The following is a 54,983-nucleotide window of genomic DNA, read 5'->3' as shown; positions in this document are numbered from 1 at the left end:
GCAGGACCGGCCCGGACGCAACGCTCCGCATGTCGGTCAGCGAGACGTTCGCCGCGGCGCTCAGGGAGAGGACGAGCCCCTGCGACTTGCGCTCCTCCGGAGCCAGGGCGATCCCCAGGGCGAGCGCGCTCCGCACCGTGCGCGGCCACGGCCGCTCCCGCCCCCTCACGAAGAGGCGACCGCGCGCGCCGGCGTCCGCCCCCGCGAGCGCCCGCAGGAGCTCGGTGCGACCGGCGCCGACGAGCCCGCCGAGGCCGAGGATCTCTCCGCGACGGAGCGTGAAGGAGATCTCGTCGAGCACGCCGGGGACGCTGAGTCCCTCGACGCGGAGAACCTCCTGCTCGGCGATCGTCCGCGGCTGCCGAGGCGGCTTCAGGAGGACGTGCCCGAGCATGGCGGTGACGAGGCCGTCCTTCGTCCAGCGCTCCACCGGTTCGGTCGCGACGATCTCGCCGTCGCGCATCACCGAGACCCGGTCGCACAGGGCGAGCACCTCGTCGAGCTGATGGGAGACGTAGACGGTCGAGACTCCCTCCTCGCGCAGCCCGCGGATCGTCTCGTAGAGGTGCGCGCGCTCGGCGGGACCGAGCGAGGCCGTGGGCTCGTCCATGATCAGGATGCGATGGTCGGCGGCGAGCGCCCGCATGATCTCGAGCATCTGCTGGTGGGCCACCGAGAGCGACGCGGCCCGCACGTCCGGGTCGATCGCGAGCCCGAGCCGCGCGGTCAGCTGCCTGAACGCTCGACGCGTCTCCGAGCGGGAGACGAACGGTCCGCGACGCTGCGGCCGGCCGAGGAAGACATTGGCGGCGGCCGACATCTCGGGCACGATCGTGAGCTCCTGGTAGATCGCGGCGATGCCGGCCCGCCGCCGAGCCCGCGGGTCGCCGTGCCGGACCTCGTGCCCGAACGCCTCCACCACCCCGAGATCCGGGGCATGGGCACCCATGATGATCTTGACGAACGTCGACTTGCCGGCGCCGTTCTCGCCCACGAGGCCGTGCACCTCGCCGGCGCGCAGGTCGAAGTCGACGTCGTGCAGCGCGCGGACGCCGGGAAACGACTTGTGGATGGCCCGCCCCCGGAGCGCCAGGGAAGCGGTCGCGGCCGCGTCCGTGGCGCCCTCGGGCTCGGTTCTCGCCTCGCTCAATCGGCCCGCCCCGTGCGCCCTAGTAACTCGGCCGGAACCTGGCGGCGTTCTGCTTGGTGACGTACAGCGACCCCAGGTTGGTCACCGGCGGCAGGTCGGCCTCGTTGACGTAGGCGTTCACCGGCTTGCCCTCGAGCGCCATGATCAGCGCGGTCCCGGCGTAATAGGACTCCTCGAACGGCAGGAAGATCGACGTCTCGTTCCAGGCGCCCTGCTTGACCCGCTGCACGCCGACCTTCGTCGCGCCGGTCGAGTAGATCCGCACGTCCTTGCCGGGCTTCTTGCCCGCGGCGACGATCGCCTGCTCCGCGCCACGGGTCATGTCGTCCCACGGGGAGATGACGACGTCGAGGTCGGGGTTGGCGCGCAGCGCGTCGCCGACCACCCGCAGCGCGACCCGCGGGTCGTAGTTCCCGGGCTGGTCGCTGACCACCTTCACGTTCGGATACTTCGCCTTCCCCTGCGCGATCGCGCGCTGCCACAGCGTGAACAGGTCCGAGCCCGTGAAGCCTCCGATCGCCGCCACCTTGCACGCGCTCTTGCAGCTGCGGAACGCGTAGTCGACGTGGTCGTCGAAGAACGCCTGCCGCACCATGGTCACGGTCGCCGCCACCCCGGGCGTGTGATCGGGGTCCTTGCACATCGGCACGTCGAGGGTGACGATCGGCTTGCCGGTCGGCTTCAGGAAGCGCTGCCACATGGTGCATCCCGGCGCCGCGGCCACCGGCGCGAACACGTAGCCGTCGAAGCCCTGCGCGACCGCGTCCTGCACCTGCCCCAGCTGCGTCTGCGGGGTGAAGTTGGCGTCGAAGACCTTGACGTCGAAGCCGTACTTCTTGGCCGCCGCTTCGATGCCCTTGAGCCGCGTCTGGCAATACGGGTTGTTGGTGCATTCCGCGAGGTAGGCGATGCGGTACTTCTTCGCCGGCTTCGCGCCCGTCTTGTCGAACGCGAGCACCTTCGCCGTGCCCGCAGGTTGGCTCGTCTCAGCGGGGGAGGTGCTCGCCGAGCCGTTCCTCGCGCCACAGCCCTGCGCCGCCAGGACGGCGGCGAGCAAGGGCACCGCCAGCACGGCGAGACACCGCCGCAACTGCCGATTCCGGTTCACGAGTCCCGCACCTCCGTGGAGAGGTCGATGCCACGTGCTTCGTCGCGACGATGCTAACGACATCCAGCTGCTCCAACGGCCGTCCGGTCCGCGTGCGCGCTGGCACCCGACGGGACCGTCAAGGGCAGAAGACCAGTCGGTGATTGCCAGAGATCGAGACCGTCGGTGCGTCAAACGGTCGGTGCGTCGAACCCTAGGGCGAGAGGTCGGTCTCGACCTCGTAGAAGCGCTCGAGCGGCAGCCCCAGCTCCGCGGCGTGCTGCTTGACGCTGTCGGCGTCGGGCGACTCGTAGAGGCAGAACGCCTTCATGCCGTCCGGGCTGCGGACGACGTGGGTGTGCTCCCAGGTGATCTGGGGATAGCGCGCCGCGCGGATCTCCTGGGAGCGCGCGGCGATCGCGTCGAGCTCGGCGCGCGTGACGTCACCGACCGTCCGTTCCAGGAAGTATCGTGGCATGGTCGAAGTCTCGCACGGCTGAGCATGCACCACAGGAGATCCGGGGGGAGCCCAGGCGTCGCGATCCACTTGCTCGGCAGGCCGAGGATCGAGCGAGACGGCGTGCCGCTCGCACCCCCTCGGGGTCGCAAGACCTGGGCACTGCTGACCTACCTGGTGCTCTCCGAGCGGTCGCCGCCACGCACGCGCGTCGCGTCGTTGTTGTTCTCGGAGGCCGCCGATCCGCTGGGGGCGCTGCGCTGGACATTGGCAGACCTGCGTCGAACGCTCGGCAGCCCCGATGCGGTGCAGGGCGACCCGCTCGAGCTGCGGCTTGGCGCAGACGTCTCCGTGGATGTCACGGGCGCGGCCGTTCTGGACGGTGAGCTGCTCGAGGGCATGACGTTCCCCTCCAGTCCGGTGTTCGACGCATGGCTCGGGGTCATGCGCCGATCGCTCGGCGGGGCCGCTCGCGCGCTCGCACACCACGAGGCGGTCGCCCAGTTGGCGGCCGGGAACCTCGACGGCGCCACTGAGCTCGCCACAGAACTCGTCACCAGAGATCCGCTCGACCAGCCGGGGCAGGAGCTGCTGATCCGTTGCCTCGCCCGTAGCGGGCGTCAGGCCGATGCCAGCCGGCAGCTCGCGGAGTGCGAGGCGCTGCTGATCGGTGAGCTCGGGATCACGCCGGGTCCCGAGCTACGGCTCGCGGCGCGCGAGCCCCTGGCACGGCCGGGCGCCGCCGTGGGGGACGCCGAGGCGGCGCTCGCGCAGCTCGAGGCGGGGGAGGCCGCGCTGGAGGCCGGCGCCGTCGAGCCGGGAATCGAGATCCTGCGCCGGGCCTGCGCCGAGGCCGCTGCCGCCGGTGACGCGGGCCTGGAGTCGCGCGCGCTCGTGACGCTCGGCTCGGCCTTGGTCCACGCGCTGCGCGGCCGTGACGAAGAGGGCGCGCTGCGATTGCACGAGGCTCTGCGGCTCGCTGACGGGTGCGGCGAACGGCATACCGCGGCGGTGGCATGCCGGGAGCTGGGATACATCGACACGCAGGCCGGCCGCAACGCGTCCGCGGGGCGGTGGCTGTCTCGCGCGACTGAGCTGTCGGAGGGCAACGACGAGCTCTGCGCAGTGTTGGGAGTCCGGGGCATGGCGCTGTCCGATCGCGCGTACTACGGCGGTGCGCTGGAGCTGCTGCACAAGTCCGTGGCGCGGGCGGATCGCTGCCATCGTCGTCGACAGGCGGCGTGGTCGCTGTCGCTCGTCGGCCGTGCGCATCTGCTGCGCGGCGACCTTGCGTTGGCGACGACGGCGCTCGACGAGAGCCTGGTGCTCGTTGCGGCGGAGCGTTGGACGGCCTTCCGCCCATGGCCGGAGGCGCTTCGCGCCGAGGCGTCGCTGCTCGGCGGCCGCCGGGACGAGGCGGCCAACGCCTTGGACCGCACCTTCCGTCTGGCCTGCCGCCTGGGCGATCCGTGCTGGGAGGCCATGAGCGTGCGGCTCGCCGGTCTGATCGCGCTCGACGCCGGCGACGTCACCACCGCGCGCGACGGGTTCGCCGACGCGGTGGTTCGCGTCACGCGCGTCTCGGACGCCTATGCCTGGGTGCATGCCTACGTCCTGGACAGCGCCGCCGCGCTGGCCGTCCGGACGGAGGCGTCGGATGCGGCGCAGATCGTCGAGCGGCTGACCGCGCTCGCCGAGCGGTGTGGCCTGCGGGAGATGGTCGTGCGCGCGCACCTGCATCGCGCACAACTCGGCCACGCGGAGTCGCTCGAGGCGGCACATCTGCTTGCGGCGGACATCGACAACCCCGCGCTCGCCTCGCTCCTCCCGCCGGTCCCTGCATGACGTTCACACGCCGGCTCACACGGTGCGTCCCTTCACTGCGACTCGTCGAACACCAAACGAGCGGAGGCTGCGATGCCGTACATCAACTGCCGTGTCATGGAGGGCGTCCTCGACGAGGACCAGAAGGCCGAGATCGCCGAGCGGATCACCGAGACGTTCGCCTCGGTGGTGGGCGAGCCCGTACGGGGCCTGACGTGGGTCGTCATCGACGACATGTCCAGTGGACAGCTGACGATCGGGGGCCGGCCGATCACGACCGAAGGCGTCACCGAGATCCTCGGCGGAGCCCCGGCAGGCGCGTAGCGACCAGTCACCGAGGGCGACGTGTCCGTCGCCCTCGGCGCGTCGCCTGCGTCGGCCGCGCGCGCAAGCGCACCGCAGGATGAGAATCTCCGAAGCGCGCGCCCGCGGCAAGGTTGCGTTTAGGACCGTGGGGCATGGTGTGGGCATGACCTCCCGCTTCTCGCGCGCACTGGCGTGCGTTGCCGTCTCGTCCACGCTCGGCCTCGGCGTGATCCTCGGCCTCACGGCCTGCGGTGGCAGCACCGCCTCCGCGAAGTCGGCGACCGACGCGGCTTCGGGCCTGACCGTCACCGTCACCGACGACCAGGTGAGCCTGAAGCGGTCGGCCAAGAGCACCTCGGGGACGGGCGGGACCTCGGGGACGGTCTCCTGCACCGACGACTACTCCAAGCTCGTCAAGGCCTCGGCGGTGCCCGCGCCGTCGCAGGCCTGGTACGCCACGACGCTCATCACCTGGCCGGCGGCCGCCAAGGAGAGCACCGCAACGCTCTCGCACAAGCTCGCGGGCGATCCGCAGCTCTGCGTCGTCGAGACGGCGGACTCCAGCGCCCAGGCCATCATCTACTTCGGCGCCAAGGTGAAGTCCGGCGTCGCGAAGCTCCAGACCGACACCGCACGCGGCCAGCAGGCGGCCCAGGCGACCGCCGCGCTGAAGTCCGCCGCGCAGACGGCGGTGTCCGGCGTGGCCAAGGGCGCGTTCCCCGCCGCCACCTCGATCGTCGAGACGATCACGGGGCAGGGCCTGGTCACCAAGCAGGCCGCCACCGTCCAGGGCGTGAGCGAGACCGGCACCGTCTACGTGGTCGCCGATCAGAGCTCGGCCAAGAAGCTCGTCCTCGCGCTGAAGGACGCCAAGGGCACGGTGCACACCGCGACGCAGGGCGTGAAGGGCTCGCCGAAGCTCGGGACCGCCACGCCGTGACGCAGATCGCACGAGCCCCTCGATAGGCTCCTGCGCGTGCAAGTCACCGACCGTGGGCCGATTCCGCCCGATGACCTGATCATTCGCATCGGCGTCTCGGCCGACCACTACACCACCGGCGACGAGCGCGCCGAGGTCTTCCGAAGCGTTGGCTGCGCCGGGTACCAGGACATCGTGTCCGCGCTGCCGCCCGACTGGACGTGGGCCGGTCGGCGGGTCCTGGACTTCGGGTGTGGCTCCGGCCGCATTCTGCGGTGGTTCGCACCGCACATCGACGACGGCATGACGCTGGTCGGCTGCGACGTCCACGAGCCAACGATCGCGTGGACGCGCGACGCCTACCCAGGCGTTGAGATCTACGCGAGCGCGGCCATGCCGCCGTTGCCCGAGCCGGACGGCTCGTTCGACCTCATCTACTGCGGGTCGGTGTTCAGCCACCTGACCGATTGGGCGCCGTGGCTGCTGGAGATGCGCCGACTGCTCAAGCCCGGCGGTCTGCTGGTCGCCAGCATCCACGGCCTCGGCCTCTGGAGCCAGGGCACGGCCGGCGCTCGAGGCGAACCGTGGGACGATGCTGCGACCGGCCTGCTGATCGAGCACTACGGCGCCGGCTTCGAGGACAGCTGGGGTCCGGCGGTGTATGCGTCGGAATGGTGGCTGCGCGAGTATTGGGGTCGAGCCCTCGAGATCGTGCGCTATGAGCCGTCAGGGTTCGCGCACCCGTCCGATCGGGGAGTCGGGCAGGCGTTGGTCGCCGCTCGCCGTCGCGAGGACCAGGACGCGCTGGAGGCGGGCGATCTGCTGCGTGTGTCTGATGATCCGCGCGAGCTGGCGGCGGCGGTGCGGGGGCAGCGGCTGGCCTACGAGGAGGTCGCTGTGCATCTGGCCAAGATTGCGTTGCTGTGGCGCGATGCCCAGGCCTTCCCGGAACTGTGGCAGCGGTTGCATGAGGCGAAGGAGCGGGTGGCCGAGCTCGAGGCTGAGCTGACGCAGCGGTCCTAGAAGACCGGTCGCCTGCTCAGCTTCCCAGGCCCAGCACCGTGGCCATGACCACGAGTGCCACACCGGTCAGGACGTCCGAGCGAACACGGATGACGTTCGCCGCCGCTCGCCCGATCTGCAGCCCGACGAACGACATGACGGCCGTGATCGCGCCGAAGATCGGAGCCGTGACCCAGGGGGAGAACCCGAGCAGGCCCAGGCTCGTGCCGGCGACGACGTTGTCCAGGCTCAACGGCAGCGGGAGGCCGAGCAGCGCCCGGAGTTGATCGAACTCCTCCGGGGCCGCGCTGCGCCACGCGTGCACGAGGAGGTACAGGCCGTACGCACCCAGCGCGAGCGCCCCGACATGCTCGGCTGCCGAGCCGATCCGCTTGTCCAGGTAATGCCCCACGAGGATGCCCGCCAGCGGTGCGACGGCGTCCCAGAACCCGAACGCCAGGGCGACCTGGCCGGCCTGGCGCCACTTGAGCCGAAGCCCCCCGAGGGCGATCGCGGTGCGGAAGTTGTCCAGGCTGAGCGTCAACCCGACAATGAGAAGATCGCCGATCATGTCGTCGTCCCGGTGATCTCGTCACCGGCGATGTCGCGGTCGAGGCTGCCGCTACTCCTCGGGCAGCGCGAAGACGAAGAGCGCGTCTCCGTGGGGCGCTCCGAACATCCCGGGGAGGAAGCCCTCCACCCACGATCCCCACCCGACCGGCACGGCGATGTACTGCCGTCCGTCGATGCTGTAGGTGGTCGGGCTGCTGTGGTGGCCGCTTCCCGTCTGGAACTGCCACAACAGCTTGCCGGTGCGGGCGTCGAAGGCGTTGAACTCGCCCGTCGGCTCACCGGCGAACACGAGGTCGCCGCCCGTGGCCAGCACCGACGCGCACATCGGCACGTCGTTGCGCCAGCGCCACACCTCCTTGCCCGTGGCGGGATCGAAGGCGCTCACGGACCCGGCCATGTCCTTGGAGTCCACGACGACGCCCGCTCCCCAGTACGGGATGCCCTCCTTGAACTCCCGGTGGCGCAGCGTGATCTCCGCGCCGACGTCCTGCACCGGGACGTAGAAGAGCTGCGTCCTGGGGCTGTACGCCGCGTGCGTCCATTCCTTCGCGCCGCCCGGTCCTGGCCAGAACCGGACCGGCTCCCCCTCGTCCTTAGGGAACACCTTGGCCGTCACCGTGCCGTCGGCGTCGATCTCGCCCCACGTGATGCGGTCGACGAAGGGCGTCACGCGGACCAGCTCGCCGTTCGTGCGGTCCAGGACGAAGAAGTACCCGTTCTTGTTGAAGTGCCCGAGCAGCTTGCGCCCATCCAGCTCGAACAGGATGTGCTCCATGTTGCTGTCGTAGTCCCACAGGTCGTGCGGGTTGTACTGGTAGTGCCAGCGGATCTCGCCGTTGTCGGGATCCACGGCGATGACGGAGTCCGTGTAGAGGTTGTCGCCCTCGCGGACGCTCCCGTCGAAGTCCGGCGCCGGGTTGCCGGTCCCCCAGTACATGAGGTTCAGCTCGGGGTCGAACGTGCCGGTGACCCACAGGTTTCCACCACCTCGTGCCCAGGCTTCGCCATCCGCCGGCCAGGTCTCGGACCCGGGCTCCCCGGGCCGCGGCACGGTGTACGTGCGCCAGACGTGCCGTCCGGTGTCGACGTCGAACGCGTCGAGGTGACCGCGCACGCCGAACTCCCCGCCGGAGCTCCCGACGATGACCAGGTCCTTCACGACCAGAGGAGCGACCGTGCCGCTTTCCCCGGCCTGCACGTCACCGTACGTCTTGTCCCACACGCACTCGCCCGTCTCGGCATCGAGCGCGAGCACATGCGCGTTCAGGGTGACGACGAAGACCTTGCCCTTCGCCACGGCGACGCCGCGGTTCACGTTGCCGCAGCAGAGCTGCGTGTCGGACGGGATCGCGTGCTTGTAGCGCCACAGCTCCTGCCCGGTCCGGCCGTCCAGGGCCCAGACCCAGCCATCCCAGCCCGAGACGTACATGACGCCGTCCACCACGAGCGGGGCGGCCTCGAACGAGTACGTCGACGGACCCGCGTACAGGCCGGACGCGCCGGCCTGGAACACCCACGCGGGAGCGAGCCGGCGGACGTTCTCGGTGTTGACGTGGTCCAGCGGGCTGTAGCGCTGCCCGTCGTAGGCGCCGTAGTACGTGAGCCAGTTCTGCGGTTCCGAGCGGGCCTCGCGAATCCGGTCGTACGTGACGTCCCGGACCACGGGCGGCGCACTCCCGACGACGCCGCTCAGCGATGCCTGATCGACGGCATGGCCTGCATCTACGTAGCTGTCTGTCATCACGTGCTCCTTCTACGATCGTGGCTGCGGCGGGCGGTCGAGGCGAGCCTCCGGCGGAGTGCTGCCCTGCACGACGATCGCCCCGATCAGGCCTTGGCCTTCGTCGTTGCCGATGATCGAGCTGAACCAGTAGCAACCCGGGCCGTCGAGCTCGAGGGTGGCGGTTCCGCGCGAGTTGTTCGGCAGCCAGAGGAACTGGTGGTCGCCGTTGCTCGGCAAGAGCGCGCAATGCGTGTTCTGGTCGTCGTTGGTGAGCTCGAGCTCGATCTCACCCCCGTGGGGCATGACGAGGATGGCGGGATCCCAGACCATCTCGTCGAGCGGGATCCGCACGCGGCCGCGGAGGCGGCCGTCAGGTCCCTCCGCGGCGTATCCGAGGCGGCGTCCGCGGAGCGGCAGCCGACCCAGCATCGACCCGACCTGCCTGTCTGATCCATGTAGCCCGGCGAGGGCGTCCATCTCGTTCATGGCAACCCCTCGGGGTCGTTGTTGAAGGCTTCGATACGGCGTGCTCAATCGTGCCATCGACGTCCGCGCCGGCGGCTGTCCCGTGTGCCGGATCGGACCGGCCCCGCGACCAACTCATGCTCCGGCCGCCGTGCTCAGCCGCGTGGCGAGCTCGATGAGCATGCGGACGCCGTAGCCGGTCGCGCCCGGGCCGAACGCGTCGCCGCGATCGTCGTCGACCAACGCGGGGCCCAGCATGTCGACGTGCGCCCAGGGCCCGTCGCCGGCGAACTGCTGCAAGAACGTCGCGGCGACGATCGGGAAGCCGAAGCTCTTTCCGGCGGTGTTGCGCAGGTCGGCCACGGTCGAGTCGATCAGCGGTCGATAGCGCGGGTGAAGCGGCCACGGCCAGGCGAGGTCGCCACTGGCGTTGCCCGCTTCGACGACGGCGTCACGCCACGACTCGTCGGCCGCGAAGACGCCGGCGTAGAGGTCGCCCATGCCTGCGCGCAAGGCGCCCGTCAGCGTCGCGAGGTCGACGAGGTGGGTCGCGCCGTCGCGGCGTGCGTACCACAGCGCGTCGGCCAGGATCAGGCGCCCCTCGGCGTCGGGATTGGTCACCTCGACCGTGAGCCCGGCAGCGGTCCTGACGACGTCGGTGGGCCGGATCGCGCTGCCGCTCAGCATGTTCTCGCAGGCCGGCACGACACCGGTGACCGACAGGGGGAGGCCGAGCTCGGCGATCGCGCCCAGCGCCGCCACGACCGCCGCGCCGCCCGCCATGTCGGCCTTCTGGCGGACGATGTCTGCCTGTGGCTTCAGGAAGTAGCCGCCCGTGTCGAACGTGACCGCCTTCCCGACGAGCGCCAGCCGCGGTGCGTCCGGCGCGTCGCGCGGCTCGTGCCGGAGCACGAGGAGCAGCGGCCGCGCCGGGCTGCTCGCGCCGACGGCGGCGAGCGCGCCGAGCCCGGCCTCGCCGGGGTCGACGGTCTCGGCCCGAAGCCCCGGGAAGGCGGTCGCCCGCTCCGCGAGCCCCGCCGGTGAGATGACGTTCGGAGGCGCGTCGACCAGCTCGCGGGCGACGTTCGTCCAGCGCGCGACGAGCGCTGCGCGGTCGGCCACGGGCGCGAGATCGTCGTCGCAGCCGCAGATCACGAAGCGCTCGACGCCGCGCGGCCGCTCGCCGCTGCGCCAACGGCGGGCCTCGTAGCCGCCGACGACGGCGCCTTCGGCCAGCGCGCGGACCTGCTCTGCGACGGGGAGCGGCAAGGACGTGTCGAGTGCCCACGCGACGGTCCCGCCGCCCCGGCACGCGCGCACCGCCCGCGCCGCAGCCGTCCGCAGTCCGTCGACGTCCGGCTCGAGCGCGACGACGGCGAGCGGCGCGGGGTCGGTGGGGTTCCCGTACACGATCGCGACCGGATCGGCATCCGCAACCGCGCGCGGGGGGGCACCGAGCTGCGAGGCGCGCGGGCCCACCGCGGCCGCGACGAGGTCGGCGCCGACGGCGTACGGGTCGGCCGCGGCTACGGCGACGTGCATCGGTTCGGCTCGATGCTGCGCATCGTGGTCGCCACGGCTGTGCCGGAGGCCCGTCCTTGCGCACGGCGTGCGCTGCCCCTCGGGCGTGGTCTCGTCCAAGGGCTGGGACGCACTGGCCCCCGGGACGATGCCCGTCGGCGGGTGTTGCGGGCAGATTCCCTCCGAGTCAAGCCCGCGTTCCGGAGCGTCCTGCTCGACCACGCGGGTTCTACCGATGGAGAGGGTCTTATGGCGTGGATCAAGCCGGAGTTCGAGTTCGTGGACCTTTGCTCAGAAGTCACGTCCTACCTGCACCACCGATAGAAGGCTGCGGCCGCCGTGAGGCCCGGTGCCTCCCGCGTCCCGCCTCCTCTGCCACGTGCGTGTTCACCTTCTCGGCTCGGCCGCCGGCGGCGGCTTTCCACAGTGGAACTGCCGATGCGCGATGTGCGAGGCCGCACGGGCGCGTGTGGGGGCGCGCCCCCGTACGCAATCGTCGCTGGCGATCCGCGGCGACGAGGGCCCGTGGTTTCTCGTCAACGCCTCGCCGGATCTGCGCCAGCAGCTCGAGACGCTCACGCCACGGCAGGTCGACGGCGTCCGCACGCCGCCGGTCGCGGGCGTGCTCCTGACCGATGCGGAGATCGACCACACGGCAGGGCTGCTGCTCCTGCGCGAGTCGACGACGCCCGTGCGCGTGTTCGGCGATGAGGGCGTCGAGCGCGCGCTGCGGAGCGGGTATCCGGTGCTGACCATTCTGGAACGGTATTGCGGGGTCGAGTGGCAGACCCTTGAACCCGGGTGCGCGCGGCCGCTCGAGGGGTCGAGCCTGACCGTCGAGTCGTTCCCGGTGGGCGGCGACGCACCGCGCTACCTGGACGGGTCAGACGTCGAGCTCGGGGCGACCGGATTCGTCTTCCGCGACAGCGCCGGCGGCGGCGTCGTGACCTACGTCCCCGGCCTCGCCCGATTGGACGACGGCGTCCTGACCCGGCTCGGAACCAGCGATCTCGCGCTCGTCGACGGGACCTTCTGGCACGACGACGAGCTCGCCCGGCTCGGCATCTCGCCGCGCAGCGCGCGCGACATGGGACACGTGCCGCTCTCGGGGCCAGAAGGAACGCTCGAGGAGCTCGCGCGACTGGAGCGACCCCGCAAGGCGGTCGTCCACATCAACAACACGAACCCCATCCTGCTCGAGGACTCTCCCGAACGCGACGCGGTCCGCCGCGCGGGCGTGGAAGTCGCCTACGACGGCCTCGAGATCGAGCTATGACCGAGAGCGCCACGAGACCGACGGGCGCGCGCGCGCCATGGCGCCCCGAGGAGTTCATCGCCCGCCTGCGCGCGCAGGGCACGCGCTACCACGACCAGCATCCGTTCCACCGGCGCATGGACGCGGGAGACCTCACGCCCGACGAGCTGCGGCGCTGGGTGGCGAACCGCTTCTACTACCAGAAGTGCATCCCGTTGAAGGACGCGGCGATCCTCTCGAACTGCCCCGAGGTCGCGGTCCGGCGCGAGTGGGTGCGGCGCATCATCGACCACGACGGAGCGACCGACGGAACGGGCGGCATCGAGTCGTGGCTGCGGCTCGGCGAGGCGCTCGGCGTCTCGCGAGGAGAGCTGCTGTCCGAGCAGCGCGTCGTCCCGGCCGTGCGCTACGCCGTCGACGCCTACGTGAACTTCGCGCGCCAGAGGCCGTGGATCGAAGCGGTCGCGTCCTCGCTCACCGAGCTGTTCGGGCCGGCCGCGATCCGCGTGCGGCTCGAGGCGCTCGAGCGCCACTACGCGTGGATCGATCCCGCGGGGCTCGAGTACTTCCGCACACGGCTCGTGAAGGCGCCACGCGACGCGCAGTACGCCCTTCACCTCACGCTCTGGCGCTGCCGGACGCACGAGCAGCAAGAGGCTGCCGTCGCTGCGCTCCGCTTCAAGACCGAGATGCTGTGGGCGCAGCTGGACGCCATCGACCGCGGCGACACGCAGCCGCCGGGGCCGGACGGATGACGCGTCCGCGCCTCGTCACCGGCGCGCGGCTTCTGTATGACGAGGTGCGCGGGGAGCACGTGCTGCTGGTCCCCGAGGGTCTCGTGCGGCTCAATCCCACCGCGGCCGAGGTGCTCGAGCTGTGCAACGGGAAGCGGTCGCTCGATGAGATCGTCATCGCCCTCTCTGCGCGCTACGAGGGCTTCGATCTCCGCGACGACGTCCGCGGGCTCGTCGACGCCATGACCCAGCGAGGACTGGTGATCGATGCCGCAGCGTAGGCCGTTGACGCTGGTCGCCGAGCTGTCCTACCAGTGCCCGCTGCACTGCCCGTACTGCTCGAACCCCCTCGACATCGGCGGCGAGACGCATCGCGCCGAGCTCGCGACCGGGCACTGGATCCGGACCTTCCGCGAGGCGCGCCGGCTCGGCGTCCTGCAGCTCGCGCTGACCGGCGGCGAGCCGATGCTGCGCCGCGATCTCGTCCAGCTGTGCGCGGCCGCGCGCGACGCCGGTCTGTACTCGTCGCTGATCACCGCCGGCACGCTCTTCACGCGCGAGCGCGCGGAGGCGCTCAAGTCGGCCGGGCTCGACCACGTGCAGATCTCGCTCCAGAGCCCGAACGCCGAGGACAACGACCGCATCGCCGGGAACCGGTCGTTCGCGAAGAAGATCGCGGCCGCGCGCCTGGCGAAGGAGCTCGACTTCCCGCTGACGATCAACTGCGTCCTGCACCGCCAGAACCTCGATCGGATCGCCGAGCTGCTCGACCTCGCGCTCGAGCTCGGGGCGCAGCGGCTCGAGCTGGCCAACACGCAGTACTACGGCTGGGCCGTCCCGAATCAGGAGGCGCTCATGCCGTCGTGGGAGCAGCTGCGGCGCGGGGAGGAGGCGGTCCAGCGCTTCCGCGAGCGTGTCGGCCCGAAGGTCGACGTCCTCTGGGTGCTCCCCGACTTCTACGAGGAGCTGCCGAAGCCGTGCATGGGCGGGTGGGGCGCGACGGCGATGGTGGTCGCGCCCAACGGCGACGTGCTGCCCTGCCAGGCGGCGTCGACGATCCCGGGGCTGCAGCTCGCCAACGTCCGCGAGCATCCGCTGGACTGGATCTGGAACGAGTCCGACGCCTTCGCGCGCTTCCGCGGGACCGACTGGATGCAGGAGCCGTGCCGCACGTGCCCGCTCGGACGCCAGGAGGTGGACTGGGGCGGCTGCCGCTGCCAGGCGCTGCGGCTCACCGGCGACGCGGCGGCCGCGGATCCGGTCTGCCGGCTCTCGCCGCATCACGACCGCGTCGTCTCGGCACGCGAGTCCGCGCAGACCGATCGGTTCCTGCATCGCACGACGAAGCGACCGGCGCATCTCTGAGAACACGTCACCAAACCACCAACACCACACCAGGAGGCAGCAGTGGCACTCTCCACCAACACCAACAACGACGGCGGGACTGCGACCCGGTCGGCACGGACGGTCACGCTCAGCGGCGGTCAGGCCATTCTCGAGGCCGCGCGGGTCAAGGCCACGGAGATCGGCGTGCCGATGAACATCGCGGTCATCGACGAAGGCGGCAACCTCGTCGCCTTCGCCCGCATGGACGACGCGTGGCTGGGCTCGATCGACATCGCGCAGAGCAAGGCCTATACCGCGCGCGCGTTCGACATGCCGACCAAGGACCTGGCGCCGCTGGCCCAGCCGGGCGGCCCGCTGTACGGGATCGAGGCCAGCAACCGCGGGCGCGTGATCGTGTTCGCCGGCGGGATCCCGCTCGTCTCCGACGGCCGCGTGGTCGGTGCCATCGGGGTCAGCGGCGGGTCCGTCGAGCAGGACCAGGAGGTCGCCGAGGCCGGCGCGGCCGCGTTCTGAGGAGCCGACCTCAGCCCAGGGACGCCACGGCGTCGCCCAGCGCCCCGATCGCGGCGTCCAGCTGCGCGTCGGACAGGTAGGGCGCGGGGCCCAGCCGCAGGAACTCGCCGCGGCTGTCGGTCAGCACGCCGCGGCGGGCCAGCGCGTCCCGCAGCGTGCCCGCGTGGGCCGATCGCAGCGCGAGGAAGCCGCCGATCCGCCCCGGCGGCGTGGAGCGGTCACGGCTGACGACGGCCGCCGGCAGGTCGAGCGCGTCGAAGCCGTGCGCGAGCCGCGCGACCTGGTGGCGGTAGCTGTCGCGCAGCAGCGCCGGGGTCATCTGCTGCTCGGCGAAGAAGCGCAGGACGCGGGCGCCGCGATAGTGGCTCGTGGGGTCATAGGTCGCGCCGGCGAAGCGCTGCGCGCCGCGGCCGTAGGCGACGCGCTCGCCGGCCCGGCGCTCGGCCAGCGCGCCGAACTCCGCGTACCAGCCGGTCACCGCGGGGCGCAGCGCGCCGGCGTGCGCGGGCACGCGCAGGAAGCAGTTGCCCTCGCCGAGCTGCAGGTACTTGTAGCCGCCGCCGACGATCCACGCCTGCTCGAGCCCCTCGTCGCGGATCGAGAACGGCACGGGGCCGAGCGCGTGGTAGACGTCGACGAGCAGCTCGGCTCCGTGACGCGCCGCCCCCTGCGCCGCGGCGCGGAGGTCACCGACGACGCCGCCGGTCTCGAAGAGGACCGCGGAGGCCAGGACCGCGGCGGTGCGATCGTCGATCGCGGCGGCCAGCCGCTGTCCGAGCGTGTCGGCCGGCGCGGCCGCGACGCGGACGACCTCCAGGCCGGCCTCGGCGGCCCGGTCGAGCTGGCGGCGCAGCGTGTGGAACTCGCCGTCGGTGGTCACCAGGCGCGGCCGCCGGCGCAGGTCGAGGGATGACAGGAACCGCACGACGAGCTCGTGCGTGTTGACGCCGAGCGCGATCTCCGCCGCCGGATCGTCGAGGAGCGCGCGGAAGCCGTCGCGGACCCTGTCGGCCTTGGCGAAGGCGAGCGCCCACTTCTCGTCGGCGTGGCGCGCCGCGTCGTCGAACGCCTCGAGCTGCCCCTCGCGGGCGACGTCGGGCCATGCCTGGTGGGAGTGGCCCGACAGCAGCAGCCGGTCGGCGACGCCGAAGCGCGAGTAGTGCGGCGCGAGGGCGTTCGGGCTGCGACGCAGGTCGTCCAGCGCGATCACAGGCGGCTGCGCACCGCCCACAGATCGGGAAACGACGGGCGGAACAGCGTGCGGCGCAGGTACTCGGCGCCGGCCGAGCCGCCCGTGCCGGGCTGCCCGCCGATCGTGCGCTCGATGAGCTTGACGTGGCGGTAGCGCCATTCCTGCACGCCCTCGTCGACGTCGACCATCCGCTCGCAGATCTGCGCGCCGAGGCGCTCGTCGCCGTAGACCCGCAGCAGCACCTCCTGCACGCCGGCGTGCGACTCGTACTCCGTGCTGACGTCGCGGTGAAGCGCCTCGGCGGGCACCTCGTAGCCGCATCCGCGCAGGTAGCGCAGCAGCGAGTCGAAGACCGCGGGGCGCGTCATCGCCGCGCTGATGGCCCGGTGGGCGGGCCCGTCGACCGCGTGCGACGCCAGGCCCCGCTCGTCGCGACCGCCGAGCACGGCCTCCAGCTCGCGGAACTGGGCCGACTGGAAGCCGCTGGCCGGCCCGAGGCGGTCGCGGAAGCTACGGAACTGCCGCGGCGTCAGCGTCTCCAGGACGTCCATCTGGCCGACGAGCGTCTTGAGGATCGCGAGCGCGCGCCGCAGCGTGTGCAGGGCGCTCGTCGCGTCGCCGGCCTCGAGCCTGCGCTGCAGGTGCGCGAGCTCGTGCAGCAGCTGCTTGAACCACAGCTCGGAGACCTGGTGGATGACGATGAACAGCATCTCGTCGTGCTCGTCGGAACGTGGCCGCTGCGCGGCGAGGATCTCGTCGAGGCCCAGGTAGGCCCAATAGGACACGGGCCGCTCGGCGCCGGCGTCGTCGGGTGCGTCGTCTGGAGCCATCACCACCATCATGTCGCGGACGGCGGCCGGCCACCGCTACTCGCTGGCCGAGAACTCCCAGATCGCGATCCCGAGCATGGCCAGGCCGAGCGCCACGATCACCGCGGCCTCGAACAGGGCCGGCAGGTGCCAGCCCCGCCACGTCACTCCCGGGTCCAGCGTCCGCCGTGCGGCGGCGCTGATGTCCAGGTGCGAGGACACCAGGCGGCGCATCGGATCCACGGCAGGGGCGATCCGCGCGCCGTTACCTCCCTGTTACCCCCGCCCGCGATCATGCGCGGCGATGAGGGTTCTTGTCGTCGAAGACGTCCGCCGCCTCGCCGACGACATCACCGAGGGGCTGCGCGATCAGGCAATGGCCGTCGACGTCGTCTACGACGGCATCGACGCTGCGGCCAAGCTGCAGCTGCACGACTACGACGTGGTCGTCCTGGACCGGGACCTGCCCGGCATGCACGGCGACACGGTCTGCCGGATGGTGGTCGACAGCGAGCACCCCGCGATGGTCCTGATGCTCACGGCATCCGGCGCGCCGGGCGAGCGTGTCGCCGGCCTGGCGCTCGGTGCCGACGACTACCTGCCGAAGCCCTTCCACTTCCCCGAGCTGGTCCTGCGCGTCCGTGCGCTCGCCCGCCGCCGGCCGCAGGCGCAGGCGCGGGTGCTGCGAGCGGCCGGCCTCGAGCTCGACCCGCTGGCCCGCACCGCATCCGACGACGGGCGGCCGCTGGCGCTGTCGGCCAAGGAGTTCGCGGTCCTCGACGCGCTGCTGCGGGCCGCGCCGCGCGCCGTGAGCGCCGAGGAGTTGCTCGAGCGCGCCTGGGACGAGAACGCGGACCCGTTCACGAAGACCGTCCAGGTCACGATCAGCCGGCTGCGACGCAAGCTCGACAACCCGAGTGCGATCGAGACGCTGCCGGGCGTGGGCTACCGCGTCGCGCGGCCCGCCGCCTGAGCGGGCGCCGCGCGACGCGTCCCTCACACCGTCCGCAGCGCCTCCGTCGGCGACAGGCGCGCCGCGCGCAGCGCCGGGGCGAGCCCTGCCACGGCGCCGATGGCCACGGCAGCGCCCATGCCGCCCGCCCAGGCCGAGGCGGGGATGACCACGGCCCAGCCCTTGACGTCGGCGTAGACGGCGGTCGCCAGTGCACCGAGGCCGACCCCGACCGCGCCGCCCAGCAGCGCGAGCACGATCGCCTCGACCAGGAACTGCGTCCGGATCTGCCCCCGCGTCGCGCCGAGCGCGCGGCGCAGCCCGATCTCCGAGCGTCGCTCCAGCACGGCGATGATCATGATGTTGGCGACGCCCACCGCCCCGACGAGCAGCGCCACCGCGCCGAGGCCGAGGAAGAGGCTGTTCGTCGCGCTCTTGGCCGCCGCCCGCGCGGTGAGCGCCGAGGACGGCTGGCTGACGTCGACCTCGTTGGGCGCCTCGGGATTGGCGGTCTGGGCGAGTAGGCCCTGTACCGCCTCCACCCGTGCGGTGTCGGCGCGCACGTACACCGTCGTCGGCGGACCCGAGGTCACCCGCCCACCGACGGTGCTCGTGTAGTGCAGGTAGCGTCGGGCCGCCGGGTACCCCACGAGGGCGCTCGTGTCGATCTCCGGGGCGAGCACCGCCGGCGCGAGGATCCCCGCGACGGTGAACCACTGGCCACCGAGCCACACGCGGTCGCCCGGCACGACGCGGTCGACGCCCATCCGCTCGGCGGCCGCGGCGCCGAGCACGACGACCGGCTCGGTCGCGATCGCCGCGTCGAGCCAGCGCCCCTGTGCGACCCTGGTCGCGACGATCGGCAGGAGGTCAAGGCTCGCCGCCTGCACGACGAGGCCGTTGGTCTGGGCGCTGGAGATGAGCGGGCTGCGGAACACCTTGACGCCGGGCAGGGTGGCGGTGTCCGCGACGTCCTGCACGCCCGCGACGCCCCCGATCATCCGCGTCGCGGTCGTGGGCAGCTGGGCCTCCTCGCCGGCGAACGTCTGGCCCTTGCTCGCGGTCAGCAGGTTGGTGCCGAGCCGGTCGATCTCGGCCAGCAGGCCCGCCTGCGACGAGGACGACAGCCCGAGCACGGCGACGATCGCCGCCACGCCGATCGCGATGCCGAGCGCCGACAGGCCGGCGCGCAGCGGGCGGGTGCGCAGGCCCACGCCGGCCACGCGCGCGACGTCGCCGGCGCGCAGCCGCGCCGGCGTCAACGCGCGCTTGCGTGCGCCGCTCATGCCGCCTCCGGGAGCGCGCTGTCGTGCACGATGCGGCCGTCGAGGACTTCAACGTGCCTCGGCATGCCGGCGGCGAGCTCGCGGTCGTGGGTGATGACCACGATCGTCGCGCCGGCCGCGCTCAGCCCGTCGAGCAGCTCCATGATCGCGGCGCCCGAGGCGCTGTCGAGGTTGCCGGTCGGCTCGTCGGCGAGCAGGATCGCGGGACGGCCGACGAGCGCGCGGGCGATCGCCACGCGCTGGCGCTGCCCGCCCGAGAGCTTTCCGGGGCGGAACCCCTTGCGGTCGCCGAGGCCAACCGCGTCCAGCGCCGCCGCCGCGCGCTCGCGCCGCTCGGCGACGCCGGCGCCGGCATAGAGCAGGCCGTCGGCGACGTTCTCCAGCACGGTCGAGTGCTCGGCGAGGAAGAACTGCTGGAAGACGAACCCGATGCTTCGCGCACGCAGCGCCGCGAGCCCACGGTCGTCGAGGTCGGCGACGTCGACGCCGTCGACGCGGACCGTCCCGGATGTCGGCCGGTCCAGCGTGCCGATGATGTGCAGCAGCGTCGTCTTCCCCGAGCCGGACGGCCCGACGATGGCGAGCAGCTCGCCGGCCGCGACGGTGAGGCTGACGCCGCCCAGCGCCTGCACCGGCGGCTCCGACCCGTAGGACTTGGTGACGTTCTCGAGCTCGAGGACGGCGCGCGGGGCGGCCGCGCCGGCCGCCGCAGCCGCGGTCATGGTGGGCAGCGACGTCATGCGGCCGGGGTCACCACCTTCTGCCCGGCGGCCAGCCCGGAGCCGGTGACCTGCACGAGCCCGTGCGCGTGGTCGAAGAGACCGAGCTGGACCGGCACGCGCCGCGGGGGTCCCGAGGCCCCGGCGACCTCGACGGCGTAGCCGCCGCCGGCCTGCGCGATCAGCGCCGTGACCGGCACGCTCAGCGCGTCCTTGATGCGGGCGGTCGTGAGCTGGACCTGGACCGGCGCCTGGTCGAGGCCGGCGACCTTGCCGCGGTCGTCGAGCGTGATGTGCACGGGGAGCTTGGGCGTGGCGTCGCCGCCGGCGCCCTGGCCCGTGTCGGCGGTCGCGACGGTCCCCACCTCGGTGACGCGCCCGCGCGCCGTCGTGTTGTCGGGCAGCGTGACGTCCGCGCGGTCGCCCTCGCCGACGCCCGCGGCGTCGGAGGCGTCGAGGTCGACCTCGACCTGCCGGCGCGTCGACGTGGCCTGGGCCAGCGGCGCTCCCGGGCGCGCCGGGGTGCCGAGCGTCCCGGTGACCTTCGTGACGCGCAGCCGGCCGGGCGCCACCACGGCGGCTGACGGCGCCAGCGTCCCGGTCTCGTCGGCGCCGCGGTCCTCCTGGAGGTCTCGCAGCGCCTCGGTCGTGTGCCAGGTGAAGTCGTCGGAGCCGGGGTCGAGCTCGTCCGCGTCGGCGTAGCCGAGGCGCACGAGCGTGCGGTTGAGCTCGCGGACGTCTGGGCCGGTCATGCCGCGCGACAGCGCCCGGTACAGCGGTGTGCGCCCGCAGACCAGGACCACCGGCTCGTTGTCGACTCGGTAGACCACCTCGCCGCAGCCCTTGACGTCGCCGGCCTGCGGGAGCCCGGTGTAGACGCCGGCGGCCTGGTTGACGAGGACCCACGGCGAGCCGTCGGAGTGCGCGGCGTAGCCGACGCTGCCCGAGGCGGAGACCTGCGACGTCAGCACGCCCTCTTCGACGGTCGACACCGACCCGGAGGGGCGCGACGCGCCGGCGGCATTTGCGGTGCCCGTCGGGCCGGACGGCCCGGCCACCGCGATCGCGGCCGCCGCCGCGGCGGCGGCCCCGACCGCGGCGGCGCCCGCGGCGCGTCTGCCACGCACCCTCACGGCGCCGTCCCCTGCGTCGCGCCGCCCGGCATCATGCTGCCGCACTTGGCCTGGGCCGCCTTGAAGCTCGCCGAGTTGGGATCGACGCCCGAGTCGGGCGTGAGCCGCATCGTCACCTTGCCGCGGGAGGTCTCCGGGTCGGGGAACTTCGGCACGCCATTGCCGCGCATGCATTTGGCGAAATCCAGGGCGGCGTTCTGGCCAGCCCCTCCGCCTGCGTTCTGGGCGCCGGCCGGCGCCAGCGACTGGCAGGCCTTCTCCGCCGCCTTGAACGCCGGCGAATCCGGGTTCAGCCCGCTGCCGGGGCCGGCGCGGAGGGTGAGGCGGCCGTTCTGCGGGTCGGGGAACTCCTTGATGCCGTGCTCTCTCATGCACTGCGAGTACTTCACGGCCTGGTCCGACGTCTCAGCGGCCGAGCCGCCGCCGCTCCCGGCGGCCGCGGCCGCGGCCGCGCCGCCGTCGCCGGAGCCCGCCGTGCTCGTGTCGTCGGACGCGGTGCCGCCGCAGGCGCCGAGCGCGAGCGTCGCGCCGAGCAGCGCGAGCGCCGCCGGCAGGCGCGCCGGCCACGTCACGTGTCCCTTGTTGATGTCCTTCGTGGGGTGCTCCATGTGCGTCGACCTCCTGATGGGTCGCTTGGGTTCGCTGACGGAGCGAGTTGTAGGAGTCGCGCGGTAACGCGGCCCAAACGTGGGCCGTTACCTCGCTGTTACCTGCGGTGCGGCAGGCTCGAGGCACGCATCGCCCACAATGCCCCCGTGACCGCCGCCGCCCTCAGACGACTCGCCGCCGTGCCGGCGCTGCCCCACCGCACCCTGCGCCTGCGGCTGACCATGCTGTACGGGGCCCTGTTCCTGATCTCCGGCGTCGCCGTGCTGACCATCACGTACGTGTTGGTCCGGCACAACAGCGGCCATCTCGTCGTCGTCAAGCTCGACCAGCTCCCCGGCGCGGGCGACCAGCCGGCGCCGCCGCTGCCGGACCTCGACGCCATGCGGAGCCAAGCGGGCGACCAGCGCTCGCGCATGTTGAGCCAGCTCCTCACGCAGTCGGGCGTCGCGCTCGCGATCATGTCGGTGCTCTCGATCGGCCTCGGTTGGCTGATGGCCGGCCGCGCGCTGCGCCCGTTGCGGACCATGACGGCGAGTGCCCGGCGCATCTCCCATCACAACCTTCACGAACGCCTGGCGATGGAGGGCCCCCGCGACGAGATGAAGGACCTCGGCGACACGATCGACGAGCTGCTCGGTCGGCTGGAGGAGGCGTTCGCCTCCCAGCGACGGTTCGTGGCCAACGCCTCGCACGAGCTGCGTACGCCGCTGGCGATGATGCGCACGTCGGTGGATGTCGCCACCGGCAAGCCGGAGCCGGTCCCGCCGCAGGTCGCCGCGCTCGGCGACAAGGTGCGCGAGGGCCTCGACCAGGCCGAGCGGCTGCTCGAGAGCTTCCTCATGCTGGCTCGCGCCCAGCACGGCACGGTGGACGAGCGCGACCGCGTGGCGCTGGCGCCGCTCGTCGCCGCGGCGCTGGACTCGCTCGGCGACGGCATCGCGGAGCGGGGCATCCGCGTCGAGCAGGACGTGGGCGACGCGGCGATCGACGGCAACCGGACGCTGCTCGCCCGGCTGGTCGACAACCTGATGGACAACGCGATCCGCCACAACGAGCCCGGCGGCTGGGTGCGGATCCGGGCGACGCAGCGGGAGGAGTCCACCGAGCTCGTGGTCGAGAACGGCGGGGCTCACCTGACGCCCGGAGACGTACGCGCCCTGGCCGAGCCGTTCCGCCGCCTCGGCGGACATCGGGTCCGCTCCGCCGACGGCCAGGGCCTCGGCCTCTCGATCGTCGCCGCCGTCGCCGCCGCCCACGGCGGCGACCTGCATCTCGAGGCCCGGGCCGACGGTGGGATGCGCGCGAGTGTCACCGTGCCGCTCGTGGTCCTCGCCGTGGCCGTCGGCATCCGGTAGGACTCGCCGATCTGCAGGTTTCCCGCGCAGTGTCCACCGACGGCCGCGGTGAGTGCGCCGATTCTCGGCGAACTCCCAGTCTGCACCGGTAGATACGCCGACATGTCCGCCGACGCCTCCGCCGCTGCGCCTCCGTCCATCCCGAGCCGGCCGTCCGCCGCGCCGCCGTGGGAGCTGATCCTGCTCGGGCTCACGGTGCTCTCGCTCGCGCTGATCCCGGTCGAGATCCACCGCGCCTTCGGGCTGCCCGCGCACCCGCTGCTCATCCACATCCCGGTCATCCTCGTGCCGCTGGTCGGCGTGGCGGCGCTGGCGCTCATGGCCCGCCCGGCGTGGATCGAACGCCACGGGCTGCTGGTCGGGATCTTCGCGGTCGCCGCCACCGCGGCGACGATCCTGGCCGTCGGCGCGGGCGAGGCCCTCCGGGCAGACCGCGGCGGCGGGCCCCCCGGCGAGGCCGCGGCCATCGACGCGCACGCGTCCGCGGGCGAGACGCTGCGGATCCTGATCGTGCTGTTCACGCTCGCGCTGCTCGGGACGCTGTACGCGCGGCGCCGGGCGCTGGCGAGCCCGGCGATGCTCGGCCTGCGCGTGCTGGTCGCGGCCCTGGCGATCGCCTCGGTCTTCTTCGTGATCCGCACCGGCCACCTCGGCGCGAAGCTGACCTGGGGCGGGGGCGAGGGCGGGGGCGGCGGCGGTCCGCCGCCGGCCTTCCGGTTCGGCGGCTGAGCGGCGGGCGGCGCCGCGGGCACGGCGTGCGGCCGACCACACCGCCGTGCTCGGCCTCAGTCGCGGATGACGGCTTTCGTGCGCATCAGGAACTCGGCGAGGTAGCCGTCGTGCGGGATGCCCGGCTCGATCCAGTAGGTGGGGTGGTCTCCGACGTAGACGTTGCTGATCGTCGGCTCGGCGACGAGGGCATCCACGAGGCGCGTGTCGTGGGTGATCGCGGTGAGCACCAGGGTCTCCTTGAACGGCTCGAGGCCTGCCTCGGGCGTCCAGGGCGCGACCCAGACGCAGGGGAAGGCCAGCTCGACGCCCGCCTGCGCGGCGTCGGGCCGGTCGAGCTGGTGCACGGCGGGACGCAGCACGGCGCTGCCGTCGCCCAGCTCGTCGACGACGCCGTCGCCACCCAGCCACGGCGTGGTCCCCTCGGCCGTGGCGAGCAGGTACCGCTCGATCGGCCGCGCGTCGGCCACGGGGAGCACCGGCAGGACCGCGCGCTCGTCCTCCGGCGGGAGGCTGGGGATCGCCGCGAGCCGTTCGGCGATCGCCTGCGCGACCGGGGTGGGGTCGCCCTCGACGAAGACCGCGGTCGTGTTCACGCAGGCCCGCCCGCCCTCGTGGCTGATCGAGTCGACGATCACGTCGAGGTGCTCGCGCCAATCGACGTCGGCGGTCACCAGGATCTTCGAGCGTCCGGGCCCCTGCGGCAGCATCTTCGACATGGCCGCGTACTTGCGCATGACGTCCTCGCCGCCGTAGGCCATCGCGAGGTCGGCTTCGCGCAGGATCGCGTCGGCGGCGTCGTAGCCGGTCGGCAGGAGCATCACCTGGTCGTCGCCGAACCCGGCCGCGCGCAGCGCGGAGATCAGCCGATGCGGGGTGAACGGATCGCGCCGGGAGGGGCGGACGGCGACCCGGTAGCCCAGCGCCAGCGCCTCCAGCCACAGGCCGTGAACGCCTGGATGGTTGCCTGGCGCGTGCACCGCGAAGACGTCGCCCCGCCTGGTCCACACCCCCCGGCCGGTGCGGGTGAAGGGATCCCGCCAGTGGTTGACGGCCCCGACGGGCCGGGCCTGCTGCACGCTGCGGTAGGCCTGGGCGGCGCTGCGGGCGATGGCCTCGCCGGCCGAGCGCACCACCGAGATCGGCATGCCCGCGGCGCGGCTGACCATGAGCTGGTGGTCGGCGGCCGACACGCCGGCGACGGTCTCCGTGGCGTGGGCCTCGCCGGCGCGGGCCAGTGCGGCCAGGCGGTCGTCGACCGGCAGGGTGTCGGCCTTGTGAAGGGCCGCCATGGCGCGGGTGACGAACAGCCTCGGCACCAGGCTCAGGTCGGCCAGCGGGTTGCCGGCGACGTCGGTGATCGTCTGCCGCTCATGCGCGTGATAGGCGCCGGCGGGGCCGAGGGCGTCCAAGGCGAGCCGCTCAGCGGTCGCGGCCATCAGTACACCCCCTCGATCACGGCCTCGTCGTCGAACCGGTGGACCGGCGTCACGTCGGCGACCGAGTCGCCGACCTGGCCCTCGGGCGGCCGGATCCGGGTGGCCATGTCGCGTTCGAGGTTGTTGGGCAGCAGGAACGACCGGCTGACGTGGTTCATCACCACCTGGCCGCGCTCGCCGTAGGCGACCGCGCGCCCGGTCTCCGGATCGACGACCGAGAACGTGATGTACGGCGAGAACGGGTCGAAGATGCACGGCTCGTCATCGGTGAGATCCGGCCGCTCGGGTGCCCCGCCGAGCACCATCGTGCTTCCGTAGCCCCCGTGGAGCGTCAGCCCGGGAAAGACCTCGGTGCGGTACAGCTGCCGGGTGTCGGCGTCCATGTGCGCGCCGCCCCATTCGATCGTCTGCACCTTCTGGCGAACCAGCTCGACGAGGTCGTCGCGGCGCGCCAGCCGCTCCAGCAGCGGCGGCGTCGACATCAGGACGCCGATGTCCTGGGACTGCAGCACGAAGGCCGCCTGGTCGATCAGGTGCTCGGCGTAGGCGTCGGCCTCGTCCGCCTTGCCCGCGGCGATCAGCTTCTTCACCCAGCGTGGATCCATGTCGATCGTGAAGCTCAGGCCGCCGAGGGCGGCCGCCTGGCGCTTCATCATCTCGCCGGCCATGTGCGGCCCGCTCGGGATCAGGAAGAGCCAGTCGCGGCCCCTCAGCTCTCCGCGTGCGTCCAGGTGGGCGATCTGCCAGGCGAGCATGCGGTCCCACCACTCACGCAGCATCACGATCCGCTTCGGGGCGCCGGTGGTTCCGCCGCTCTCGAACACCCCGAGGACCTCCGGATGTGGTCCGTAGCCCTGCGGGATCAGATCCTCCGCGCGGACGTCGCGCAGCTCGTTGGTGACGTTCGGAAACAGCGTCAGGTCCTCGAAGCCCTTGATGTCGGTGCGCGGATCGAAGTCCAACGACTTGGCTCGCTCCAACCAGAACGGCGACCCCGTGGTCGGGCTGAAATGCCAGTCCATGGCGGCCCGGAGGAACTCGTCCGGATCGGGATGGACATCGAATGCCGCGTCCTTCGCGTTCTGCAACATGACGTCTCCTTGTGTCGCAACCGACGGTAGATCCGACGGCCGGCATCCGCAGGTGTTCGCCCGCCGGGGCGGGTCTGGCCTTCGGCACGGTGAGGCGATGCAGTCAGTCCGCGGACTGCTCGGTGATTCCGTGGTCGAACGCGAAGACGATCGCTGCTGCCCGGTTGCGCAGGTCGAGCTTGGAGAAGATGTGGTTGACGTGGGTCTTGACGGTGAGCGGGCTGACGACGAGCAGCCGGGCGATCTCGTCGTTGGTGGCACCGCGGCCGATCAGGGCGAGCACCTCTCGCTCGCGGGAGGTCAGCGCGGCCGCCGCGCCGTCGCGGCGGGGAGCCGGCGACCGCGTCGTGCGGTAGACCGCCAGGACGCGGCCGGTCACGATCGGGTCCAGCCACGCGCCGCCCTGGGCGACCACGCGGACGGCGCGCTGGAGCTCGTCCGCGGCGATGCCCTTGAGAACGAAGCCCGCCGCGCCCGCGCGCAGCATGCCGGCCAGCGCGTCGTCGTCGTCGAACGTCGTCAGGGCGAGCACGGGCGGCGCGTCGTGCTCGCCGGTCAGCCGCTGCGTCGCGACGACGCCGTCGACGCGGGGCATGCGTACGTCCATGAGCACGACGTCGGGACGCGTCGATCGGACGGCGGCGACCGCGTCGTCGCCATCGGCGCACTCGCCGACGATCTCGAACCCGAAGGCGGCGCGCAGGATGCCCCGCAGCCCGGCGCGGACGAGCTCCTGGTCATCGACGAGCAGGACGCGGATCACGTCGCCGCCACCTCCGGCGCAGGCCCGAGCGGCAGCCAGGCGTGGACGCGCCAGCCGACGTCGCATGGTCCGGCGGTGCAGTGACCGCCGAGGGCGGCCGCGCGCTCGCGCATGCCGGGCGTGCCGCGGCCGACGCCGGTGACCGCGCCGGGGGCGCCGGCGGTGTCGACGACCAGCTCGACACGCTCCGGCGCCGTGGCGAGGCGGACGACGGTGCGGCGGCCCGCCGCGTGCTTGGCGGCGTTGGTCAGCGCCTCCTGGAGGATCCGGTAGACCACCGACCCCGTGGTCGCCGGCAGGAGCCCGAGGTCTCCGGCGATCGTCAGCGTGACGTCCGCGCCGGCGCGACGGAACCCGTCGACGAGGTCGGTCACCTCGCCGATCCCGTGGACCGGCGCGGCCGTCCCGTCGTCGGCGGGCGTGCCCATCAGGCCGACGATGCTTCGCACCTCGTCGAGGCTCTGGCGGCCCAGGCGCTCGGCCTCGGCCAGTGACCGCGCGGCGTCCTCAGGCTCGTGCTCGACGGCGAGCCGGGCGCTCGTCACGTGCAGCAGCGAGACGGTCAGCGTGTGGGCGATGACGTCGTGGAGGTCGCGGGCGATCCGGTTGCGCTCCTGCGCCCGCGTTCGCTCGGCCAGCCCGGCCTGTGCCTCGCGCAGCTGCTTGACGAGGCCGATCTCGTGCCGGACGAGGGCCGCGGCGCAGACCGTGAACGTCGTGCCGGCCATCCAGGCAGCCCATCCGGGGTCGGACTCCTCGGCGACGAGCCACTCGGCGGCGAAGAGGGCGAGGCTGCCCGCCCAGTAGGCCAGGCCCTCCCAGCCGCGACCGCCCAGGACGCACCACGCGGCGAAGACGCAGACGGCGAACCAGCTGACGTAGGAGGCGCGGTTGTCGCCGAGCACGGCCACCCCGACGGTGCCGAGCACGGCGCTGGGCAGCAGGAAGCGCGTGTCGAGGCGGTCGATCAGCAGCCCGCCGGTGAGCGCCGTCGCCGCCGCCGCGAGGGCCACGCCGGGAGCCTCGGGCAGCCTTCTGGCCAGGCCGATCGCGACGAACAGCGACAGCGCCACCAGGCCGAGCACGTTCGCCCGGCGCAGGGCGCCCTCGATGAGCCCGCGCCGACCGGCGGTCATCACAGGGCGCAGCGCCGTCCCGCCAGCAGCGTCGCGGCGACGGCCAGGCCCGCGACGGTGAACAGCGAGCCGGTCGGCGTGCCCACGCCGAGCCACGGCTCGCGCACGGCGTCGGTGACGATGGTGAGCGGCAGGAACTGCGCGATGGAGCGCAGGGCGGCGCCCATGACCTGCGGTGGCGGTCCGCCCGCGCCGAGCAGGAAGGACGGGAAGAACAGCATCAGTCCCACCGCCTGGGCGGAGCGGGCCGACGGCAGCAGCGTTCCGAGCACGATGCCGATGCTGACGAACGCGATCGCGCCGAGCAGCAGTCCCGCGATCGTGCGCCCGGGGAGGTGCATGGCGGGCACGCCGTAGACGGGTGCGGCGACGGCGAGCAGGATCACGGAGGCGGCGGCGATCGCGACGAGCCCGACCGCGAGCTGCGCGGCCGCGAACGACCAGCGTGGAAAGCCTGCGGCGGCGAAGCGGCGCAGCACGCCGCGCTCGCGGTAGGAGGCGAGATGCACGGGCATCATGACGAGGCCGGTGGCGGCGATCACGACCGTAAGGTACGACGCGACGTACCAGTGCGAGGGGTTGGCGCCGTCGAACTCCGGGTCGGGGTCGGTGCCGAACGACCCGCCGATGATCAGCATCGTCACGACCGGGAAGACGAACACGAACGTCAGCACCAGCGGATCGCGCAGCATCAACTTCAGCTCGGTCCGCAGCAGACGACCCGCCTGGGCGCTCATCGCGCCGCTCCGACGAGCTCGCGCTCGGCTGCGGGTGGTGAGAGGTGCTCCGCGGTCCCGTCGAGCAGCTCCAGCAGCGCGTCCTCGAGGCTCGGGACGCGCACGGTGAGGTCGTCGGGGATCGCCTCGGCCCGTACCAGCGCGGCGCCGACGTGGGCGATCGCCGCGCGGTCGCCGCGGACCTCGACGTGGCGCTCGGTGACGGCGACGTCGGCCACGCCGGGCAGGCGGCGCAGCTCGTCCAGCAGCGTGGCGGATCCGTCGGCCGACCGCGCCGCCCACCGCATCGTCGCGCGACGCCCGTGGCGATCGACCAGCTCCTCGGGCCGGCCGGCGTCGAGGATCCGGCCCGCGCGCATGGCGACCACACGGTCGCAGAGGACCTCCGCCTCGTCGAGCTCGTGGGTCACCAGCAGCACGGTGGTCCCGTCCCGGCGCAGCTGGTCGACGGCGGCCCAAGCATCGCGACGCGCGGCCGGGTCGAGTCCCTGCGTGAGCTCGTCGAGGATCACGAGTCGGGGCCGGCCCAGCAGCGCCAGGACGAGGAACAGCCGTTGTCGCTCACCACCGCTGAGCGATGCGAACGCGGTTCGCCGCCGCTCGCTCAGGCCGAACTGCTCGAGCAGACGCTCACCGTCGCGTCCGTCGCGGCCGGCGAAGAGCGTGACCGCCTCGCCGGCGCGCAGCCGGTCGGGCAGCGCCGACTCCTGCAGCTGGCTGCCGATCAGCGGGCGCAGCTGCTCGGCCTGCGTGACGGGGTCGAGCCCGAAGACCCGCAGCGTGCCCGCGTCGGGCCGCCGCAGCCCCTGGATGCACTCCACCGTCGTGGTCTTGCCCGCGCCGTTGGCGCCGATCAGGCCGAGCACCTCGCCGGCCTCCACGTCGAGGTCCAGGTCGTCGACGACCCGGCGCAACCCATAGCTCTTGCTCAGACCGCGAACGGTCACCACGTGCGATTCGGTCATGCGGCGATGCTCCCAGCGCGATCGCAGCCGCACATCGGCTCCAGGGTGGATCTTCGCCTCGGCGCCAGGGTGGACCGGAGCCCGCTGCCCGAGTGCGGTGAAAACGAGCTTGTTTCCAACTATGGACACGGCCGCCGCGGTCCTGTTACGTTCCGGCCGCGTGCGTACTCTGGCTGATCATCACCGAGCAATCGTCGCGGGTGCAGCGCTCCTGGCGGTCACGACTCCGTCGCTGGGCGCCCACCCGGCGACCGCGGCGCCTCGTGCGCCGAGCGTGACCAGGATCCACGAGCATGTGGCGCTGAAGCTCCTGAAGCGTTCCGGGTCCAGTGTGTTCGAGCACACGGGCCGCGCGACCGGCACCGTCGCCGGCTCGGTGCGTTCACGGATCACGCTGTCTCACTCGGTGCTCTTGCGCGGGACGGTGACGATCAGCACCAGCAAGGGCAAGCTGCGTCTCGACGTCAGCGGGCGCGCACGCTCGATCGAGCTGCGGACGAAGTTCGACGGGACGGCGAGGATCGCCGGTGGAAGCGGTCGTTACGCCGACGCCCACGGGTCCGGCACCTTCACCGGCGTCGTCAACCGATCCACGTGGGCCGCGACGATCGACGCCACCGGCTCCTTCAGCTACTGATCAGGGAACAGACGTTGACGGCTCTTCGCGCGTTCGTTGCCTGCCTCGCGGCGCTCTGCGTCGCATCGTCCTCGGCGGCCGCCTCCGTCGAGCCCGCCCGCTTCTCGGTCGAGTTCTCGCGCGGCGTCCGCCTGGGCGAGGAGACGGCGATCAGTCTCGACCTTCGGCTGGATCCGGACCTGCCGGCGCTCACGGAGTTCCGCATGCTCACTCCTGCCCGCCTGAGCTTGAGCGACAGCCGGCTGGGCGCAGCGTCGTGTAGCAGCACCGAGGCTGAGATCAAGCGCGTCATGGCTCCCTCCCGCCACCCCGGGTGCCCGGCCAATTCGCTGATGGGAACCGGGCGGGCGACGGCGACCGCCAGGCTGCTGCTGACCGACGACGAGTGGTTCGCCGGCGCTGCGGTGATCGCGTTGCACGCAGGCGCTCCGGTCGCCGGCAAGCCCGGACTGCTCGTCACCGCCGACACGTTCAACCCCGTCCGGATGCAGCTGACCTATGCCGGGTACTTGTACGTGCCGCCGCCGTCGTTCGGCCTGGGGCTCGCGATCCTGGTCCCGCCGATCCCGCGTCCGCCGTTCGAAGCCCCCGTCGCGTTGTCGACCATGCAGCTCACGGTCGGCCGCCCGTCGATCACGTACTACAGGTCGAGTCGGGGTCGCCGTATCGCCTACCACCCCGGCGGCATCCCGCTGCCGGACTCCTGCCCGCGAGACGGATTTCGCTTCCGCGCGATCCTGCGCTTCGCGGATTCGTCACGGCGCGCCGTGGATGCGCTCGTGCCGTGCCCGCCGCGTCGGCGATGAACCGGAACCGGCCCTGCCAACTGGCAGGGCCGGGTCACGGCGAGGTGTAACACAACGTTCACGGCCATGGATATGCTCTCGTTTCTAATGGAGGAGGGCGGTTGTCGGACGCAACGCGATATGCGGTGTTGGGCTTGGTGGCGCGACGGCCGACGTACGGCTACGCCCTCGTCGAGCAGCTCGGCCGCTGGCCGCTGGATGACGCCGTCGTTCCCGCACGGCGAGCCATCTACAAGGCGCTCCGCGCGCTCAGCGAAGACCACCTGATCGAGCCTCAGGACTCAGCTCTCGACCGCGAGCCCGACGGCCCCAGCCGGAGGCGGTTCGCCGCGACACCCGAGGGCGAGCGCCGTTTCGAGGAGTGGCTGCAACGCTCACCCGAGACGTTCGCCGAGCTGTGGCTCCGCCTCGGCACCGCTCGGCGGACGGACGTGCCGTTCTTGCTCGACACCGTGGCCGCGGCCGAGCGGGCCTGCCTGGCCCGTCTCGGAGAGCTTGAACCGCCCGAGCTCGAGGAGCTGGTCGCCGGCGGCGCGTCGTGGGAGGCGATCTCGGCCGCCATGCTGGCCTCGATCGAGATAAGCGCGGTGGCCGCGCGCTCACGGCTCCTGCGCGACCTGCGCCGGGCGCTGACGGCGACGGGCGAAGGCGATCCGGCCGAGGTCGAAGTTCGATGACGGCGCTTCTGAAGCTCGAGGCGGTGAGCGTCTCCTACTGGCGTGGGCGCCGACGGGTCCAGGTCCTGCGTGATGTCTCGTTCGAGCTCGACGCCGGCGAGTTCGGCGGTGTCTGGGCCGATCGGAGCGCCGGCAAGACGACGCTTGCGAAGATCGCGGCGGGCGTGTTGGCACCCGACGAGGGACGGGTGACGTTCGACGGACACGACAGCCGGCAGCCGGACCGCAGGGGCATGGTGCATGGTCAGATCGGCTTCGCGACGCGGCGCGGCCCTGAGTTGGAGAGCATGGCCGTCGAGGCCTGGATCGCGTCGACCATGCTCAACAGCTTCTCGTGGCGGGCGGCGATCGAGCGCACGCAGCTTGCGCTCGACCGGGTCGGTGCTGCGGAGGCCGCCGCGGAGCCGTGGTCGGAGCTCTCGGATGGAGAGCGGGGGCTTGTGGCGATCGCGCAGGCGATCGTCCGCGGCCCCAAGCTGGTCGTGGTCGACGACCCCGTCGCCGGCCTCGGCGGTGCTCGTCGTTCCAAGATCATCAGCTTGCTGCGTTCCATCGCGGCCGAGGGCGTCGCGGTCTTGATGACGGCCGCCGAGCTGACCGAGCTGCAGGGCGCCGATCGGATCTGGTCGCTTGAGGCGGGTCGCCTCGACGGACCGCCCGCTCGGTCGATGGGGACGGTCGTGCCGTTCCGGAACGCCAGCGGCTCATAGCCGTCCACGGCGCGCCGCGCCCCGAGGACAGAATGGACAGCGCACCCTTGCTCGAGTTCCGCGACGTGCAGAAGCACTACCGCACCGGCACGGAGGTCGTGCGGGCGGTGGACGGACTGTCGCTCGCTGTCGAGGCCGGCGAGATGGTGGCGCTGTATGGACCGTCGGGCTCGGGCAAGAGCACCATCCTGCGGATCGGCGCCGGCATCGAGACGCCTGACAGCGGCGCGGTGTACGTGGAAGGCGAGGCGGTGAGCGGCCTCTCCGGCAAGGCGGCCGCCCACTACCGCATGCACGTGCTCGGCTGGATCAACCAGGAGTCCGATCTCCTCGACGGAGCCACGGCGCTCGACAACGCCGCCACCAAGGTCGTCGTCACCGCGGGCAGCTGGCGCCGCGCCCGCCGAAGCGTCGTGCCCTTGCTCGAGGAGCTGGGTCTCGGTCACCGCCTCGAGCACCGCGCCGAGACCCTGTCCATGGGCGAGCGACAGCGAGTCATGATCGCTCGCGCCCTCTCGCTGAACCCCCGGGTCCTTCTCGCCGACGAACCGACCGGCAGCCTGGACAGCCGTCGTAGCCGCGAGGTCCTCGCGCTGCTGCAGGAGGCTACGCACTCGCGCGCGATGGCGACGGTGCTGGTCACTCACGACGAGCACGCGGTGGCCTACGCCGACACGGTCTACACCCTTCAGGACGGAGTCCTTCACGACTCCGGCCCCGACGCCGCACCGGCTCCGTGGGCCTGACGCGCTGGGGCCTGGCGCCGGCGAGGCCGGGTCGGCTTCGTCTGACGAGCGCACTCGCGCTGTACCGCGTGCGCCTTCGGCGGCGGTGGATCCAGGAGCTCCTTGCGGTGCTCGGGATCGCCGCAGGCGTCGCGCTCCTGTACGCGACGCAAGTCGCCTCGACCTCGCTCTCGGGACCGGTCGGTGCGATGAACGACGGCCTCGTCGGCCACAGCCAGTTGCAACTGCTGTCTCGCGGTTCGACGGGATTCCCGGACCAGATGTACGACGAGGTGACGGCCTTGCCCGGCGTCCGGCGCGCCGCGCCCGTCCTGCAGCTGCCGGGCAACGTCGTCGGTCCTCGCGGCCAGCGAGCCGTCACGCTGTTCGGTGCGGATCCACGGATCGTGCGACTTCGTGGGAGCCTGCTCAAAGGCTTCACGAGCAAGGACGCCGCCGAGCAGCAGACGATCGTCCTCCCGTCCCCGACGGCCCGCGCGATCGGCGTCAGCGTCGGAGACGACGTCCGCCTGCAGCTGGCCGGACGGACGATCACCCAACCCGCCGTCGTTGCCGGTCGCGATCAGATCGGATCGCTGGTGAACACGTCGATGGCCCTGGCACCTCTGGCCTACCTCCAGCAGCTGGCCCGCTCGGGCCACATGGTCACGCGAATTCTCGTCGAGGCGGAGCCCGGGCAGATCGCCTCGGTGCGACGAGGGCTCGAGCGGCTCGCCGCCGGCCGCATCGACGTGCGTCCCGCCGACTACGAGACGAAGCTGTTCGATCAGGCCGCCAAGCCGACGAGCCAGGCATCAGCGATCTTCTCGGTGCTCAGCGCACTGGTCGGCTTCCTGTTCGCCGTCTGCGCGCTGCTCGTCACCGCGGCAGACCGGCGCAAGCTGGCGATCCAGCAGCGAGACCAGGGGTATCCGCCGGCCTCGACGCTCGCGACGCTGTTGGTCGACGCGGCCGTCGTCGGGGTCGTCGGCACGGCACTCGGGCTCGCGGTCGGTGAGCTGGTCTCGCGCCAGGGCTTCTCGTCGGACGTCAGCTTCCTCTCCGGCGCGTTCCCGATCGGCGATCAGCGGGTCGTCACGTGGCAGAGCATCGCCATCGCCGGCGCCGGAGGCCTTCTCGCCGCAGCCTTCGGCGTGCTCGCGCCGGTGCGAGACATCGTCGTCACCCGCCGGCCCTTCCACTCGCGGCCCGCTCCTGCCCCTGAGCCCGCGAGCGACCGATCGCGGTTGAGCGGCCCGCTGCCGATCCTCGCAGTCGTCTGCCTGGCGGCGGCCATCGCGATCACCGTCGCCGCGCCGGGAGCCGCAGTGGTGGGGCTCGTCCTGCTCGCGGCCGCCTTGGTCTTGTCCCTGCCGATGATCCTCGCCGGTACGGTCGCGGGACTGGAGTGGTGCAATCGACGGGGACGCTCGCTCGCCGCGGTCGAGCTCGCGCTGCAGCAGCTGCGCGCGCGGCGCTGGCGCGCCCGAGCCCTGGCGATCGTCGCCACCGGCGCGGTGGCCGTGTTCGGCGCGACAGCACTCGAAGGCGCACGGACCAACCTCGCGGCGGGGCTGACCGACGACGTCCGCGGGCTCGCCGCGGCATCTCCGATCTGGGTCGCCCCGCGCGGGGCAGGGGACGTCTACGGCACGACGTCCTTCCCGCCGAGCGCGGCGTCCACCCTCGCGCAGCTTCCCGCAGTCGGCAGCGTGGCGCTCTACCGGGCCGGACTCCTTGACATCGGCGATCGGCGCGCATGGATCATCGGCGTCCCCGGCGACGCACAGGTCCCGATCCCACCGCACCAGGTGCTGAACGGAGATCAGCAGCAGGCGACGCAACGAATCCGCTCGGGCGGCTGGGTGACGGTTTCCCGCGCGCTCGCCGACGACCTCGGGCTTCACGTGGGGGAGCGCTTCACCCTGGCGACCCCGAGGCCGGCGCAGCTCCGTGTGGCGGCGATCACCACGAACCTCGGGTGGTCCGCCGGGGCGCTGCTGATGAACGCGTCAGACTTCGCGCACGCATGGGGAGCCACCGCCGCTGCCGCCTACCACGTGCGTCCCGCGTCCGGCACGAGCGCAGCCGAGGCGGGCCGGCAGGTGGCCCGCGCACTCGGTCCGAGGTCAGCGCTCCGCGTGGAAAGCGCCACGCAGCGAGCCGACCGGCAAGCGACTGCGGGGCTCAGCGGTCTGAAGCGCCTGCAACAGATCGCGCAGCTCACGCTGCTGGCGGCCGTGCTGGCCATGAGCGCCACCATGACGGGCCTCCTGTGGCAGCACCGTCCGCTGGTCGCCTCGTTGAAGGTGCACGGCCTCGGCACAGGTCTGCTCTGGCGTGCGCTGCTCGTCGAGACCGCGGTGCTGTTCGTCACCGGGACGGTCGCCGGTGGCGCGCTCGGGCTGCTCGGCCAGGTGCTCTGCACCCGCGGCATTCAGGTGGTCACCGGCTTCCCGGTGGCCGAAGGGATACAGCTCGGGACGGCCGCGATGGCCATGGCAGTCGTGGCCGGTGCTTCGCTGGTCGCCCTGATCGCTCCGGGCTACGCCGTGACCCGTGTGCGGCCGTCTTGGCGCGAGTAGACGTACGTCGCCAGCGGAGCTGAGCCCGCCGATGGCCGGGTCCGATCCCGCGCCGCTCACGCTGCGGCAGCTGCTCGCGCTCGGCGTCAGCGCCGGACGCGAGCTGCGGTGGGGCCTGAACGCCGTCAGGGCGGAACTCGCGATCTGGAGCGCACGAGCGCAGACGATCCCGGACGAGACCGTCCGTTCCGACGTCCTCAAGGCGATGACCAAAGGACGGACCCTGGTCGATGGTGCCGCGTTGTTCTGGACGTTGCCCTCGCGGCGCAGGCCGGAGCTGCTGCGCATGCTCGTCGCGTTCCAGACGCTCCTCAACTTCATCGACATCGCCCTGGAACGCGACGCACGCGGCCGCGACGGCAGTTCTGGCAGTTTGATGTGGCTCGCGCGCGACGCCCTCGACGTCGACGGCGCCGCGCCGCCCCAGCATCTCATCGAGGACACCATCGGCAACGACGGGGGGTTCCTTCGCGCACTCGTGTTTGCCTGTCGGCAAGGCTGCGCGTCGCTTGCTCAGTACCCCGAGGCACGCGGGCTGCTGCTGCGCGAGGCGCGCCGCTCGCGGGCGTTCGAGATCGAGCATGACCGTGACGTACCGCGGCGCACTGAGAACATGAAGGAGTTCGCCGCCCAGGAGTTCGGCGGCCATACGGAGCTCAGCTGGTGGGAGCTGACCGGCGGCGCCGGCTCGCTGTTGACCGCGATGGCGGTGTTGGCGCTCGCCGCCGACGAAGCGACCACCGAGGAGGATCTCCGGCGCGCCGCCGATGCCTATGTGTGGGTCGCCAGCGCGGGTGCGCTGCTCGACAGCTACATCGACCAGTTCGAGGACGCAGCGGTCGACGGGCACAACTGGCTCGACTACTACCCGACGCGCGAGGACGCTGCGCAGCGCATGTCGGAGGTGATCGGCGGAGCGCTTCGTGAGACGGCGGCGCTTCGCAACGGCGAACGGCACGTGGTGATGGTGGCCTCGATGACCGCCCTGGCGCTGTCGTGCGACAGCGCGCGCGGTGAGGGCCTTCGCCTCAGCACCCGCAACGTGCGCGAGGGCGCCGGCACGCTGACCAAGCTTCTCATCCCCGTGTTGCGAGCCTGGCGGATCGCGTACGGGCTGAGGGCCGGCTGACCCGCGCCGAAGGTCCCACCAATCCATACTAGTGCCTTGGGCACTAGTGCCCAAGGCACTAGTACCGCGCCGAAGCCCGACGTACTGTCGACGGCCCGATGTCGACGACGAGCCGAGAGACGCACCGGCAGTACCTCAGCAAGCCTGGGCAGGCTCGATGACGGTGCGAGACGCCAAGGTCGCGCGATTCTCCGACTGGCGGGCAGACCGTGAGCGCCGCGAGCGCCAAGTGCTCAAGGACGGACTCGCGGCCGGTCTCGATGCCCTGTACGAATGGATCGGGCGAGACCAAGATGTACGTATTGCGCTGGTGGCGATGTACGGCGATCCGTACGCGGGCGAGGAGGATCGGCCCGAAGCCGGCCGGAGCGTGCCGGTGGAAGCGGAGTTCATCAGCCTCGACGGAGCCACGCCGCTGACCAGCGCGCAACGACGCCACCTCGCGATCGAGACGATGCGTGCAGCGTCCGAGGGCCTCTACCGAGAGATGGCGCTCGGGCTGCGTCTCGCTGATCTCATCGAGGATCTCGCCACCGCTGCTGAGGCCGGCGATCACGAGGCGGAGACCCGGTACGGGCTCGTCATGGCGGCGCTGAAGCGGCGAGAGATGGAGGACACCCAGGGATGAGGACGATGGCGACCAGGAGTGAGCAGGAGCAGCGACGCAAGACGTTGCGTCCCCACCCCGCGCGCGACCAGATCGTGGATGCGATGCGCAGCTACGGCCGACCCATCAGCCCGACGCGGCTTGCTGAAGTCACCGGCGGGTCGATCGGCTCGGTCGCCTACCACGTGCGGACGCTGCTGAAGGCCGGCGTGGTCGAGCTCGCGGAGGAGGGCCGCGTCCGAGGTGCGATCGAGCACTTCTACGCACTCGTGCCCGCGAGCGCGGCCGACCTCAACGACCCGCTCATCGGCCTGCAGCGGCTCTGCGGCGCGCTGACCGTCCCCGACGCCGCCGGCGGCTACCCACAGCCGATCGCGCTCGACGACCCGGCTCGCGCGCAGCTGCACAAGCTGCTCGACACGCTCCGCCCGAAAGTGCAGCGCATCGTGCGCGACACCGCCAAGCGAGCGGCTGCGACCAGCGCCCGAGCCGCGGAGTCAGCCGTCGAGACGTAGCATCGCGCCGACCGAACGGCGCCGACGAGGCGCGAGAGCCGGTTGGAGAGGATGTTGTCGGCGATCCCCAGCGGTCGAACCGGACATTCGGACACCTCACCCCCTCCCAAAGTTGCCTTGCGTTTCGCAAGTCTACGGGCAGCCTTCGTCGCATGATCGACGTGCGAATTGCCCATCCCCACGAGGTGCAGCGGCTGACCATCGCCGTCGGCACCGGCTTCGACGACTTCCGCGACCGGTACGAGCAGAGCGTGCCGAGCCTTGACTCCGAGCGCCGCGCGGCGCTCGTGCGCGAGGGCGCGGACTGGGACACCATCCTGCGCGCCGCCACGGACAACGCGCCGCACGACTTCATCCGCTACTGGACGTCCGACGTCGGGGCGCTGATGCGGCTCGCCGGTGACTCCCCGCGCTGCTCGTCGTACCTGATGGGCAACCACACGATCGCCGAGCGCATGTACCGCCACGACCCGGGGATCATGCTCTATGCGCCATTGCGGACCGCGATCCACGAGGACGCCGACGGCACCACGTGGTTCAGCGTCGACCAGCCGAGCACGCGGTTCTCCAGCTTCGGCGATCCGGCGATCACCGACGTCGGGCTCGAGTTGGACCACAAGCTCGCCGCGCTCCTCGAGCACCTCGGCGCCCCAGTTCCGCCCGCACTCAGGGAATGAACAAGCGCGTTCGAACGATGACCGAAGCCGCGGCCGTGGGCGAGCATCGCGCGTCCGAGGCCGGCCCAGGTTGCCAGCCCCGCCGACGCCCTGGGCGTCGTGCCAGTGCCCGTCGTCTGATGCGACAGCGACTACCGTGCGCGCTCGCATGACGATCCCCGAAGAGCTGCGTCCTGATCCCGACCTCCTGGCGCGGCCGGTGCCTGAGCACGCGATCGCCACACCGCACCGCGAGGCCACCGCGGCCGGCGAGCGGGCGTTCGCGGCCGGGGGCAACGCGCTGGACGCCGCGCTGGCCGCGGCCGCGGCGCTGACGGTCGTCTACCCGCACAACTGCGCGCTCGGCGGCGACCTGTTCGCGCTCGTCCGCGACGAGCACGGCAAGACGGTGAGCGTCAACGCCAGCGGGCCGGCCGGCGAGGCGACCGACGCCGGCGAGCTGCGCCGACGCGCTCCCGCCATGCCGATCACGGGCCCCGACACGATCACCGTTCCGGGGCTGGTCGCGGGGTGGGGGAGCCTGCACGCCGCGGGCGCCGCGCTGCCCTGGGCCGACGCGCTCGCCGCTGCGCAGGCGCTGGCCGCCGACGGCGTCGCCGTCGCGCCGTCGCTGGGCGCGGCCATCGCGGCGGCCGACCTGTCCGACCCGGGCATGGCGGCGGTGTTCGCGCCCGCGGGCGCGCCCCTGCGCACCGGCGACCTTCTACGCCAGCAGGCGCTCGCCGCCACGCTGGCGGCGCTGGCCGCCGACGGCCCGCGAACGTTCTACGACGGCGACGTCGCCGGGCGGTTGCTCGAGGGCCTTGCCGCGCGCGGCAGCCGGCTGACCGAGGCCGACCTGCGCGGGTTCGCACCCGAGGTGGGCGCGCCGCTGCGCGGTCGCTTCGGCGACCTCGACGTCCTGACCAGCCCGCCGAACTCCTCCGGCGTCCTGTTGTTGCAGGCCTTGGCCGCGCTCGACGCGACGGGGGTCGCCGACCCGCTGGGCGACGACGCCGGCGCCTTCGCAGAGATCCTGCGCATAAGCAGCCAGGACCGCGACCGCTGGCTGGGCGACCCGCGCAGCATCGACGTCGACCTCGACGCCTTCCTGGGCGACGCGCGGATCGCCGAGCTGGCGCGTCGCGCCGTGGCCGGCGCCGGGGGTGAGCGCCCGCCGGTGCCCGTCCAGCACCGGGAGCGTCCGAGGGGCGACACCGTCGCGGTCGTCGCCGTCGACGGCTCCGGTCGCGCGGTCTCGCTCATCCAGAGTCTGTTCCACAGCTTCGGCTCGGGCATCCTCGATCCCGGCACCGGCGTCCTGCTCCACAACCGCGGCGCGTTCTTCAACCTGCGCGAAGGTCACCCCAACGAGCTCGCGCCCGGGCGCCGGCCGGCCCACACGTTGATGCCGGTCATGGTGGACCGCCAGGGTCGCCTGCGCGGCGTGCTCGGCACGATGGGCGGCCGCGTCCACGCGCAGATCCTCGCCCAGGTGCTGCTGCGCCTCCGCGCCGGTGCCTCGCCGCAGCAGGCGGTCGACGCGAGTCGCTGGATCGTCGGCGCCATGGAGCGCGCCGAGCGCGACGACGTCGTCCGCGTCGAGGACGGCGTCGCGCCCGCGGCACGCGCGGCGCTGCAGCGCGCCCGCCTGCGACTCGTCGACGAGCCCCGCGACTCCGAGTCGTTCGGCCACGCGCAGGCGATCTGGCTGGAACCCGTCCTGCGGGCCGGCAGCGACCGGCGCGCGGACGGCGGCGCGATCGTCGGGTGACGACCATCCACCGAGCTGGTCGGCCGGCCGCCAAGTCCACTAGCGTCGAGCGAATGGCCGTGTGGGCGCCCGACGTTCTTGGGCGACGTCGATCAAGCTGCGTCCCATGTTCTCCCTCGGCGCTCTGCCGATCGCGGCGTCGGCGATCGCCCTGGCCATCGGCGTGTCGCCGGCGTCGGCCCTGACCTGGACGCCGCCTCTGCAGCTTCCCGGGCGCTACATCGACGTCGACGCGACGGACGCGCCGCCCGTCGCGGCCAACACCCGCGGCGACGTCGTGGCGTCATGGATCGGGCCCCGCGGCAACGTCGTCGCGGTGGGCAACCGCACCCGAGGGTTCTCCAAGCCCGTAGACCTCCCTGCGCTGCTGGGCGAGCCGACGGTCGCGATCGGCCCGAACGGCGGAGCGATCGTGGGCTGGACCTCCGCCGGCGACGATGCCCATGCCTTCTACGCCACGCTGTCGTCCTCGGGCAGGCGCGGGGCGGCCCAGCGCATCGACGCGAAGTCCGTGATCACTGAGGACACCGTGTTCGCGGCCCAGCCCGACGGCTCGTTTCTCGTCGTCTACCACGCGACCGATCATGGAGGCGAAGGGCGCACGACGCTGCGTGCCCTGCGGATCGCACGCAACGGCCACGCCGGCCGTCCGGCGATCGTGTCCGCGGTGCCGCGGTTCGACGACGACGACTACGAGCTCACCGGCGCCTCGACGGTCGACGGCCGGCTGTTCGTCTGCTGCGGCCGGACCGCGAGCGGCCGCACGCTGGGATGGCGGTACGCGCCGAGGAAGGGATGGGCGAGCATGTCCTTCAAGATGAGCGCGCACGAGCACCGCGGGGCGCTCGCCACGTCGGCCGGGCTGACGCTGGCCACCAACACCGACGCGCGCAAGGCCGCCTTTGGGGTTCCCGCTCTCGAGCTCCTGCGGGCGGGCAGCGTACGACGCGTCCTGGTCGACGTCCCGCATCCGACCACCACGGCGGTCAAGGCCGGCACGATCGACGCACACGGCCGACCGCTCGTGACCTACGCAGACGGAGGCCAGCTGTACGGCGTCAGCCTGGACGCGCAGGACATGCCTGGCCGCCCGACGCCGCTTGGCCCCGTGCCCAGTGACCCCGAGCGTGACTCCGGCTTCGCGCAACCCGTCGCGGCCGCCTGGCACGCCGGAGCGTTGGTGGCGTGGGTCGACCAGGACCACTGGCGCGTGGCTACCGAGCGGGACGGGGTGTTCGCCGCGGCGTCGGCGCCTTCGGGCGTCGTCGCCTCGACGCGCTTGGCGACGGCCGGCGGAGCCGCCGTGCTGTCCTGGTATGACCACAACCACCACGCGTTCGTAAGCATCGCGAGGCCCTGAGCGGTCGGTCCGTGCGCAGGGCAGCGCCGTGCATGCGCGGCCGCGCGCTACCTCAGCCGAGAAGGCCGACGGTCGCCGCCGCGACGGTCAGGACGTGTGGCCGACGGCTTGGCCGCAGCCGAGCAGGTTTCCTTCGCTGTCGCGAAACCAGAATCGTTGCGAGCAGCTGCGTGCCTGCAGGGGCTCCGCGGGCGCCTCAGGTGTACGGCGCGTAGCGGTGGTGCAGCATCAGGTCGTTGCCGTCAGGGTCGGTGAAGAGCGCCATGTGGCAGACCCCGGTGTCCAGGATCTCACCGACGAACTCGACGCCCCGGGCCTCGAGCTCGGCCCGAGCGGCCGGTACGTCGTCGACATGGAGGGCGGGGTGGGCGTTCTTCTGGGGCGAGAACGGCATGCCCTGTCGCTCCGGCTCCCAGATGCCGAAGCACGTCTCGCCTGCCCAGACCTCGAAGCGCCCGTGGTCGTCGGCTCGCAGCCCGAGCGTGTCGACGTAGAACGTGCGCGATCGCTCGGCGTCCTGTGACGGGATGCCCACGAAGTCAAGCTTGCTGATCATTGATCTCTCCGATTCGAGGTCGCACGGTGACGTGGAGAGCAGATCATCTCAAGGAGGCGTCGCGAACCGCGGCTCGCCGGCACCGACATGAGCACCCAGACGACCCAGCCGGCGATCGCGAGCGCGGTCTGCGGCTCACGGTTGCTGCTCGACCCACCCCAGGATGTCGCGCGAGTGGGTGATCACCGTGCCGTCGGGCAGCTTGAGCGCGGGGAGCTTGGCGTCGCCCGTCTCCGCCCGGAGCTCGTCGCGCGAGCCCTTGCGGAGAAGGGGAATCGGGTGCCCGGGCGCCGCGATCACCCGCTCGTAGGGGATCCCCGCCTCGCGGAGTCCCTCCTGCACACGGCGGCACGGGTGAAACCGCGGGCCGCCGTCGTCGCCGTGGCACACGAACAAGATCGGGAGCTCAGTCATCGTGCTCATGAGACTGGCAGGCGCCCAGGAAGTCATCGGTCGTGATAGTTGACACTGGCTAGGCGATCCTGGATAGTCTGTTCCGACTACGACGGCGGGCGGAGGAGCAGATGGCAACGAAGCGGAAGGTCGGGAACCTGCTGGCGCTTGCCGTGCTGTCCTACCTGGCGCGGGCGCCGATGCACCCCTACGAGCTGGGCCGGACCCTGCGCGACAACGGCGACGCGCGCAGCATCAAGTTCAACAACGGCTCGCTCTACATGGTGGTCGGGCAGCTCGCGAAGGCGGGCTTCGTCGTCGAGCAGGAGACGATCCGCGACGGCCAGCGCCCGGAACGCACCGTGTACGCGCTGACCGACGCCGGCCGGCAGGAGCAGCGCGAATGGCTCCGCGAGCTCGTCGAGGAGCCGCAGCACGAGTACTCCGCGTTCGTGGCCGCGCTCTCGCTGATCGGCGCTCTGCGGCCCGACGAGGTGGTCGAGCTGCTGAGCACGCGGCTGGGCCGGCTCGCCGAGCGGCGCGCAGAGATCCGCGCGCTGATCGATGGCACGCTCGCCGAGGGCGTGCACCCGCTGTTCCTCGTCGAGGAGGAGTACCGGCTCGCGCTGCTGGAGGCCGAATCCTCGTTCGTCGAACGGCTCATCGAGCGGATCGACCATCCCGAGACCGGCTGGGCGCCGATCTGGGCGCAGTTCCACGGCGAGCCCGCCGACCGCGACGAAGGGCACGCGTCATGACGGACGTACGCACCGCCTTGGTGATCGGGAGCGGCATCGCCGGCCCCGCCATGGCCATGGCGCTGCAGAAGGCCGGCATCGACTCGGTGATCTACGAGGCCGAGCCGGCCGGCTCCCACGGCGCCGGCGTGTTCCTGACCCTGGGCTCGAACGGCATCGATGCGCTGCGGGTCCTGCACGCCGACGAGCCCGTGCTGGCCGCAGCGTTCCCGACGCCCGCCATCACGCTGCGCAGCGGCACCGGGAAGCGCCTCGGCGAGAGCCGCACCGGCCGGACCCTGCCCGACGGCACGACGAGTCAGACCGTCAAGCGCGCCGATCTGTACCAGGTGCTGCACGACGAGGCCCGCCGCCGCGGCGCGCGCATCGAGTTCGGCAAGCGGCTCGTCGCAGCGCAGGAGACCGGCGGTGGCGTGCGCGCGGTGTTCGCCGACGGCAGCGAGGCATCGGGCGACGTGCTGATCGGGTGCGACGGCGTCGGTTCGACCGTCCGGCGCATCATCGACCCCGGCGCGCCCCGCCCGACCTACGCCGGCTTGGTCGGCACCGGCGGCTACGCGACCGGGGTGGACGTCGGCATCGAGCCGGGGAGCTACGAGATGATCTTCGGCCGCCGCGCCTTCTTCGGCTACGCGCTGGCGCCGGACGGCGAGGTGTGGTGGTTCGCCAACGTGCCCCGGCGCGACGAGCCCGCCCCGGGCGACCTCGCAGCCATCGGCGGCGAGGAATGGCGCCGCCGGCTGCTCGACCTCTACGCCGCCGACGCCGGGCCCGCGGTGGCGCTCGTCGAGGCCACCCCGGACCTCGCGGCGATGACCCCGGTCCACGCCGTCCCGCACCTGCCGACCTGGCACACCGGCCGGATGATCGTCGTGGGGGACGCCGCGCACGCTCCCTCGCCCACGTCGGGACAGGGCGCCTCGCTCGCGATCGAGGACGCCGTCGTGCTGGCCAAGTGCCTGCGGGACGTGCCCGGCCACCATGCGGCGTTCGCCCGGTTCGAGGCGGAGCGCCGGCCGCGCGTGGAGCGCATCATCAAGTGGGCCGCTCGCATCAACAACAGCAAGGCTGCGGGCCCCGTCGCCAGAGTCGTCCGCGACGGCATGCTCCCGGCGATCCTGAAGCTGACCGCCGACAGCAAGGCGCACAGGCAGACCTATGACCACCACATCGAATGGGACGCTCCGATGGGGGCGCCAGCCTGACAGCCGGCACATCATGCGCTCTTCGGAACGGGTGCCACCCCCATCTCGGTGAGCTTGCGGTCGAATGCCAGGATGCTCCCCGTATCTGCGTAGAAGTCCTCGTGGTCGACGACCTTGCCCCACCTCGTGCGCATCACGAGCACCGTCCGGTTCTCGTAGAGCCGCGCTCCGTCCGGTCCGTCGGCGTGGTCGTCGAAGCGGACCATCATCGTCAGCGCCCAGGGCGCGCCGCTGATCGCGATCTGCTTGATCTCGCCCTGCACCTTCGCGGCGGTGAAGTTCTGCAGGAAGCGGTCGATGCCCGCCTTGCCGACCCAGTCGCCGGCCCAGCGGTGGTCGCCGTCGTGGAAGCGGAGGACCGCATCGTCGGCGTAGGCGTCGAGCAGCGTGGAGCGGTCGCCCGCGTTGAGCCGCTTGACGTCGCGCCGGAACTTGACGAGCAGCACCTGCGGAAGCAGCGCGCGGCCGGCGACTGCGATCGCCGCTCCGGTGACGATGCTCTTGACGTTCATGCGGACTCCCTCTAGGTAGATCGCTCTAGTTAGCGAGAGCGTACAGTGCACGGCATGGAAGCGACCACCCCTACCCGCGAGCGGATCCTCCACGCGACGGCCGAGCTGTTCCGGCGCCAGGGCTATTCGGGCACCGGGCTCAAGCAGGTGGTCGCCGAGGCGCAGGCGCCGTTCGGCTCGCTCTATCACCACTTCCCCGGGGGCAAGCAGCAGCTCGCCGACGAGGTCATCCGCACCGGCGGCGCGTTCTTCCAGGCGCTGGTGACCGCGGTCTACGACGACGAATCGACGGCGGAGGCCTCCGTGCGCGCGGTGTTCCAGGGCGCTGCCGAGACGCTCGTGTCGAGCGATTTCCAGGACGCGTGCCCGATCACCACGGTCGCCCTCGAGGTCGCCAGCACGAACGACGACCTGCGTCGGGCGACCGCCGAGGTCTTCGAGCAGTGGACCGTGGCGCTGACCGACCGCCTCGGAGATCGCGGTCGCGCGCTGGCCGTGCTCGCGGCGCTCGAGGGCGCCTTCGTCCTGTGCCGCGCGCAGCGCACGGTCGAGCCGATGCTGGCCGCGGGGAACATGGCGGCCGCGCACGTCGCGCGGTAGCAGAGGCGGCCCGCGGGTTATCGTTCGGCGGCATGTCCTGGCGAACCGTCTCGGCGCTCGCCCAGGTCGCGTACCTGGCCGGGCTGGTCATCGTCACGGTCATGACGGGGCTGCCGCTCGAGCGCACGCAGCTCTTCTTCTGGATCCTGCTCGGCCTCGCGGTCGTCAGCCTGCGCGGGTGGCGGAGCTGGGGCCGCATGCTGCTCGAGTGGCTCCCGCTGCTCGCGCTGCTCGTCGTGTACGACTATCTCCGCGGCGCGGCCAGCGTGCCTGCCGGGCAGGCGCACGTGTCGCCGCAGATCGACGTCGACCGCTGGCTCGGCGGCGGCCAGGTGCCGACCGTCTGGCTCCAGCACCACCTGTACGACCCCAGCCATCTGCGCTGGTACGACGCCGGCATCTGGTGCACGTACCTGAGCCATTTCTTCGTGATCTGGATCGTCGCGGCCGTGCTGTGGAAGGTCGCGCACGACCGCTTCGGTCGCTACGTCTCCGTCGTCGTGCTCGTGACGCTGATGGCGTTCCTGACCTACTGGCTGTACCCGGCGCAACCGCCGTGGCTCGCCGGCGAGCTCGGTGAGATCCCGCCCGTCGACAAGATCGTGCCGACGGTGTGGGACCGCCTCGGAGTGCCCGTCGCGGCAGATCTGTTCGAGACCGGCGACGGGCTCGTCAACCGCGTGGCCGCGATGCCGTCATTGCACGCGGCCTACCCCGCGATGCTCCTCCTCTTCTTCTGGACCGAGGGCAGGTGGTGGCGGATCGGCTGGTCGACGTACACGCTTGCGATGGGCTTCTCGCTCGTCTACGGCGGCGAGCACTTCGTCGTGGACATCGTCCTCGGCTGGCTGTACGCGGGCATCGCCTTCGCCACCGTCCACGTCGCGTGGCCCGCCGTTCGCCACGCGCGCGTGCGCCCGGGGGACTCAGGCGATCGCGCCGGCCAGGCGGAGCCCGCCGGTGCCGGCGCGATGCGCCTCTGACGGCTCAGCAGCCCAGCGGCTTGCCGCTCGCATCGCCGGCGCGCTGCTTGCGCAGCGTGACGCCGATGCTGTCGGTGACGTCGCCATCGGTCCCGCGGGCGGTGACCACCAGCGTGTGCCTGGTGCCGAGCTTGCCCGACTTGCCCTTCAGGCCCGCGATCTTGCCGTCCTTGATCTCGGCGAGGATCGCGTAGCAGTGCGCGGCCTTGCCGTGCTTGCCGCGGATCGAGGACACCGAGTGGCCGGTGTCGTCCAGGGCGCCGCCGGCGCGGATCATGCCGTCGAAGCGGCGCGGCAGCTCACCCTTGGTCTTGAAGACGACCTTGGCGTAGGTCTTGCCGGGCTGGATCCGGGTGTCCTTGTAGGCGTAGGCCTTGACGATCTCGATGCTGGACACCGTGGTCGGAGCGTCGCTCTGCGCGGTCGCGGTCGCGGCGCCCGCGGGGGCGAGGGTGGCGAGGAGGGTCAGGGCGGTGAGGGAGGGGAGGAGCTTGGGGGTCATGCTCCTATGAACGAGCTGTGGCGCCGGCGTCCCCGGCACCCTAGGTGGAGACTTTTCACACCTGCGCGCCGTGGCGCAACCAAGGCCCGGCGACGCTCGTCGCCGGGCCGTTGCGTCGAGCGAGCTCGATCGCTACTTCTTGAGGAAGATGCTCTTCGGGATCACGCCCTCGATGATCTGCGTGCCGTCCACGGCCTCGGCGACCTTGAAGTCGACGGCGAGGCTGGCGAGCGACTGCGCCTTGGCCGGTGTGAGCCCCTTCTCCTTGATGAGGAAGTCCACGACGTTGGCCGTCGCGAGCTTCATCGAGCGGTTGAGGTCGTAGTCGATCCCCATGATGTAGTAGTTGTCCTTGTCCTCGACAAGGGGCGTCGTGATCGGCTGCTTGTGCAGGATGAAGCGGAACGTGCCGCCCAGCGAGGTCTCCAGCGCGCCGCCGCTGACCTCGCCGCCGCCCTGGGCGGTGTGGCCGTCGCCGGTGTAGAACTGCGCGCCGGGCTGGGTCACGGGCAGGTAGAGCGTGCTGCCGGCCTTGAGGTCCTTGGTGTCGAAGTTGCCGCCGAAGGTGCCGGGCGGGTTGGAGATCTGCACGCCGGAGAGCGGCGGCGGCGAGCCCGGCGTCGGGCCGACGAAGACGCCTGAAGCCGGCGCGACGCCCATGACGCCCATGAACGGGGCGGTGGGGATCTGGATGTCGTTGTTGAACAGGACCACTTCGCGCCCCTTGACCTTGGCCGTGCGGTACAGGTGCTGGCGCTGGTTGGGGTACAAGCCGCCGGGTGCTCCGGCGGGAACCGGCGGGATGTCGACGGGCACGTCGCCGTTGCGCCAGCCCGGGTAGGTGGTGCTGAAGACGCCGCGGGTCGGCGCGGTGCTGTTGATGCCGTAGGGAACGCGCGAGTGGACCTCGAGGACCTGGACCTCCAGCGTGTCGCCCGGCTGCGCGCCGTCGATGTAGATCGGGCCGGTGAGCGGATGCGCGCCGCCGTAGGCAGGCCGCGTGGGGATGCTGGTCCAGAAGTCCTTGGCGTCCTGGAGGACCTCGTTGGGCTGGACGCCGAAGAGGCCGAAGACCGACTCCGGGTTCAGGGTCGCGTTGGTCGAGCCGTCCGGGGCGATCGCGTCGATGGCGACGCTCTCGCCGGACTTGATGTTCAACAGCGCCGGCCGGCCGATCGGCAGGCCGACGTAGACCTCGTTCTCCGGACGGGCGGAGAGGTAGTGGTCGGCGTGCTTGGCGATGCTGCCGCCGCTGAGTTGGTCGTCGGCGTTCGCCGGGCTCAGGCCGACGCTCGCGCCGAGCGCCGAGCAGGCGAGGGTCGCGAACGTCAGCGCCATCGAGGCGCGAGTCCGCAGACCCGTGGGAGGGGAAGCTTCCACGAGGTACTCCTTGAGAGATGGGAGGGGGGACCGTCCCGGCGGCGGTGAGGCCGCCCGGGGCGCTGCACTCCCATCAGCGACGCAGCGTCGTCACCATGGACCACCGGGCGGAAGACCGCCGACGAGCAGTCGAATGGCCTAGTAGAACCCGTGCTCCGCGAGCGGCACGATCAGCTCGCGCTCCTCGTAGGAGAAGTGCGACAACAACGCGTCGGGCTACGTCGCCGCGGTGCGCGTGGCCTCGTCCTGAGCGGTGCTTCAGGACGAGGCCGCGGGCGGGCGGTCAGCGCTGCTTGGCGAATGGCCCCTGGATCGCGAAGACGTACCCCGGCGTCTGGATGTTGGCGAAGAGCGTCTTCTTGTCGTGCGAGAAGTTGGGCCCGGTGAACTCCGAGTCCTCAGCGTCGTCGTTGCGCGCGAACATGAACGGCTCGCCGCTCTCGGTCGAGCCGACGAGGTGCTGCTTGCCCTCGCCGTCCTCGGCGATGATCAGCCCGCCGTAGGCCGAGACGGTGATGTTGTCCGGTCCGTCCGGATCGCTGTCCTGGTCCAGCGGCGTATAGGCGAAGTGCAGCTTGAGCTCGATGGTGTCGGCGAGTGGGTCGAGGAACCAGATCTGGCCGTCGTGCTGTGCCGCGCTGCCGTCGGTCAAGCGTGCGAAGGAGCAGACGAAGTAGGCGCCGCCGTCACCCCACCACATCCCCTCGAGCTTGCGGCTGCGGGTGATCTGCGGGTTGGTGAACTGCTTGCGCGTCGACACCGTCCGCGCGTCGCGGTCGGGCACGGCGACCCACGCTGCGCGGTAGGTGGTGCCGGGCGTCGTCGCCACCGAGAGATCCGGAACGTGCGCGCCGTCGAGCGTTGACGCCTTGAGCGCCTCGAGCACGCCCGCGTCGTCGGAGACGGTGCGCAGCACGCCCTTGCCGAGCGGCAGAGCCTCCTCCGGCGGGGTCCAGCGGTACAGCAGCCCGTTCGGGTTGCCGGCGTCCTCCGTGAGGTAGATCGTCCCCGTGTCGGGATCGATGACGAGCGCCTCGTGCGCGTAGCGCCCGAGCGCCTTGATCGGCTTGGGATCGCGATTGGCGTCGAGGTCGTACGGATCGACCTCGAAGACGTAGCCGTGGGGCTTGGTCTCTCCGCGCAGGCTCTCGGCCTCCTCGCAGGTCAGCCACGTGGCCCAGGGCGACCTGCCACCCGCGCAGTTGTTCAGCGTGCCGGCGAGGCTGACGTACTCGCGGACGCGGTTGCCCTCCTTGTCGACCTCGATGGTCGTCGTGCCGCCGCCGGCCGCGGGGTCGTACGTGAGGCCCGCGACCTGCGGGACCGGGTATGGCTCGCCGCCGCCGACCTCGTGGTTGACGATGAGCACGCTGCCGCTGCCGCCGTGGCGGACGAAGCTCGCGGTGCCGTCGGGATCGGACGGGGTCGGCTCGCCCGAATCGAGCTTCGTGACGCCCGACTGGGCGACGATCTTGTAGGTGAAGCCCGCGGGAAGCGAGAGGAGCCCGGCCGGGTCGTCGACCAGCGGGCCGTAGCCGACCTGGCCCTTCGGCGGCTTGCCGTTCCTGGCGCCGGCCGGGGCGGCGCCGGCGCCGAAGAGGCCGGTGACGCTGCCGCTCAGCGCGATGCCCATGCCCGTGGCCGAGCGGGCCAGAACGGATCGGCGGGAGAGCCCGGACCGCTCTGCGGCGTCGGGGTCGCTGTCGGAACGCAGCTCGGGGGACGTGCTCATGCTCCACTCCATCCTTCGGGAAAACGGACGCCGACCAGAATCGCGGCGGCCCACGCCGAGGAGGTGATGGAGTTGTGAAGATCTGACGGTGGCGGATGTGTCGACCCGGTGGTCTCGTCTGGCGCGGTGGCCGGCCGCGCTGCCGGAAGATCTGGCGGGGACCGCCGAGCTGGGACCCCGACGTAAAACGATCAACGGTCCTGGCTGGTCAGCACTGACGCGCTGGGGCGCGGGTCAGCGAGGCACGGCGGTGCCGAGGGAGGCAGCGCCCACGAACTTGGGCGCGCCGTCCTCGTAGAAGACGTCCAGCTCGGTGATCGTGAAGCCCGCCGCGGTCACGAGGTCCACGATCGGGCGGGTGAGGTGACAACCGCCGAAGAGCCGCTTCTGCAACGGCTCGACGCGGCGCTGCCAGCGACGCACCTGCTCGTCGGGGGCGAGTCCGTGCTCGACGAAATGCAAGGTCCCGCCGGGCTTGAGGACCCGCCGCACCTCGCGCAGCGCGGCGGCGACGTCCGGGATCGTGCACAGCGTCCACGTCGACAGGGCGGCGTCGAAGCGGTCGTCCTCGAAGGGCAGCGACTGGCCGTCGAGGCCGGAACGCCGGACGGGGACGCTCGTCGCCTCGATGCGCGCGCGGGCGAGCTTCCAGCCGACGTCGGCCGGCTCGACCGCCGCAACGCCGGTGACGGCCGCCGGGTAGAACGGGACGTTGAGCCCCGAGCCGAAGCCGATCTCGACCACGTCGCCCGCGAGGCCGTCGCAGACGCGCTGACGTAGCGGGTCGGTCGCCTTGATCCCGCACGCGACGTCGATGATCCGCGGGAGGACGTGCTCGCCATAGAGTCCCATGAGCGCTCGGCCTACGTTACGCCTCCGTTGCACCGGAGTAGCCTTCCGGGGGTGGCGACGACGCGCGTGGTGCGCAGCGAGCGGTTTCCGGACCTCGACGACGAGGTGCTCTTCCCGCGGCTCTCGGACAGCAAGCTGGCGTGGCTGGCCGAGCGCGGCGAGCGGCGGACGTTCCAGCCCGGCGAGGTGCTCTACGAGCATGCCGTCCGCGACGCGCCGTTCTACGCCATCGAGCGCGGGCGCGTCGAGCTCGTCGACCGCAAGCCCGGCAAGGACGTCTACGTCGCGGAGGCCGACAGCCGCACCTTCATCGGCGACATCGCCGCGTTCACCGGCGAGCCGACGATCAGCGCCTGCGTGGCGATCGAGCCGACCGACGTCATCGTGTTCGACCAGCACGGGCTGCGTGACATGGTCGCGCGCTGGCCGGAGCTCGGCGAGCACATCTTCCGCACGCTCCTGGCGCGGCGGGCGTGGCACGAGGCCGAGGGCCAGGGCGTCATGCGCCTCATCGCCGCGCGCGGCTCCCGGCGGGCGTTCGAGGTGCGCGACCTCCTCGAGCGCAACCTGCTGCCGGTGCGGTGGTACGACGTCGACACCGACGAGGAGAGCGCCGAGCTGCTCGAGTGGCTCGACATCCCGCGCTCGGAGACGCCGGTCCTCGTGCACGCCACCAACGTGATGCGCAACCCGTCCGCCGCGCAGGTCGCGCGGTCGCTGGGCCTGCGCGCCGAGGTGGACGGAGAGCGCTTCGACCTCGTCGTGCTCGGCGCCGGGCCGGCCGGGCTCGCCGCCGCGGTCTACGGCGGCTCGGAGGGGTTGCGGACGCTGGTGGCCGAGGCTTGGGCGCCCGGCGGCCAGGCCGGGACCAGCACGCGGATCGAGAACTACCTGGGATTCCCGGCCGGCATCTCCGGGACGGAGCTGACGCGCAAGGCGACGCTGCAGGCACGGCGCTTCGACGCGGTGCTGTCGAGCTTTCACCGTGCAGTCGAGCTGGCCGACGGGCCGGAGGGCCTCGTGCGCGTGGACCTCGACGACGGCCAGCACGTGCTCGCGCGCTCGGTCGTGATGGCGACGGGCGCCCGCTGGCGGGAGCTTGAGGCGCAGGACGTGGACCGCTTCCGCGGCGCCGGCGTGTACCACGCGGCGATGGCGACGGATGCGGAGCGGTGCCGCGGGGAGGACGTGATCGTCGTCGGGGGCGGCAACTCGGCGGGGCAGGCGGCGGTGCACCTCGGGTCGCGTGCGCGCAGCGTGCGCGTGGTGGTCCGCGGTCAGGCGCTGAAGTCGACGATGTCGCAGTACCTCGTCGATCGCCTCGAGCGCTCGACGCGCATCGAGGTCCTCACCGAGACGGAGGTCACGGCGGTGCACGGCTCCGCGACGGTGGAGTCCGTGAGCCTGCGAAACCGCCGGGACGGCACCGTCGAGCGGGTGGCGGCGACGGCCGTGTTCGTGATGATCGGGGCGGATCCGTGCACCGAGGCCGCGACGGGGATGCTCGCGCTCGACGCCGCCGGCTACCTGCTGTGCGGCACCGGTGCGGCGACCTGCGACGGGCACCTCTGCTGGCCGCTGGCAGACCGCGAGCCGCATCTCCTCGAGACCGTCCGCCCAGGCGTGTTCGCGGCCGGCGACGTGCGCGCCGGAGCCTCGAACCGCGTGGCCGGCGCGGTCGGCGACGGCGCGCTGGCCGTCCGGTTCGTGCACGACGTGCTGGCCGGCTGAGGCGCAGCGCGGCTCGACGCCGTGCCGGGAGCCGACGCCGAAGACGGCGCCTTCCCCGAGCTCACGCCCCACGTCTCGAACGTCCTGGGCAAGCTCGGCGCCCGGGACCGCTGACGTCACCACCTCCGGCTGGTTCGCCGCCCCGACGGCACCGGCCGCCCTGACCGAGGACGGCGCGCTCTACAGCGCGACGTCGGGCAGCACGAGCGACAAGGGCGGGGGCTGCATCGCCGCCGCCGGCACGAACCCGCTCAGCCGCATCCGCACGGTCGCTCCTCCGGCCGGCGTCGGCTGTGCCTCGGCCGAGCCGCCGTGGGCTTCGGCGATCGCCTTGACCGCGGCCAGGCCGAGGCCCGTGCCGCCGCCGCCGCCCTGAGCGGCGTGCGGCGAGCTCCAGAAGCGGTCGAAGACGCGGTCCAGGTGCGCGTCGGCGATCCCGATCCCGGAGTCGATGACCTCGAGGACCGCCTCGTCGCCGTCTGCGCGCAGCACCACGGCGATCGGGTCGCCGGGCACGGTGGCCTTGACCGCGTTCTCGATCATCGCGTCCAGTGCGGCGCTCAGCCGCTCGGCGTCGCCCGACACGTGGCCGCCGGTGACGATGTCGACGCGCCAGTCGCGGTCGGCCGCCGGCGGCCAGCGGCGCGCCGTCGTCTCGACGACCTGGCCGAGGTCGACGGAGGAGCGGACGAAGCCCCGGTGCTCGGCGGTCGCGAGGATGAGCAGCCGATCCGAGATCCGCGACAGGCGGTCGAGCTCGTCGATCACGACGTCTGCGTCGTCGACGCTCTGTGGATCGGTGGCGCCGCCGCGCACGAGCTCGGCGTGGCCGCGGGCGACGGTGATGGGCGTGCGCAGCTGGTGGGAGGCATCGCGGATGAACTCGCGCTCGCGCGCGGACGAGCGCCTCAGCGCCTCGAGCGCGCCCTGATGCCGCCGGGCGTGCCAGACCATCGCCACGAACATCGCCGCCATCATCGGCACCTCGGCGAGCTCGCCGACCGCCAGCCCGTTGGTGAGCACCGTCACCGTCATGGCCATGCCGGTGCCCAGGCACACCGCGGCGAGGATCGGGACCGTGGCGCCCAGCGACCACAGGCGGAATCCGTAGAGCAGCGTCAGGCTGACCCAGATGTTGTGGAACGGGACCGTGGCGCCGTCGGGGAACATCACGATGACCGCGATGTTCGCCAGCGCGAACACCGCCCAGAGCAGCTCGGGCCACGGTCCCTTACGCATGCACGCAGTAGCCGACGTTGCGCACGGTCTCGACGGCGTAGGCGCCCAGCTTGGACCGCAGGCGACCGACGTACACGTCCACCACGTTGGTCGCCGGATCGAACGAGCAGCCCCAGACGTCGGCCAGGATCTCCTCGCGCGTGCACACGTCGCCGGCATGGCTCATGAGGTGTTGCAGGAGCAGGAACTCACGGTCTGAGATGCTCACCGGTCCGGCGCCCGCGTCGGCCGTCCGCCGGCGTACGTCCATCCGCAGGCCGCCGGCGGTCAGCAGGGCCTCGCCGCCGACCGAGCCGTTCGGGCGCAGCCGCGCGCGCACGCGGGCCAGCAGCTCGGCCAGCGCGAACGGCTTGCCGATGTAGTCGGTGGCCCCGATGCCGAAGCAGCGGACCTTCGTCTCGACGTCGGTGAGCGCGGACAGCACCACGACCGACTGCTGAGGGCGGCGGGCCATCGTCTGGGTCAGCACCGATGTGCCATCCATCCCCGGCATGAGCAGATCCAGGATCACCAGCTCATACATCCCGGTGAGCGCCAGCTCGAGGCCCCGCGCGCCGCTCGTGACGCC

The 54,983-nt window shown here is 72.1% G+C and carries 58 protein-coding genes (2 of these 58 running past the window's edge); 29 read left to right on the top strand and 29 right to left on the bottom strand.

Annotated features, from left to right (window positions below):
* From VK501_RS20560 to VK501_RS20550, 3 genes are all read right to left on the bottom strand, one after another.
* Nucleotides 1–1,150 carry the 5' portion of a sugar ABC transporter ATP-binding protein gene (locus tag VK501_RS20560; RefSeq protein WP_324340706.1) on the bottom strand. It extends 416 nt beyond the left edge of the window, so only the first 1,150 of its 1,566 coding nucleotides appear in the window; it begins with the start codon at nt 1,148–1,150; its stop codon lies beyond the left edge, outside the window.
* A 19-nt stretch (nt 1,151–1,169) separates the two neighbouring features.
* Nucleotides 1,170–2,222, bottom strand: coding sequence for a sugar ABC transporter substrate-binding protein (locus VK501_RS20555; protein ID WP_324340704.1), 1,053 nt, complete (start codon nt 2,220–2,222; stop codon nt 1,170–1,172).
* A 229-nt stretch (nt 2,223–2,451) separates the two neighbouring features.
* Nucleotides 2,452–2,715, bottom strand: coding sequence for a DUF4242 domain-containing protein (locus tag VK501_RS20550; protein ID WP_324340702.1), 264 nt, complete (start codon nt 2,713–2,715; stop codon nt 2,452–2,454).
* A 102-nt stretch (nt 2,716–2,817) separates the two neighbouring features.
* On the opposite strand from VK501_RS20550, the gene VK501_RS20545 reads away from it, so the two are divergent.
* From VK501_RS20545 to VK501_RS20530, 4 genes are all read left to right on the top strand, one after another.
* Nucleotides 2,818–4,539: an AfsR/SARP family transcriptional regulator gene (locus tag VK501_RS20545; RefSeq protein WP_324340700.1), complete on the top strand. Its 1,722-nt coding sequence runs from the start codon at nt 2,818–2,820 to the stop codon at nt 4,537–4,539.
* A 72-nt stretch (nt 4,540–4,611) separates the two neighbouring features.
* Nucleotides 4,612–4,842, top strand: a complete 231-nt coding sequence (locus VK501_RS20540) for a 4-oxalocrotonate tautomerase family protein (protein WP_324340697.1) — start codon at nt 4,612–4,614, stop codon at nt 4,840–4,842.
* A 145-nt stretch (nt 4,843–4,987) separates the two neighbouring features.
* Complete coding sequence (locus VK501_RS20535) at nt 4,988–5,764, top strand: hypothetical protein (protein ID WP_324340696.1); 777 nt, start codon at nt 4,988–4,990, stop codon at nt 5,762–5,764.
* Nucleotides 5,765–5,800: 36 nt separating this feature from the next.
* Nucleotides 5,801–6,766 carry a class I SAM-dependent methyltransferase gene (locus VK501_RS20530; RefSeq protein WP_324340694.1) on the top strand — a complete coding sequence of 322 codons (966 nt, stop codon included), beginning with the start codon at nt 5,801–5,803 and terminating at the stop codon, nt 6,764–6,766.
* Between the two features lie 16 nt (nt 6,767–6,782).
* Here the strand turns inward: VK501_RS20530 and VK501_RS20525 are convergent, their stop codons facing one another.
* From VK501_RS20525 to VK501_RS20510, 4 genes are all read right to left on the bottom strand, one after another.
* On the bottom strand, nt 6,783–7,316 hold the full coding sequence (locus tag VK501_RS20525; RefSeq protein WP_324340692.1) for a manganese efflux pump MntP family protein: 534 nt from the start codon (nt 7,314–7,316) through the stop codon (nt 6,783–6,785).
* A 51-nt stretch (nt 7,317–7,367) separates the two neighbouring features.
* Nucleotides 7,368–9,059 carry a PQQ-dependent dehydrogenase, methanol/ethanol family gene (locus VK501_RS20520; RefSeq protein WP_324340690.1) on the bottom strand — a complete coding sequence of 564 codons (1,692 nt, stop codon included), beginning with the start codon at nt 9,057–9,059 and terminating at the stop codon, nt 7,368–7,370.
* 12 nt (nt 9,060–9,071) lie between these two features.
* Nucleotides 9,072–9,527, bottom strand: coding sequence for an MSMEG_3727 family PQQ-associated protein (locus VK501_RS20515; protein ID WP_324340689.1), 456 nt, complete (start codon nt 9,525–9,527; stop codon nt 9,072–9,074).
* Nucleotides 9,528–9,641: 114 nt separating this feature from the next.
* A complete protein-coding gene (locus VK501_RS20510; protein WP_324340687.1) occupies nt 9,642–11,048 on the bottom strand; it encodes a leucyl aminopeptidase family protein in 1,407 nt (468 codons plus the stop codon).
* Between the two features lie 358 nt (nt 11,049–11,406).
* Here VK501_RS20510 and pqqB point away from each other — a divergent pair, with 358 nt between their 5' ends.
* Genes pqqB through VK501_RS20485 form a run of 5 tightly spaced genes read left to right on the top strand, consistent with a single transcriptional unit; the run spans nt 11,407 to nt 14,876 of the window.
* Nucleotides 11,407–12,303, top strand: a complete 897-nt coding sequence (gene pqqB / locus VK501_RS20505) for a pyrroloquinoline quinone biosynthesis protein PqqB (RefSeq protein ID WP_324340685.1) — start codon at nt 11,407–11,409, stop codon at nt 12,301–12,303.
* Nucleotides 12,300–13,037 carry a pyrroloquinoline-quinone synthase PqqC gene (pqqC, locus tag VK501_RS20500; protein WP_324340683.1) on the top strand — a complete coding sequence of 246 codons (738 nt, stop codon included), beginning with the start codon at nt 12,300–12,302 and terminating at the stop codon, nt 13,035–13,037. Before pqqB ends, pqqC begins: the two co-directional genes overlap by 4 nt.
* Nucleotides 13,034–13,297, top strand: coding sequence for a pyrroloquinoline quinone biosynthesis peptide chaperone PqqD (gene pqqD, locus VK501_RS20495; RefSeq protein WP_324340681.1), 264 nt, complete (start codon nt 13,034–13,036; stop codon nt 13,295–13,297). Before pqqC ends, pqqD begins: the two co-directional genes overlap by 4 nt.
* Nucleotides 13,284–14,381, top strand: a complete 1,098-nt coding sequence (gene pqqE / locus VK501_RS20490) for a pyrroloquinoline quinone biosynthesis protein PqqE (RefSeq protein ID WP_324340679.1) — start codon at nt 13,284–13,286, stop codon at nt 14,379–14,381. The genes pqqD and pqqE overlap by 14 nt, the downstream gene beginning before the upstream one ends.
* Nucleotides 14,382–14,423: 42 nt before the next feature.
* Entirely contained in the window at nt 14,424–14,876 is a 453-nt protein-coding gene (locus tag VK501_RS20485; protein ID WP_324340677.1) for a heme-binding protein, read from the top strand.
* A gap of 10 nt (nt 14,877–14,886) precedes the next feature.
* Here VK501_RS20485 and VK501_RS20480 read toward each other — a convergent pair whose 3' ends face one another.
* The 3 genes from VK501_RS20480 to VK501_RS20470 are packed head-to-tail and all read right to left on the bottom strand — an operon-like array spanning nt 14,887 to nt 17,120.
* Nucleotides 14,887–16,086 (bottom strand): hypothetical protein, encoded by a 1,200-nt coding sequence (locus VK501_RS20480; RefSeq protein WP_324340676.1) that lies wholly within the window; start codon nt 16,084–16,086, stop codon nt 14,887–14,889.
* Nucleotides 16,083–16,898: a tryptophan 2,3-dioxygenase gene (locus tag VK501_RS20475; RefSeq protein ID WP_324340675.1), complete on the bottom strand. Its 816-nt coding sequence runs from the start codon at nt 16,896–16,898 to the stop codon at nt 16,083–16,085. The genes VK501_RS20480 and VK501_RS20475 overlap by 4 nt, the downstream gene beginning before the upstream one ends.
* Before the next feature lie 36 nt (nt 16,899–16,934).
* Nucleotides 16,935–17,120, bottom strand: coding sequence for a hypothetical protein (locus VK501_RS20470; RefSeq protein ID WP_324340673.1), 186 nt, complete (start codon nt 17,118–17,120; stop codon nt 16,935–16,937).
* Between the two features lie 61 nt (nt 17,121–17,181).
* On the opposite strand from VK501_RS20470, the gene VK501_RS20465 reads away from it, so the two are divergent.
* On the top strand, nt 17,182–17,850 hold the full coding sequence (locus tag VK501_RS20465; protein WP_324340671.1) for a response regulator transcription factor: 669 nt from the start codon (nt 17,182–17,184) through the stop codon (nt 17,848–17,850).
* 23 nt (nt 17,851–17,873) lie between these two features.
* Here VK501_RS20465 and VK501_RS20460 read toward each other — a convergent pair whose 3' ends face one another.
* From VK501_RS20460 to VK501_RS20445, 4 genes are read right to left on the bottom strand one after another with little or no spacing between them, the layout of a single operon-like run.
* Complete coding sequence (locus VK501_RS20460) at nt 17,874–19,115, bottom strand: ABC transporter permease (protein ID WP_324340669.1); 1,242 nt, start codon at nt 19,113–19,115, stop codon at nt 17,874–17,876.
* Complete coding sequence (locus VK501_RS20455) at nt 19,112–19,855, bottom strand: ABC transporter ATP-binding protein (protein WP_324340667.1); 744 nt, start codon at nt 19,853–19,855, stop codon at nt 19,112–19,114. Before VK501_RS20455 ends, VK501_RS20460 begins: the two co-directional genes overlap by 4 nt.
* On the bottom strand, nt 19,852–20,961 hold the full coding sequence (locus VK501_RS20450) for a peptidoglycan-binding protein (protein WP_324340665.1): 1,110 nt from the start codon (nt 20,959–20,961) through the stop codon (nt 19,852–19,854). The genes VK501_RS20455 and VK501_RS20450 overlap by 4 nt, the downstream gene beginning before the upstream one ends.
* Before the next feature lie 2 nt (nt 20,962–20,963).
* A complete protein-coding gene (locus tag VK501_RS20445; RefSeq protein WP_324340663.1) occupies nt 20,964–21,575 on the bottom strand; it encodes a hypothetical protein in 612 nt (203 codons plus the stop codon).
* A 147-nt stretch (nt 21,576–21,722) separates the two neighbouring features.
* Between VK501_RS20445 and VK501_RS20440 the strand changes: the two genes are divergently transcribed.
* Entirely contained in the window at nt 21,723–22,931 is a 1,209-nt protein-coding gene (locus tag VK501_RS20440) for a HAMP domain-containing sensor histidine kinase (protein ID WP_324340661.1), read from the top strand.
* Between the two features lie 102 nt (nt 22,932–23,033).
* The gene (locus tag VK501_RS20435) at nt 23,034–23,660 is read left to right on the top strand and encodes a DUF2231 domain-containing protein (protein ID WP_324340659.1); all 627 of its coding nucleotides are present in this window, start codon (nt 23,034–23,036) and stop codon (nt 23,658–23,660) included.
* A gap of 56 nt (nt 23,661–23,716) precedes the next feature.
* On the opposite strand, the gene VK501_RS20430 is transcribed toward VK501_RS20435, so the two are convergent.
* The 6 genes from VK501_RS20430 to VK501_RS20405 form a co-directional block, all read right to left on the bottom strand.
* Nucleotides 23,717–25,099, bottom strand: coding sequence for an aldehyde dehydrogenase family protein (locus VK501_RS20430; RefSeq protein ID WP_324340657.1), 1,383 nt, complete (start codon nt 25,097–25,099; stop codon nt 23,717–23,719).
* Nucleotides 25,099–26,190 carry a hypothetical protein gene (locus VK501_RS20425; protein ID WP_324340655.1) on the bottom strand — a complete coding sequence of 364 codons (1,092 nt, stop codon included), beginning with the start codon at nt 26,188–26,190 and terminating at the stop codon, nt 25,099–25,101. Before VK501_RS20425 ends, VK501_RS20430 begins: the two co-directional genes overlap by 1 nt.
* A gap of 103 nt (nt 26,191–26,293) precedes the next feature.
* Nucleotides 26,294–26,953, bottom strand: coding sequence for a response regulator transcription factor (locus tag VK501_RS20420; protein ID WP_324340653.1), 660 nt, complete (start codon nt 26,951–26,953; stop codon nt 26,294–26,296).
* A complete protein-coding gene (locus VK501_RS20415; RefSeq protein WP_324340651.1) occupies nt 26,950–28,089 on the bottom strand; it encodes a sensor histidine kinase in 1,140 nt (379 codons plus the stop codon). The genes VK501_RS20420 and VK501_RS20415 overlap by 4 nt, the downstream gene beginning before the upstream one ends.
* Nucleotides 28,089–28,826: an ABC transporter permease gene (locus VK501_RS20410; RefSeq protein ID WP_324340649.1), complete on the bottom strand. Its 738-nt coding sequence runs from the start codon at nt 28,824–28,826 to the stop codon at nt 28,089–28,091. Before VK501_RS20410 ends, VK501_RS20415 begins: the two co-directional genes overlap by 1 nt.
* On the bottom strand, nt 28,823–29,791 hold the full coding sequence (locus VK501_RS20405; RefSeq protein ID WP_324340647.1) for an ABC transporter ATP-binding protein: 969 nt from the start codon (nt 29,789–29,791) through the stop codon (nt 28,823–28,825). Before VK501_RS20405 ends, VK501_RS20410 begins: the two co-directional genes overlap by 4 nt.
* Before the next feature lie 274 nt (nt 29,792–30,065).
* On the opposite strand from VK501_RS20405, the gene VK501_RS20400 reads away from it, so the two are divergent.
* The 12 genes from VK501_RS20400 (at nt 30,066) to VK501_RS20345 (ending at nt 41,972) form a co-directional block, all read left to right on the top strand.
* Nucleotides 30,066–30,428 carry an autotransporter gene (locus VK501_RS20400; protein WP_324340645.1) on the top strand — a complete coding sequence of 121 codons (363 nt, stop codon included), beginning with the start codon at nt 30,066–30,068 and terminating at the stop codon, nt 30,426–30,428.
* Nucleotides 30,429–30,442: 14 nt separating this feature from the next.
* The gene (locus VK501_RS20395) at nt 30,443–31,234 is read left to right on the top strand and encodes a hypothetical protein (protein ID WP_324340643.1); all 792 of its coding nucleotides are present in this window, start codon (nt 30,443–30,445) and stop codon (nt 31,232–31,234) included.
* A 137-nt stretch (nt 31,235–31,371) separates the two neighbouring features.
* Nucleotides 31,372–31,911 (top strand): PadR family transcriptional regulator, encoded by a 540-nt coding sequence (locus VK501_RS20390; protein WP_324340641.1) that lies wholly within the window; start codon nt 31,372–31,374, stop codon nt 31,909–31,911.
* Nucleotides 31,908–32,621, top strand: coding sequence for an ATP-binding cassette domain-containing protein (locus VK501_RS20385; RefSeq protein ID WP_324340639.1), 714 nt, complete (start codon nt 31,908–31,910; stop codon nt 32,619–32,621). Before VK501_RS20390 ends, VK501_RS20385 begins: the two co-directional genes overlap by 4 nt.
* Before the next feature lie 32 nt (nt 32,622–32,653).
* The gene (locus VK501_RS20380) at nt 32,654–33,367 is read left to right on the top strand and encodes an ABC transporter ATP-binding protein (protein ID WP_324340637.1); all 714 of its coding nucleotides are present in this window, start codon (nt 32,654–32,656) and stop codon (nt 33,365–33,367) included.
* A gap of 68 nt (nt 33,368–33,435) precedes the next feature.
* The gene (locus VK501_RS20375; protein ID WP_324340635.1) at nt 33,436–35,931 is read left to right on the top strand and encodes an ABC transporter permease; all 2,496 of its coding nucleotides are present in this window, start codon (nt 33,436–33,438) and stop codon (nt 35,929–35,931) included.
* 31 nt (nt 35,932–35,962) lie between these two features.
* On the top strand, nt 35,963–37,060 hold the full coding sequence (locus VK501_RS20370; RefSeq protein ID WP_324340634.1) for a DUF2600 family protein: 1,098 nt from the start codon (nt 35,963–35,965) through the stop codon (nt 37,058–37,060).
* Nucleotides 37,061–37,223: 163 nt separating this feature from the next.
* On the top strand, nt 37,224–37,688 hold the full coding sequence (locus VK501_RS20365) for a hypothetical protein (RefSeq protein ID WP_324340632.1): 465 nt from the start codon (nt 37,224–37,226) through the stop codon (nt 37,686–37,688).
* Nucleotides 37,689–37,693: 5 nt separating this feature from the next.
* Entirely contained in the window at nt 37,694–38,182 is a 489-nt protein-coding gene (locus tag VK501_RS20360; protein WP_324340630.1) for a helix-turn-helix domain-containing protein, read from the top strand.
* A 152-nt stretch (nt 38,183–38,334) separates the two neighbouring features.
* On the top strand, nt 38,335–38,859 hold the full coding sequence (locus VK501_RS20355) for a DUF302 domain-containing protein (RefSeq protein WP_324340628.1): 525 nt from the start codon (nt 38,335–38,337) through the stop codon (nt 38,857–38,859).
* 148 nt (nt 38,860–39,007) lie between these two features.
* On the top strand, nt 39,008–40,612 hold the full coding sequence (locus tag VK501_RS20350) for a gamma-glutamyltransferase (protein ID WP_324340626.1): 1,605 nt from the start codon (nt 39,008–39,010) through the stop codon (nt 40,610–40,612).
* 106 nt (nt 40,613–40,718) lie between these two features.
* Nucleotides 40,719–41,972 (top strand): hypothetical protein, encoded by a 1,254-nt coding sequence (locus VK501_RS20345; protein ID WP_324340624.1) that lies wholly within the window; start codon nt 40,719–40,721, stop codon nt 41,970–41,972.
* 196 nt (nt 41,973–42,168) lie between these two features.
* Here VK501_RS20345 and VK501_RS20340 read toward each other — a convergent pair whose 3' ends face one another.
* Nucleotides 42,169–42,528 (bottom strand): VOC family protein, encoded by a 360-nt coding sequence (locus tag VK501_RS20340; protein WP_324340622.1) that lies wholly within the window; start codon nt 42,526–42,528, stop codon nt 42,169–42,171.
* Nucleotides 42,529–42,663: 135 nt separating this feature from the next.
* Nucleotides 42,664–42,942, bottom strand: coding sequence for a glutathione S-transferase N-terminal domain-containing protein (locus tag VK501_RS20335; RefSeq protein WP_324340621.1), 279 nt, complete (start codon nt 42,940–42,942; stop codon nt 42,664–42,666).
* Nucleotides 42,943–43,052: 110 nt separating this feature from the next.
* Here VK501_RS20335 and VK501_RS20330 point away from each other — a divergent pair, with 110 nt between their 5' ends.
* Nucleotides 43,053–43,679: a PadR family transcriptional regulator gene (locus tag VK501_RS20330; RefSeq protein ID WP_324340619.1), complete on the top strand. Its 627-nt coding sequence runs from the start codon at nt 43,053–43,055 to the stop codon at nt 43,677–43,679.
* Entirely contained in the window at nt 43,676–44,884 is a 1,209-nt protein-coding gene (locus VK501_RS20325) for an NAD(P)/FAD-dependent oxidoreductase (RefSeq protein WP_324340617.1), read from the top strand. Before VK501_RS20330 ends, VK501_RS20325 begins: the two co-directional genes overlap by 4 nt.
* An 11-nt stretch (nt 44,885–44,895) precedes the next feature.
* Here the strand turns inward: VK501_RS20325 and VK501_RS20320 are convergent, their stop codons facing one another.
* Nucleotides 44,896–45,396 (bottom strand): nuclear transport factor 2 family protein, encoded by a 501-nt coding sequence (locus VK501_RS20320; protein ID WP_324340616.1) that lies wholly within the window; start codon nt 45,394–45,396, stop codon nt 44,896–44,898.
* A 54-nt stretch (nt 45,397–45,450) separates the two neighbouring features.
* Between VK501_RS20320 and VK501_RS20315 the strand changes: the two genes are divergently transcribed.
* Both VK501_RS20315 and VK501_RS20310 read left to right on the top strand, forming a co-directional pair.
* Nucleotides 45,451–45,996, top strand: a complete 546-nt coding sequence (locus tag VK501_RS20315; RefSeq protein WP_324340615.1) for a helix-turn-helix domain-containing protein — start codon at nt 45,451–45,453, stop codon at nt 45,994–45,996.
* 32 nt (nt 45,997–46,028) lie between these two features.
* A complete protein-coding gene (locus VK501_RS20310) occupies nt 46,029–46,979 on the top strand; it encodes a phosphatase PAP2 family protein (RefSeq protein ID WP_324340613.1) in 951 nt (316 codons plus the stop codon).
* A gap of 4 nt (nt 46,980–46,983) precedes the next feature.
* On the opposite strand, the gene VK501_RS20305 is transcribed toward VK501_RS20310, so the two are convergent.
* From VK501_RS20305 to VK501_RS20290, 4 genes are all read right to left on the bottom strand, one after another.
* Nucleotides 46,984–47,481, bottom strand: coding sequence for a hypothetical protein (locus VK501_RS20305; protein WP_324340611.1), 498 nt, complete (start codon nt 47,479–47,481; stop codon nt 46,984–46,986).
* A 132-nt stretch (nt 47,482–47,613) separates the two neighbouring features.
* Nucleotides 47,614–48,819, bottom strand: a complete 1,206-nt coding sequence (locus tag VK501_RS20300; protein WP_324340609.1) for an acetamidase/formamidase family protein — start codon at nt 48,817–48,819, stop codon at nt 47,614–47,616.
* Between the two features lie 325 nt (nt 48,820–49,144).
* Complete coding sequence (locus VK501_RS20295) at nt 49,145–50,593, bottom strand: alkaline phosphatase PhoX (RefSeq protein WP_324340607.1); 1,449 nt, start codon at nt 50,591–50,593, stop codon at nt 49,145–49,147.
* Between the two features lie 234 nt (nt 50,594–50,827).
* Nucleotides 50,828–51,445: a class I SAM-dependent methyltransferase gene (locus VK501_RS20290; protein ID WP_324340605.1), complete on the bottom strand. Its 618-nt coding sequence runs from the start codon at nt 51,443–51,445 to the stop codon at nt 50,828–50,830.
* Between the two features lie 51 nt (nt 51,446–51,496).
* On the opposite strand from VK501_RS20290, the gene VK501_RS20285 reads away from it, so the two are divergent.
* Nucleotides 51,497–53,176 (top strand): FAD-dependent oxidoreductase, encoded by a 1,680-nt coding sequence (locus VK501_RS20285; RefSeq protein WP_324340603.1) that lies wholly within the window; start codon nt 51,497–51,499, stop codon nt 53,174–53,176.
* 180 nt (nt 53,177–53,356) lie between these two features.
* Here the strand turns inward: VK501_RS20285 and VK501_RS20280 are convergent, their stop codons facing one another.
* Together VK501_RS20280 and VK501_RS20275 are read right to left on the bottom strand one after the other, a co-directional pair.
* Nucleotides 53,357–54,415, bottom strand: coding sequence for a HAMP domain-containing sensor histidine kinase (locus tag VK501_RS20280; RefSeq protein WP_324340601.1), 1,059 nt, complete (start codon nt 54,413–54,415; stop codon nt 53,357–53,359).
* Nucleotides 54,408–54,983: the 3' portion of a response regulator transcription factor gene (locus tag VK501_RS20275; protein WP_324340599.1), read on the bottom strand. Its footprint extends 87 nt past the window's final position; only the last 576 of its 663 coding nucleotides appear in the window; the start codon falls outside the window, past its right edge; it ends in the stop codon at nt 54,408–54,410. Before VK501_RS20275 ends, VK501_RS20280 begins: the two co-directional genes overlap by 8 nt.

Origin of the sequence: Baekduia sp., assembly GCF_035318805.1 — a bacterium.
GTDB lineage: Bacteria > Actinomycetota > Thermoleophilia > Solirubrobacterales > Solirubrobacteraceae > Baekduia.
The sequence above is the reverse complement of the archived record's forward strand: the minus strand, read 5'-3'. Positions and strand labels throughout refer to the sequence as shown.

Bases quoted from the DNA above. Each gene is read 5' to 3' on its own strand.
- VK501_RS20310 (WP_324340613.1), top strand. From the start codon at position 46,029: ATGTCCTGGCGAACCGTCTCGGCGCTCGCCCAGGTCGCGTACCTGGCC.
- VK501_RS20410 (WP_324340649.1), bottom strand. From the start codon at position 28,826: ATGAGCGCCCAGGCGGGTCGTCTGCTGCGGACCGAGCTGAAGTTGATG.
- VK501_RS20360 (WP_324340630.1), top strand. From the start codon at position 37,694: ATGGCGACCAGGAGTGAGCAGGAGCAGCGACGCAAGACGTTGCGTCCC.
- VK501_RS20425 (WP_324340655.1), bottom strand. From the start codon at position 26,190: ATGTTGCAGAACGCGAAGGACGCGGCATTCGATGTCCATCCCGATCCG.
- VK501_RS20330 (WP_324340619.1), top strand. From the start codon at position 43,053: ATGGCAACGAAGCGGAAGGTCGGGAACCTGCTGGCGCTTGCCGTGCTG.
- VK501_RS20465 (WP_324340671.1), top strand. From the start codon at position 17,182: ATGAGGGTTCTTGTCGTCGAAGACGTCCGCCGCCTCGCCGACGACATC.
- VK501_RS20460 (WP_324340669.1), bottom strand. From the start codon at position 19,115: ATGAGCGGCGCACGCAAGCGCGCGTTGACGCCGGCGCGGCTGCGCGCC.
- VK501_RS20520 (WP_324340690.1), bottom strand. From the start codon at position 9,059: ATGACAGACAGCTACGTAGATGCAGGCCATGCCGTCGATCAGGCATCG.
- VK501_RS20525 (WP_324340692.1), bottom strand. From the start codon at position 7,316: ATGATCGGCGATCTTCTCATTGTCGGGTTGACGCTCAGCCTGGACAAC.
- VK501_RS20320 (WP_324340616.1), bottom strand. From the start codon at position 45,396: ATGAACGTCAAGAGCATCGTCACCGGAGCGGCGATCGCAGTCGCCGGC.
- VK501_RS20475 (WP_324340675.1), bottom strand. From the start codon at position 16,898: ATGGCTCCAGACGACGCACCCGACGACGCCGGCGCCGAGCGGCCCGTG.
- VK501_RS20325 (WP_324340617.1), top strand. From the start codon at position 43,676: ATGACGGACGTACGCACCGCCTTGGTGATCGGGAGCGGCATCGCCGGC.
- pqqE (WP_324340679.1), top strand. From the start codon at position 13,284: ATGCCGCAGCGTAGGCCGTTGACGCTGGTCGCCGAGCTGTCCTACCAG.
- VK501_RS20335 (WP_324340621.1), bottom strand. From the start codon at position 42,942: ATGACTGAGCTCCCGATCTTGTTCGTGTGCCACGGCGACGACGGCGGC.
- VK501_RS20535 (WP_324340696.1), top strand. From the start codon at position 4,988: ATGACCTCCCGCTTCTCGCGCGCACTGGCGTGCGTTGCCGTCTCGTCC.
- VK501_RS20430 (WP_324340657.1), bottom strand. From the start codon at position 25,099: ATGGCCGCGACCGCTGAGCGGCTCGCCTTGGACGCCCTCGGCCCCGCC.
- VK501_RS20315 (WP_324340615.1), top strand. From the start codon at position 45,451: ATGGAAGCGACCACCCCTACCCGCGAGCGGATCCTCCACGCGACGGCC.
- VK501_RS20435 (WP_324340659.1), top strand. From the start codon at position 23,034: ATGTCCGCCGACGCCTCCGCCGCTGCGCCTCCGTCCATCCCGAGCCGG.
- VK501_RS20290 (WP_324340605.1), bottom strand. From the start codon at position 51,445: ATGGGACTCTATGGCGAGCACGTCCTCCCGCGGATCATCGACGTCGCG.
- VK501_RS20350 (WP_324340626.1), top strand. From the start codon at position 39,008: ATGACGATCCCCGAAGAGCTGCGTCCTGATCCCGACCTCCTGGCGCGG.
- VK501_RS20415 (WP_324340651.1), bottom strand. From the start codon at position 28,089: ATGACCGCCGGTCGGCGCGGGCTCATCGAGGGCGCCCTGCGCCGGGCG.
- VK501_RS20370 (WP_324340634.1), top strand. From the start codon at position 35,963: ATGGCCGGGTCCGATCCCGCGCCGCTCACGCTGCGGCAGCTGCTCGCG.
- VK501_RS20280 (WP_324340601.1), bottom strand. From the start codon at position 54,415: ATGCGTAAGGGACCGTGGCCCGAGCTGCTCTGGGCGGTGTTCGCGCTG.
- VK501_RS20345 (WP_324340624.1), top strand. From the start codon at position 40,719: ATGTTCTCCCTCGGCGCTCTGCCGATCGCGGCGTCGGCGATCGCCCTG.
- VK501_RS20355 (WP_324340628.1), top strand. From the start codon at position 38,335: ATGATCGACGTGCGAATTGCCCATCCCCACGAGGTGCAGCGGCTGACC.
- VK501_RS20340 (WP_324340622.1), bottom strand. From the start codon at position 42,528: ATGATCAGCAAGCTTGACTTCGTGGGCATCCCGTCACAGGACGCCGAG.
- VK501_RS20515 (WP_324340689.1), bottom strand. From the start codon at position 9,527: ATGAACGAGATGGACGCCCTCGCCGGGCTACATGGATCAGACAGGCAG.
- VK501_RS20510 (WP_324340687.1), bottom strand. From the start codon at position 11,048: ATGCACGTCGCCGTAGCCGCGGCCGACCCGTACGCCGTCGGCGCCGAC.
- VK501_RS20380 (WP_324340637.1), top strand. From the start codon at position 32,654: ATGGACAGCGCACCCTTGCTCGAGTTCCGCGACGTGCAGAAGCACTAC.
- pqqD (WP_324340681.1), top strand. From the start codon at position 13,034: ATGACGCGTCCGCGCCTCGTCACCGGCGCGCGGCTTCTGTATGACGAG.
- VK501_RS20295 (WP_324340607.1), bottom strand. From the start codon at position 50,593: ATGAGCACGTCCCCCGAGCTGCGTTCCGACAGCGACCCCGACGCCGCA.
- VK501_RS20305 (WP_324340611.1), bottom strand. From the start codon at position 47,481: ATGACCCCCAAGCTCCTCCCCTCCCTCACCGCCCTGACCCTCCTCGCC.
- VK501_RS20385 (WP_324340639.1), top strand. From the start codon at position 31,908: ATGACGGCGCTTCTGAAGCTCGAGGCGGTGAGCGTCTCCTACTGGCGT.
- VK501_RS20405 (WP_324340647.1), bottom strand. From the start codon at position 29,791: ATGACCGAATCGCACGTGGTGACCGTTCGCGGTCTGAGCAAGAGCTAT.
- VK501_RS20540 (WP_324340697.1), top strand. From the start codon at position 4,612: ATGCCGTACATCAACTGCCGTGTCATGGAGGGCGTCCTCGACGAGGAC.
- pqqC (WP_324340683.1), top strand. From the start codon at position 12,300: ATGACCGAGAGCGCCACGAGACCGACGGGCGCGCGCGCGCCATGGCGC.
- VK501_RS20300 (WP_324340609.1), bottom strand. From the start codon at position 48,819: ATGGCGCTGACGTTCGCGACCCTCGCCTGCTCGGCGCTCGGCGCGAGC.
- VK501_RS20445 (WP_324340663.1), bottom strand. From the start codon at position 21,575: ATGGAGCACCCCACGAAGGACATCAACAAGGGACACGTGACGTGGCCG.
- VK501_RS20455 (WP_324340667.1), bottom strand. From the start codon at position 19,855: ATGACGTCGCTGCCCACCATGACCGCGGCTGCGGCGGCCGGCGCGGCC.
- VK501_RS20550 (WP_324340702.1), bottom strand. From the start codon at position 2,715: ATGCCACGATACTTCCTGGAACGGACGGTCGGTGACGTCACGCGCGCC.